Here is a 55,794-nt window from a genome sequence, read left to right as displayed (position 1 = left end):
CGCGGCGCTGCTCGCCGACCGTGCCGAGGGCCGGGTCACCGAGGTCGTCCTGCACGACCTGGACGCCGGACGGCTGTCCGCGGTCACCAGGGTGCTGGCCGAACAGGCCGCCGGGGCGCCGGACGCGCCGGTGGTGCGGGCCACCACGGACCTGGACGAGGCGCTGCGCGGCGCGGACTTCGTGTTCTCCGCGATCCGCGTCGGCGGCCTGGAGGGACGCGCGGACGACGAACGGGTGGCGCTCGCCGAGGGCGTGCTCGGGCAGGAGACGGTGGGGGCGGGCGGCATCGCCTACGGACTGCGCACGGTACCCGTCGCCGTCGAGATCGCCCGGCGGGTGGCCCGGCTGGCGCCCGACGCCTGGGTCATCAACTTCACCAACCCCGCAGGGCTGGTCACCGAGGCCATGTCCCGCCATCTCGGCGACCGGGTGATCGGCATCTGCGACTCGCCGGTCGGCCTCGGCCGGCGCGTCGCCCGCGTGCTCGGCGCGGACCCGGGGCGGGCGTGGATCGACTACGTCGGCCTCAACCACCTCGGCTGGGTACGCGGCCTGCGCGTGGCCGGCCGCGACGAACTCCCGCGCCTGCTCGCCGACCCCGAACTGCTCGGCTCCTTCGAGGAGGGCAGGCTCTTCGGCGCCGACTGGATCCGGTCGCTGGGCGCGATCCCCAACGAGTACCTGCACTACTACTACTACAACCGCGAGGCCGTGCAGGCCTACCGGTCGGCCGGGAAGACCCGAGGCGCCTTCCTGCGCGACCAGCAGGCCGGGTTCTACGAGGAGTTGCGGGACCCGAAGGCCGCCGCCCTGCCGGCCTGGAACCGCACCCGCGCCGAGCGCGAGGCCACCTACATGGCGGAGAACCGCGAGGCGGCGGGGGCGGGGGAGCGGGAGGCCGACGACCTCTCCGGCGGCTACGAGAAGGTCGCCCTCGCCCTGATGCGGGCCGTCGCCCGCGACGAGCGCACGACGCTGATCCTCAACGTCCGCAACCGGGGCACCCTTTCGGTGCTGGACGCCGACGCCGTCGTCGAGGTGCCCTGCCTGGTCGACGCGAACGGCGCCCATCCGGTCTCGGCCGACCCGCTGCCCGGGCACGCGACCGGGCTGGTCTGCGCGGTCAAGGCGGTCGAGCGCGAGGTGCTGGCCGCGGCCGGGTCGGGCTCGCGTGCGACGGCGGTGAAGGCCTTCGCGCTGCACCCGTTGGTCGACTCGGTGAACGTCGCCCGCCGCCTCGTCGACGGCTACCTCGCCGTCCACCCCGGCCTGGCGTACCTCAGGTAGTCCGCCGGGCCGGCCGGTCGCTCCCCCGTAACGCGACCGACCGTCCCAGTCCCCCGTTTCCCCCGTGGGCCCCGTCCCCCGTCTTCCCCGTTGCCCCACCCTTGAGAGTCGCTGGTCCGGGCCCTGATACACCCCGGGCGGAGAATTTCCGGTAGAAGTTCCGGACGAGTTCCCGCACGGGATGTCAGGTGATCAGCCGGTGAAGCCCGCCGTGATGGAGGTGAACTGCCAGTCGCTCTGGCTGATGCCGGAGCAGTTCTCCGCCACGCCGCCGCCCGGACACGGCCGGTCGCGGTTGACCGACCAGAAGGCGAGCCGGGCGATGTGGTGGCCGTTGGCCCAGTCACGTACCTGGGTCCAGATGGCCGGAGTCGTGTTCTCCTGCTGGTCGGACAGGCCGTTCATGCCGGAGATGCCGATGTGGGAGTAGGCGGTGGCGTCGTCCCAGCCGAAGGTCGACTTCAGCTTGGCCTTCAGGCCCTCGGCCGCGTTCACGGTGTTGCCGTACATGTCCGCACCGCCGCCGAAGTCGAACGGCATGACGGTGAAGACGTCGATGTCCGCGTTCAGCGACTTGGCCTGCTCGATGAGCCGGTCGCCGTAGTAGGTCGGGCCGGTCGTCGAGGTGCCGAAGGTCACGATCGTCCTCAGACCGGGGTTGTTGGCCTTCACGGTCTTCAGCGCGGTGAGGATCTTCGCCTGCACGGCCTCGTTCTCGAACTCGTCCGAGTTCTCGACGTCCATGTCGACCGCCTTCAGGCCGTAGGCGTCGATCACCTTCTGGATCGCCCCGGCGAGCGCGCTCGCGGAGGAGCAGTTGGCCCCGAGCTTGCTGCCGCTCCAGCCGCCGAACGAGGGGACGACGTCACCGCCCGCCGAGCGGATCTGGTTGACGGTGGTCTGGTCGACACCGCCGGTCAGTGGCCGCTGGCCGTCCCAGGACGGGGTGCAGCCGCCCGAGTCGAGCACGAACGCCATCGTGAACCACTTGATGCCGGTCGCGCTCATCACCGAGGTCGCGCTCGGCGGGTTGCCCCAGCCCTCGTACAGGTACGGAGCCGCCTGCTTGAAGCCGCTGCCACCGCCGCCGCTGGAGGCGTCCGTGGTGACGGTGACGGCGTTGGAGGCGCCCGAGACGTTCCCGGCGGCGTCGCGCGCCTTGACCGTGAAGGTGTAGGAGGTGCTCGGCGACAGTCCGCTCACCGTGGCGCTCGTACCGGAGACGCTCAGCACCCGGCCGGCGCCGCTGTAGACGTCGTACGCCGTCACGCCGACGTTGTCCGTCGCGGCGTTCCACCGCAGCGACACGCTGGAGGACGTCTTGCCGGTGGAGGTCAGGCCCGTCGGCGCGGTGGGTGCCTGGGTGTCGCCACCGCCGCCACCGCCACCGGGGCCGTCCAGGCTGATGTCGTCGGCGTAGTAGGTCCCCTGCGCGTACCAGCCGTGGACGTACACGCTCGCGCTGGTCTGGGTGGCGCCGGTGGTGAAGGAGACCGCCAGTTGGCTGTAGGCCGACGGGGACGAGGTCCAGGTCGAGGGGCCGCCGTCGACGCCGAGGTAGACGTAGGAGCCGCGCACCCAGCCGCTCAGCTGGTACGTCGTGTTCGGCTGGACCGGTACGGTCTGGCTGCACTGGGCGTTGTCGTTCGACGTCACCGCGCCGGCGAGGGCCTTGGAGCCGCCGTGCACGGGGGAGGAGACCACCGAACCGAGGTTGCCGGTGCAGGTCCAGGGGGAGAGGCTGCCCGACTCGAAGCCGGGGTTGGTCAGGACGTTGGCCGCTTGGGCCGTGCCGGGCAGGGCGATGGCTCCGGCGAGTGCCAGGGCCGCGGAGCCGAGCAGGGCGAGGAGCCGACGTCCGGGACGTCTCCGTGTGTATCTCAGTGTGTCGCGCACGCTATCTCCCTGAAAGTTGGGGGCGTTCGGGAGGCACAGAGGTGCAGAGAGGCGCAGAGAAGCGCAGGGCGGACTGTGCGGGAGGTGCGCCCACCAAGTTGGTATGGACCAATCCGGGTGTCAAGACATGACGCCGTGATTGGTCCATACCCATTCGGTGCGAGTCGGTCGCTACGCCGGGGCCCCGGTGCGGGCCGCGGCCTGTGCGGGCACCTCGGTCCGCTGCCCGGTCCGCTGCCCGGCCGTCGCCTCCGGCCGCAGCGGACGCGGCCCCGACACCACCGTGTAGTCCTGCCCGAGGAACGGCGGCGCCACTGCCCCCGGATCCTCGCCCAGGGCCAACCGCACAGCAATCCAAGGGGCGTTGACCCCGCACTGGGCGAGCTGGTGCAGGCCGCCCGCCGGGCGCGGGTTCACGTCGAGCAGCACCGGGCGGTCGCCGTACATGCGGAACTGGATGTTGGACAGATAGTGCAGCCCGAAGCCCTCCGCGATCCGCCGGGCGGGCTCCAGCCACTGCTCGTGCAGCGTGAAACCGCGACGGCGGCCGTTCTTGGTGCGGCCCACGGCCAGCCGGATCCGGTTGTCCGGCCCGGTCAGGCAGTCGACCGACACCTCGGGCTGCTCCAGCCGGGGCATCACCAGCCAGTCCACCGGACCGTCCGCCTGCTCCAGGGCCCGCAGGACCAGGTCCAGCGGGACGTGCGGGCCGGGAAAGCCGCTCAGCTGCCTCAGCGAGAAGGGCGCGCGGGTGATGACCCGGAAGCCGACGCCGCCCGCACCGGCCGCGGGCTTGAAGCACGCCAGATGCCCTGACTCTTCCAACTCCGCGACCGCGGTGAGGAGTTCAACGGGCGTGCGGACCCGCCACCACGGCGGCACCGGCACGCCGATCGACCGGGCCGCCTCGTACGCCGTCCCCTTGTCCGCGAAGACGGCCACCGCCTCCGGCGTCGGCGCGAGCAGCGCGGTGCCCACGGCCGCGAAGGCGGCGCGGTGCGCCACGATCGCGGCCTGGTTCAGCCGCGGCACGAACACGTCGATGCCCCGCCGCGCGCACTGGTCCAGCGCGTACTCGACGTAGGCGGCCGCGGACAGGCCCTCCGGTTCGAGCTCGGCGGTGTCGGCGGCGGCCAGCACGGGCGAGTCGGCGTCGCCGTGCGTGGCATGGATCTCGACGGCCCGGTCAGCGGGATTTCTCCGCAGCTGATCCATGAAGAAGACGTTCTCCGCGTACGTGCGGTTGAGCCAGACGCGTACGCGGGAGACCATGCGGGCCACCTTTCGGAGGGGCGCGGGCAGGGCGAAGCGGGCCGAGCCCGGCCAGAGGGGAAGGAGGGACACCAATCCGCCCTGGAAGAAAGGGAGTTCGGGCGGCGGTGTTGCGGCGATCATACGACTTCCGCAGACCGGGTCGTGCCACACGGAGCCACTGCCCGGCCCGCCGCGGGCCCGTGTCCGCGGCCACTGCCGGATGCGCTTGTCCCCGGGCCGCCGGATGTGTTCTTGTGGTGCCCATCGAGCGCGCGACAAGGGGGCGAGAGGTGACGGGTGAGGCCGGTGGGACCGGGCGGCTGCTCGCCATCAGCGACCTGCACATCGGGTACAGCGAGAACCGCGCCCTGGTCGAGCGGATGGCCCCGGAGCAGGACGGCGACTGGCTGCTGGTGGCCGGCGACGTCGCGGAGACCGTCGCCGACATCCGCTGGGCCCTGAAGACGCTGTCGGGCCGGTTCCGCAAGGTGGTCTGGGTCCCCGGCAACCACGAACTGTGGACCCATCCGCGCGACACCCTCACCCTGCGCGGCGTCGCCCGCTACGAACACCTGGTCGAGCTGTGCCGCGAACTGGGCGTGACGACTCCCGAGGACCCTTATCCGGTCTGGGACGGTCCGGGCGGCCCGGTGGCCGTGGCCCCGCTGTTCCTGCTGTACGACTACTCCTTCCTGCCGGCCGGCTGCGCGACCAAGGACGAGGGACTGACCTACGCGCACGGCACCGGCGTGGTCTGCTCGGACGAGTTCCTGCTGCATCCGGACCCGTATCCCAGCCGCGAGGCCTGGTGCGCGGCCCGGGTGGCCGAGACCGAGCGCAGGCTCGCCGAGATCCCCGGTGACCTGCCGACCGTGCTCGTCAACCACTACCCGCTCCACCGGCACCCGACGGACGTCCTGTGGTACCCGGAGTTCGCCATGTGGTGCGGCACCCGGCGCACCGCCGACTGGCACCGCAGGTTCCGCGCCGCCGCCATGGTCTACGGCCACCTCCACATTCCGCGGACCACCCGGCACGAGGGCGTCCGCTTCGAGGAGGTGTCGGTCGGGTACCCCCGAGAGTGGCGAAAGCGCCCGGAACCACCGGGCAGACTGCGCCCCATCCTTCCCCTGGAGGTCGGAACCCGGTGATCGAGGAACTGCTCCCGGACTCGGTGGTGGCCGTGGAGGCGTACGGCGACGACGGGACCGACCTCGCCCCGCTCCACCCCGAGGAGCAGGCGCTGGTGACGCGGGCGGTCGCCAAGCGGCGGCGCGAGTTCGCCGGTGTGCGCGCCTGCGCCCGCGTGGCCATGGAGAAGCTCGGCGTGCCGCCGCAGCCGGTGCTGCCCGGTGAGCGGGGCGCCCCGATCTGGCCGGACGGGCTGACGGGCAGCATGACCCACTGCGACGGCTACCGTGCCGCCGCCCTGGTCCGCACCACCGACCTGGCCTCCCTCGGCATAGACGCCGAACCCCACGCCCCGCTCCCCGACGGCGTGCAGTCCACCATCGCGCTGCCCGCCGAGGAGCGGCGCCTGGCGCGGCTGACCGCGCTGCACCCCGGCGTGCACTGGGACCGGCTGCTCTTCAGCGCGAAGGAGTCCGTCTACAAGGCCTGGTTCCCGCTCACCGGCAAGTGGCTGGACTTCGAGGAGGCGGACGTCGAGGTGAGCACCGCCGCGGGCGCGGCGCCGCACGGCGTCTTCCGCGCCCGGCTCCTCGTGCCGGGCCCCCTGGTCGGCGGGCGGCGCCTCGGCCACTTCGACGGACGCTGGACGGTGGGCCGGGGCCTGGTGGTCACCGCGGTGACGGTCCCGCGCGCCTGAGGGGTCACGGCCCGGGGCACCAGCTGTGCAGAAGCCGGAAGAACTCCTCCTCGTTGCCCGTCAGGCCCGCCCGGGCCAGCGCCTGTTCGGCCTCGGCGAGCACGGAGGGCGGGACCACCGGTGGGCGGGCGTCGCCCGGAGGGCCGTCGAAGGCGGCCCGTACCGTGTTCAGGAGCCTGAGATAGGCCTGGACGGCGGTGCGCTCGTGGTCGGTCAGCAGGGCGGTGGGCATGGATGGCTCTCCCCGGTTTCGGCGTCACACGGTCACGCGCCCGGTTCGCCCGGACGGCGCAACGGCGCCTCCGCACGGCGGTGGCGCACCCTCCAGCTTGCCGCCCACCACTGACAATGCCCGCGCGCTCCGCGCCGGTTCGGCCACTCAGCTCAGCCGAACCAGACCCGCGGACACCGCGGCGCCTCCGCGCGCATGGCCGGTTGTCGCCGGGGGCTTGCGTACCTGCGGGCGGTTGCCGCCGGGCACTTGCCGACCCGCAACGGACGGTAGCTCGTGGCCGGGGTCACCAACTCGTGGTCGGGGGTGGTGCGTTCCCGGACGGGGCCAGGTCCTGGCCCCCGGCGTCACGACTCGGGCCGTTTGACGCTCTCCAGGAGCATGTCCAGCCACTCGGCGACCTTGTCGCGGTGCTGGTCGGTGGGCAGCTGTGCGGCCCGCCAGGCGATCCCGCGCACGCCGTGGTCCTGGAGCAGCCGCTCCAGCGGGTCGTCGGCGGCCGCGCCCGCCTCCCGCTCGCGGTCGGCGAGCCGCTGGAGGAGTTCCTGCTCGGTGTGCTGAAGGGCTCCCGCGAGGGCCTCGGGGTCCTCGGCGGTGAGGAATCCGGCGTGTACCCGGAAGAAGCGCTGGATGGCGTCGCAGTGCTCCATGGTGGGGCGCCGGTCGCCGTTGATCAGGGCGCCCGCCTGCTGCCGCGACATGCCCGCGCCGTCGGCGATCTCCTGCTGGGTGTAGCGGCGCCCGTTGGGCTTGAGCCGGGTGCGGCGCAGCAGGTCGAGCCGTTGCAGGAAACGGGCCTGCACGTCCGGCTCGCCCGCGCACCGGCCGCCGAGCAGGGTGCTGACCAGCGCCTCCGGCACGCCGGAGGCCGCGGACAGGCGGCCGACGTCGAAGACCTCCGCCTGGGGCACGCCGAGCCGGTCGGCCAGCGCGGTGACGCGTGCGACGACGGCCGGCAGCGCGGCAGAGGCCGCGGCGCCCGGATCCTCGATGCCATCCGTCACCGACAGATCTCCTACGTCTCTCACAGGCTTCTCACAAAGGCGGGGTGCCGTGAACTTCCCGGAGGGTAACCGGTCGTTCGAACTCGCATCCAGGTCTCGCCACAACTGTGGCCAATTCCAGCCGTCAACAGGCAGGGAATGCCACGATAGTTGACACACCTCATGGAGGGGAAGGAGGATCAAGGCGCCGCGTGAAGGCCGCAGAGGCAAGAGGGGTGACCTCCCGATGGCACATCAGGCAGGAGAACAGCGGCCGGCGCCGCGGTCCGTCCCTGTTCGTTCCGAGGCGCAGGCCTACCTCCGGGACTACACCACGTTCCTGGAGGCCGTCTCCTTCCCGTCCCTCGTCGTGGACCAGGCCTGGGACGTGGTCCTCACCAACAGCGCATTCACGTCACTCTTCCGTGGTGTCGGCCCGCACCCGACGGCCATGCCGGACGACAACTTCCTCCGGTTCGTCCTGTTCCACCCGGACGCGGGCACCGTGCTCGGCGAGCACGAGTCGCGCTGGTGCCTGCCGATGCTGGCGCACTTCGCCGCCACGGTGGAGCGCAGTGGCCACGACCACGGGCTCCAGGCGATCCTCCAGGACATCGTCGAGGATCCCATCATGGAGGCCGCCTACCGGCAGGGTCTGCCGCACTGGATCCGCGCGGTCGGTGAGACCGCGGTGGTGTCGGACGGCGCGGTGCGTCCCCTGCTGCACCCCGACCCGCGCTGGGGCGCCACCGAGTGCCGCATCATCGAGGAGACCCCGGCGACCCTCCAGGACCTCGGCTACACCCGTCTCACCCTGGTGCTCCGCGAGGCCCGCCGTCCCGCGCCCCTTCGGCGCGGGTCCGGGCGGGCCCGCCGCCCGGCCGGCCACCTGAGCGTGGTCTCGGCCCCGGAGGGCTGACCCGGCACCGTCGGCGTTCAGGTCGCCGACGGCGCCGGGCCGCCCCCCTCCACGGGGCGTGCGACGTGCTCCCCTCCTGGTCACGCGGGCGTGACCAGGATCAGTGGTACGCCCCGGCACGGCACCAGCCGTCGTCCGGCGTGGGTCCTGGGCTGGCCCGGTTCCAGGACCGCCGAGAAGTCCGGGCCCCTGGTCAGGGAGCCGGCCAGGTGGGACGGGTCGGCGGAGGCCGCCACGCGGCCCCGGGCGTTCACCAGGTGGGCGGGGCCGGGCAGCTCGCGCAGCAGGGGGAGTACGGCCGCCTCGAAGTGCCGTAGATACACGTCTGCCGCCGCCACCCCCGCGAACCGGCCCGCCACCTGGACCGGCGCGGACAGGGTCAGGCTGTACTCGTCGGAGCACAGGTAGTCCACGTAGGGCCCGGCCACGGCCCGCAGCCCGGTGTCGCGGGGCAGGGCGAACCAGTCCCAGTGGGTGTAGTCCGAGTAGGCGGACTGCCCCGGATCCAGGTCGAGCAGCAGCGGCCGCACGTCCCCCCGCGCGGTGCACTGCCACCACTCCAGCCAGGCCGGCACGTCGGCCAGCAGTCCCGGCGCGGCGACGAAACCGGCCCCCGACACGAGCTCCTCGCGGCCCAGCCGCACATGCAGTCCCGGCCGCAGCGCGGCGAGGTCGGCGCTCACCGGTGCGCGGCCGGCGGCGACCACCCGCGCCAGCAGGTCAGCCGTCTCGGCGCGGATCTCGGCGACCGCGTCGAAGACCGCCTCCAGGGTGCGGCCCACCCGCGCGGCGACGCGCTCCTCAGCGCACGGCTCGCGGGTCGCGGTCGCCGCCCCGGCAGCTGCGCGGGTCGTGCTCATGGCGTCCTCCAGCGGACAGGGTCGGACGCCGCGCCGTCAGAGGCCCAGCCGTACGGCGACGAGTCGCGCCGCCGATTCCTGAACGCACCGCTCGGCCAGCGTACGGGCCGGATCACGGGCCCCATCCTGCACGGCGGAGACCACGGCGCGATGGCGATCTGCGACTTCTTCACGATATTCGTCGTCGCCGAGCACCAGGCACAGCAGCGCGCCGACCTCCGTCTGGAGCGCGATCTGCTCCCGGGTCAGCCGGGCGGACTGCGCGGCCGCCGCCAGCTCCACATGGAACCGGCCGTAGACCCGGCTGCGGGCCGCCGCGTCCTCGGCGCCCGCCAACTCCTCGACGGTGCGCAGCAGTCCGCCCAGATCGCCGGGTTCGGTGCGCTCGGCCGCCAGTGCGGCCGCCGCGCCCGACAGGGCGGCCCAGTGGTCGCCGAGGTCGCGCAGCTCCTGCGTGCTCCAGCCGCGCAGCCGGGTCCTCAGCCGCTCCTCGCCCGGACGTTCGGGCACGGAGACGAAGCTGCCGCCGCCGCGTCCCCGCCGGGTGGTGACCAGGCCCTGCTGCCGCAGCGCCATCAGCGCCTCCCGCAGGGTCACCGTGGACACACCGAGCTGCCCGGCCAGGTCGCTCTCGCCGGGCAGCTGCTCCCCCTCGGCGAGCAGGCCGAGTTCGATGGCGTCGCCGATCCTGCGCACCACCGCGTCCACCCGCGCCCGGCTCTCCACCGGCGCGAAGACGACCCTGCGGGTACCGGCCCCGCCCCCGTCGACGATGCCGCGCCGGCTCCTGGCCCCGTTCTCGACATGTCCCTGCTTCACGGCCACCACCTTGCCAGTTGACCCAAGTTTTACCCAGAGGCGGTCTTGAGGTTTGAACTATGACTTCATAGGTTTCCGATCAACGTTCGTGAACGTCAGAAAGGTTCCGCATGAAGGGAGTTGCCGTCCGCCTGGAGGGCCTGCGCAGGACGTTCGGGGAGACGGCCGCCGTGGCCGGGGTCGACCTGGAGATCCGGGACGGGGAGTTCTTCTCGATGCTCGGCCCCTCCGGCTCGGGCAAGACCACGGTCCTGCGTCTGATCGCCGGCTTCGAGGCGCCCGACGCGGGCCGCGTGGAACTGGCCGGGCAGGAGGTCACCGGCCTCGCCCCCTTCGAACGGGACGTCCACACCGTCTTCCAGGACTACGCCCTCTTCCCGCACATGACCGTCGAGCAGAACGTCGGCTACGCCCTGAAGATCCGCAAGGTGCCCCGGGCCGAACGGCTCGTCCGCGCCCGCAAGGCCCTCGCCGAGGTGCGCCTCGACGGCTACGGCGGACGGCGCCCGGCCGAACTCTCCGGCGGCCAGCGCCAGCGCGTCGCCCTCGCCCGCGCCCTGGTCGGCCGCCCCCGCGTGCTGCTCCTCGACGAACCGCTCGGCGCCCTCGACCTGAAGCTGCGCGAGCAGATGCAGATCGAGCTCAAGGCGCTCCAGCGCGAGGTCGGCATCACCTTCGTGTTCGTCACCCACGACCAGGAGGAGGCCCTGACGATGAGCGACCGCATCGCCGTCTTCCACCAGGGCCGCATCGAACAGGTCGGCACCCCCGCCGAGATCTACGAACGCCCGGCGACCCCGTTCGTCGCCTCCTTCGTCGGCACCTCCAACCTGCTCCGGGGCGAGTCGGCCCGGCGGATCCTCGGCGTCCCCGGAACGCACAGCATCCGGCCGGAGAAGATCCGCGTCCTGAAGGAGTCCGCCGTGGCCGACGAGCCCGGGCAGGCGACCGTCACGGGCACCGTCGCCGAGGTCGTCTACCTGGGCGACTCCACCCGCTTCCACGTCGACCTCGACACCGGCGGCCGCCTCACCGCACTCCAGCAGAACCTGGAGACCTCCGCCGAGGACGTCGCCGCCTACCGCGGCAGCCGTGTACGGCTGACGTGGCAGCGCAGCCACGCCGTCCCGGTCCCCGACGCCCGTTGAGCACCACCGTCCCCCCTCACCCATGGAGTACGACGTGCGCCTGACCCGAACCCTCCAGACGGCGGCCGCCCTCACGCTGCTGCTCGCCGCCACCGCGTGCGGCTCCTCCGACTCCGGGAGCGGCAGCGACGCGACCGGCCTCAACCCGCCCGACCTCAAGGCGCGCTCCTCACTCGGCAAGACCGAGGGCCGGGTCAACGTGATCGCCTGGGCCGGCTACGTCGAGGACGGCTCCAACGACCCGAAGGCCGACTGGGTCAGCGACTTCGAGAAGCAGACCGGCTGCCAGGTCCACTCCAAGGTCGCGGCCAGCTCCGACGAAATGGTCAAGCTGATGAAGACGGGGGAGTACGACACCGTCTCCGCCTCCGGCGACGCCTCCCTGCGCCTGATCGCCTCCGGCGACGCCGCTCCGGTCAACACCGACCTGGTGCCGAACTACCGGGACGTCTTCGACGACCTGAAGATGCAGGCCTGGAACTCCGTCAAGGGCAAGGCCTACGGCATCCCGCACGGCCGCGGCGCCAACCTGCTGATGTACAACACCGAGAAGGTGCGGCCCGCGCCCACCTCCTGGGCGGCCGTCTTCGACGACGCGGCGACGTACAAGGGCCACGTCACCGCCTACGACTCGCCCATCTACATCGCCGACGCCGCCCTGTACCTCAAGGCCACCAGGCCCGAGTTGAAGATCAAGGACCCGTACGCGCTCGACCAGAAGCAGTTCGACGCCGCCGTCGCCCTGCTGAAGAAGCAGAACGCCGACATCGGCGAGTACTGGGGCGACTACCTCAAGGAGATCTCCGCCTTCAAGAGCGGGGACTCCCTGGTCGGCACCACCTGGCAGGTCATCGTGAACCTCGCCGCCTCCGAGGGCGCCAAGGTCAAGGCGTTCGTACCGAAGGAGGGCGCGACCGGCTGGTCCGACACCTGGATGATCTCCGCGAAGGCCCAGCACCCCAACTGCGCCTACAAGTGGCTGGACTGGATCGTCTCCCCGAAGGTCAACGCCCAGGTGGCCGAGTACTTCGGCGAGGCCCCCGCCAACGCCAAGGCCTGCGAGCAGACCAGCGAGAAGGGCTTCTGCGCCACCTACCACGCGGCCGACACCGCCTACTGGAAGCGGGTCGCCTTCTGGAACACGCCGATCCCGCAGTGCCTGGACGGCCGTACGGACGTCACCTGCGTGCCGTACGCCAAGTGGGTGCAGGCCTGGACCGAGATCAAGGGCTGAACCATGACCGTCACCGCCCAGGCCGCCGGACGAAGAGACTCCGGGGCCACCGTCCGGCGGCTGGCCGGGATGCTGCACCGCCGCCCCCGGCTGCGCCTGACCCTGCTGCTGACCGCCCCGCTGTTGTGGCTGGCCGTGCTCTACCTCGGCTCGCTGAGCGTGCTGTTCCTCTCCGCCTTCTGGACGACGAACTCCTTCACGTCCGAGGTCGTCAAGGTCTGGTCGCTGGACAACTTCCGTACCTTGCTGACGACTTCCGTCTTCCACCAGGTGATCCTGCGCAGTGTCGGCGTGGCCCTGGCGGTCACCGCCCTGTGCGCGGTGATCGCCTTCCCGCTCGCCTTCTGCACCGCGCGCGTCGCCCGGCCGCGGTGGCGCCCCCTGCTCGTGGTCGCCATCCTCACCCCGCTGTGGGCGAGTTACCTGGTCAAGGTGTACGCCTGGCGGCTGATCCTGTCGCAGGGCGGGCTCGCGGACTGGATGCTGAAGCCGTTCGGGCTGAGCGGGCCGGGTTTCGGCCTGCCGGCCGCCCTCCTCACCCTGACCTACCTCTGGCTGCCGTACATGATCCTGCCGATCCACACCGCGCTCGAGCAGGTGCCGGCCAACCTGCTCGACGCGTCCGCCGACCTCGGGGCACGCCCCTGGCACACCTTCCGGTCGGTGGTGCTGCCGATGGTGCTGCCGGCGGTCGCCGCCGGGTCGGTCTTCACCTTCTCGCTCAGCCTCGGCGACTACATCACCGTGCAGATCGTCGGCGGCAAGACCCAGCTGATCGGCAACCTCGTCTACTCCAACATCGAACTCAACCTGCCCATGGCCGCCGCGCTCGGCACGGTGCCCGTCGTCGTCATCGTGCTCTATCTGCTGGCGATGCGCCGCACGGGCGCCCTCAGCAGCCTCTGACCGTCCTCGGCAGCCTTCCCAGGGGGGTGTACCACGTCATGCAGCTCTCCCGTGGCGCGCGCGTCGCGCTGCGCGTCGCCGCCGCCTTCGGCTTCGCGGTGATCTACGTCCCGCTCCTGCTGGTCCTCGTCAACTCCCTCAACCCGGACCGCAGCGCCAGTTGGCCACCGCCCGGCCTGACCCTGCACTGGTGGTCGGTGGCCTGGGACAACTCGGGGGCGCGCGGCGCCGTCTGGGTCTCGGTGAAGGCGGGCCTGGGCGCCACCGCGATCGCCCTGGTCCTCGGCACGCTCATCGCCTTCTCGGTGGCCCGGCACCGCTTCTTCGGCCGCGACACCCTCTCCTTCGTGGTCGTCCTGCCGATCGCGCTGCCCGGCATCGTCACCGGCATCGCCCTGAACTCCGCCTTCTCCACGGTGCTCCGGCCGCTCGGGGTCGGCCTCGGCCTGTTCACCGTGGTCGTCGGGCACGCCACCTTCTGCATCGTCGTCGTCTTCAACAACGTCGTCGCCCGGCTGCGCCGCACCTCCGGTTCCTACGAGGAGGCGGCGATGGACCTCGGCGCGAACACCTTCCGCGCCTTCGTCGACGTCACCTTCCCGCTGGTCCGCTCGGCGCTGTTCGCCGGCGGCCTGCTCGCCTTCGCCCTGTCCTTCGACGAGGTCGTGGTCACCACGTTCACCGCGGGACCCGGCGTGGAGACCCTGCCCATCTGGATCTTCAACAACATGACCAGGCCCCAGCAGGCCCCCGTGGTGAACGTCGTGGCGGCCGTACTGGTCCTGCTCTCCGTCATCCCGATCTACCTCGCCCAGCGCCTGTCGTCGGACACGGCGACCGCGAGCCGGGTTTAGGGCCTGTCGTCAAACTCCCGTCGTCCGCCCGGAGGGCGGGCCTCGCGGCGTCAGGTGCGTGCTCTGGGGGTCCCCCCTGCTCGAAGAGCTTGGGGGAGTGCCGGGCCCTGGCCCTCGTACTGGATGTACTTGGGTCAGGGCCCGGTGCGGCGAGTGGGGGTCCCCCCTGCTCGAAGAGCTTGGGGGAGCGTGCATGGCGTCGCGGGGCAGACGGGAGTTTGACGACAGGACCTAGGGCCCCTCGGCGGCGCCGCCCCGGCCGGGCACGAGCCGGTTCTTCGCAAGTTACTTGCACCGGCTTGCGCTACTCTTGCGTGCATGACGCGACGACTTGCGGAAGTGGCGAAGAAGGTCGGGGTCAGCGAGGCCACGGTCAGCCGGGTGCTCAACGGGAAGCCCGGAGTGTCCGACGCCACCCGGCAGACGGTGCTCTCCGCGCTGGACGTGCTCGGCTACGAGCGGCCCACGCAACTGCGCGGCGAGCGGGCCCGGCTGGTGGGCCTGGTCCTGCCGGAGCTGCAGAACCCGATCTTCCCGGCGTTCGCGGAGGCCATCGGCGGCGCGCTGGCCCAGCTCGGGCTCACCCCGGTGCTGTGCACCCAGACCAAGGGCGGGGTCTCCGAGGCGGACTACGTGGAGCTGCTGCTGCAACAGCAGGTCTCCGGCGTCGTGTTCGCCGGCGGTCTGTACGCCCAGGCGGACGCGCCGCACGACCACTACCGGCGGCTGGCCGACCGCAACATCCCCGTGGTGCTGGTCAACGCGGCCATCGAGGACCTCGGGTTCCCCGCGGTGTCCTGCGACGACGCGGTCGCCGTGGAGCAGGCCTGGCGGCATCTGGCCTCCCTCGGGCACGAGCGGATCGGCCTGGTGCTCGGACCAGGCGACCACATGCCGTCCGCGCGGAAGCTGGCGGCGGCCCGCGCCCTGGCGGGCGAGCTGCCCGACGAGTTCGTGGGCCGGGCGATCTTCTCCATCGAGGGCGGCCACGCGGCCGGGGCCAAGCTGATCGACCGCGGGGTCACCGGCTTCATCTGCGCCAGCGACCCGCTCGCGCTGGGCGTCGTACGGGCCGCCCGGCGCAAGGGGCTCGACGTGCCTGCCCAGATCTCCGTCGTGGGCTACGACGACTCCGCGCTGATGAACTGCACGGAACCGCCGCTCACCACGGTGCGTCAGCCCATCGAGTCGATGGGCAAGGCGGCGGTCGAGCTGCTCCACGCGCAGATCGGCGGCACCTCCGTACCGGCCGACGAGCTGCTGTTCGAGCCGGAACTGGTGGTCCGCGGCTCCACCGCGCAGGCGCCACGTGGCTGAGATCAAGCAGATCCTCTCTCCTGTCGAATAATTACAGATTCTGCGCGACATCTTGCGAAGCCCTGTCGCCGGTGCTTGAGTGTGCGGCGCCCACAGCTCCTGTCCAGAGGGGTCCACCGATGTCAAGCACCGGCTTCCGCCGCACCTTTGTGGCGATCGGCGTCTGTTCCTCCCTTGCCCTCGTCGCCTCGGCCTGCGGGTCGTCGGACGACGAGTCGTCCGGCGGCAAGACCCGCATCACCGTCAACTGCGAGCCGCCCAAGAGCGCCAAGGTCGACCGGAAGTTCTTCGAGGAGGACATCGCCTCCTTCGAGAAGCAGAACCCGGACATCGACGTCGTCGCGCACGACGCCTTCCCCTGTCAGGACCCGAAGACGTTCGACGCCAAGCTCGCCGGCGGCCAGATGGAGGACGTCTTCTACACGTACTTCACCGACGCCAAGCACGTCGTGGACATCAACCAGGCCGCGGACCTCACCCCGTACGTCAAGGAGCTGAAGAGCTACGACACCATCCAGCAGCAGCTGCGCGACATCTACACCGTCGACGGGAAGGTCTACGGCATCCCGCGCACCGGCTACTCGATGGGCCTGATCTACAACCGCAAGCTCTTCGAGAAGGCGGGCCTCGACCCCGACAAGCCGCCGGCCACCTGGGAGGAGGTCCGCGCCGACGCCAAGAAGATCGCCGCACTCGGCAACGGAACCGTTGGCTACGCCGACTACAGCGCCCAGAACCAGGGCGGCTGGCACTTCACCGCCGAGCTCTACTCGCAGGGCGGCGACGTCGTCGACGCCGACGGCAAGAAGGCCACCGTCGACACCCCCGAGGGCCACGCCGTGCTCCAGAACCTGCACGACATGCGCTGGACCGACGACTCGATGGGCAGCAAGCAGCTCCTCGTCATCAACGACGTGCAGCAGATGATGGGTTCGGGCAAGCTCGGCATGTACCTCTCCGCCCCCGACAACATCCCGATCCTGGTCAAGGAGAAGGGCGGCAACTACAAGGACCTGGCCCTCGCCCCGATGCCCGGCGGCCACGGCACGCTCATCGGCGGCGACGGCTACATGTTCAACAAGAAGGACACGCCCGACCAGATCCGCGCCGGCCTCAAGTGGCTCGACCACATGTTCCTCACTCCCGGCGCCGGTTTCCTCGGTGACTACGCCCGCGCCAAGAAGAACGACGGCCCGGTCGGCCTGCCCGAGCCACGCCTGTTCACCGGCGCCGCCGACGCCAAGGACCAGGAGGTCAAGAAGGCCAACGCGAACGTCCCGGTGGAGAACTACCAGGCCTTCCTCGACGGCAACAAGAACCTCCAGCTGAAGATAGAGCCGCCGAACGCCCAGCAGATCTACTCCGTCCTCGACGGCGTCGTCTCCGCCGTCCTCACCAAGAAGGACGCCAACATCGACCAGCTCCTGAAGGACGCCTCCGGCAAGATCGACAGCATCCTGGCCCGGAGCTGACGGAGATGACGAAGACGGCAGCGCGGCGACCCGCCCCGGCGGTCGCCGTACGCCCCCTCCCGGGGCCACCCCCGGCGGGGGACCGGAGGCGGCGGCGACTGCGCGACCAGCTCCACGCCTACGGATTCCTCCTCGGCGGCCTCGTCTGCTTCGCCCTGTTCTCCTGGTACCCGGCGATCCGCGCGGTCGTGATCGCCTTCCAGAAGTACACGCCGGGCTCCGCACCCGAGTGGGTCGGCACCGCCAACTTCACCCGCGTCCTGCACGACCCGGAGTTCACGGCGGCCTGGCGCAACACGCTCACCTTCACGCTGCTGGCCCTGCTCATCGGCTTCGCCGTCCCGTTCGTCCTCGCCCTGGTCCTCAACGAACTCCGCCACGCCAAGGCCTTCTTCCGGGTCGCGGTCTATCTGCCGGTGATGATCCCGCCGGTGGTGAGCGCCCTGCTGTGGAAGTGGTTCTACGACCCCGGCGCCGGCCTCGCCAACGAGGCGCTGCGCTTCCTGCACCTGCCCACCTCGAACTGGACCAACGGCGCCGACACCGCCCTGGTCTCCCTGGTGATCGTGGCGACCTGGGCCAACATGGGCGGCACCGTCCTGATCTACCTCGCCGCGCTCCAGTCCATCCCCGGCGAGCTGTACGAGGCCGCCGAACTGGACGGCGCGAACCTCCTCCAACGCGTGCGGCACGTGACGATCCCGCAGACCAGGTTCGTCATCCTCATGCTGATGCTCCTCCAGATCATCGCCACCATGCAGGTGTTCACCGAGCCGTTCGTCATCACCGGCGGCGGCCCGGAGAACGCCACGGTCACCGTCCTCTACCTGATCTACAAGTACGCCTTCCTCTACAACGACTTCGGCGGGGCCTGCGCGCTCAGCGTGATGCTCCTGGTGCTGCTCGGCGCGTTCTCCGCCGTCTACCTGCGGCTCACCCGCTCCGAGGGGGACGCATGAGCACCCGGACCCTCGTCTCTCCCGCCGTCCTGGCCCGCCCCCGCGGCAAGGCCGTCTACTGGACCGTGTTCACCGGCGTCGTCCTGCTCTTCGCGCTCGCCTTCCTCTTCCCGGTCTACTGGATGGCGACCGGCGCGATGAAGTCCCCGGACGAGATCGCGCGGACCCCGCCCACCCTGCTGCCCGAGCGCTGGCACCTCGACGGCTTCACCGACGCCTGGGACCTGATGCAGCTCCCGGAGCACCTGTGGAACACGGTGGTGCAGGCCGCCGGAGCCTGGGCGTTCCAGCTGGTGTTCTGCACCGCCGCCGCCTACGCCCTGTCCAAGTTGAGACCCGCCTTCGGCAAGGTGGTCCTCGGCGGCATCCTCGCCACTCTCATGGTCCCGGCCCAGGCCCTGGTCGTACCGAAGTACCTGACGGTCGCCGACCTGCCGCTGATCCACACCAGCCTGCTCAACGACCCCCTCGCGATCTGGCTCCCGGCCGTCGCCAACGCCTTCAACCTCTACCTCCTCAAGCGGTTCTTCGACCAGCTCCCACGGGACGTGCTGGAGGCCGCCGAGATCGACGGCGCCGGACGCCTGCGCATCCTGTGGTCGGTGGTGCTGCCCATGTCCCGGCCGGTCCTCGGCGTGGTCTCGATCTTCGCCCTTGTCGCCGTGTGGCAGGACTTCCTGTGGCCGCTGATGGTCTTCTCCGACACCGACAAGCAGCCGATCAGCGTGGCCCTCGTCCAGCTGTCGCAGAACATCCAACTGACCGTGCTGGTCGCCGCGATGGTGATCGCCAGCATCCCGATGGTCGCCCTGTTCCTCGTCTTCCAGCGGCACATCATCGCCGGGATCAGCGCCGGCAGCACCAAGGGCTGACACGGCCCCCCTCGACAGAAAGGCACGCACAGTGGGACAGCCCACCCATGCCCGCAAGCAGACCGACTGGTGGCGCTCCGCCGTCATCTACCAGGTCTACGTGCGCAGTTTCGCGGACGGCGACGGGGACGGCACCGGAGACCTCGCCGGAGTCCGCGCGAAGCTCCCGTACCTCGCCGAACTCGGCGTGGACGCCCTCTGGTTCACCCCCTGGTACCTGTCCCCGATGAAGGACGGCGGCTACGACGTCGCCGACTACCGGGCCATCGACCCCGCCTTCGGAACCCTCGCCGAGGCGGAGAAACTCATCTCGGAGGCCCGGGAACTGGGCATCCGCACCATCGTCGACGTCGTACCGAACCACGTCTCCGACCAGCACCCGTGGTTCCGCGCCGCGCTCGCCGCACCGCCGGGCAGCCCGGAGCGCGAGCTGTTCCACTTCCGCGCAGGACGCGGCGAGGACGGCGAACTGCCGCCCAACGACTGGCCCTCCCAGTTCGTCGGCTCCACCGAACCGGTCTGGACCCGGCTGCCCGACGGCGACTGGTACCTGCACCTGTTCACACCCGAGCAGCCCGACCTCAACTGGGCCCACCCGGTGGTGCGCCAGGAACACGAGGACATCCTGCGCTTCTGGTTCGAGCGGGGCGTCGCGGGCGTCCGCATCGACTCGGCCGCCCTGCTCGCCAAGGACCCCGCGCTGCCGGACCTCGTCGAGGGCCAGGGCCCCCACCCGTTCGTCGACCGCGACGAACTCCACGACATCTACCGCTCCTGGAGGTCCGTGGCCGACGCCTACGACGGCGTCTTCGTCGGCGAGGTGTGGCTGCCCGACCCGGAGCGCTTCGCCCGCTACCTGCGCCCCGACGAACTCCACACGGCCTTCAACTTCTCCTTCCTGTCCTGTCCCTGGGACGCCGGACGGCTGCGGGACTCGATCGACACGACCCTCGCCGAGCACGCCCCCGTGGGGGCACCCGCCACCTGGGTGCTGTGCAACCACGACGTCACCCGCACGGTCACCCGCTACGGCCGCGACGACACCGGATTCGACTTCGCCACCAAGGCCTTCGGCACCCCCACCGACCTGGCCCTCGGCACCCGGCGGGCCCGCGCGGCCGCCCTGCTCTCCCTCGCCCTGCCCGGCGCGGTCTACGTGTACCAGGGCGAGGAACTCGGCCTGCCCGAGGCCGACATCCCCCTCGACCGCGTCGAGGACCCGATGCACTTCCGTTCCGGCGGCACCGACCCCGGCCGCGACGGCTGCCGGGTCCCGCTGCCGTGGGCGGCCGACGCGCCGCACGCCGGATTCGGCTCCCGCGAGGAACCGTGGCTGCCGCAGCCGGCCGGCTGGCCCGCGTACGCCGTAGATCGGCAGCAGCGCGACCCCTCCTCCATGCTCACCCTCTACCGCGAGGCGATCCGCCTCCGCCCGGCCTTCGGCGACGCCCCCCTGACCTGGCTGCCCGCTCCCGAAGGCGTCCTCGCCTTCACCCGCGCCGCGGGCACGACCTGTGTCGTCAACCTCTCCGTCACCCCCGCCGAGCTCCCCGCCCACACAGAACTCCTGCTGAGCAGCGGCCCGTTGGACGAGTCCGGCCGTCTCCCGCAGGACACGGCGGCCTGGCTGCGCGCCTGAACGAGCCGCACGGCCAGGCCGCCGCGACGCACCGCGCTATCCCGTACCCCCACCACGAAGGGATCAGCACATGCACGCGCACACCAGAGCCGGATCAGCCCGGCGCCTGCCGGCCATCGGGGCGAGCGTCGCCCTCGCCGCCGGCATGCTCGTCACCCTCGGCACGCCCGCCGCCCACGCCGCGGCGGGCGCCACCCTCCCCTTCACCTCGGTCGAGGCGGAGGCGGCGACCAGCAACGGCACCAGGATCGGGCCGGACTACACCCAGGGCACCCTCGCCTCCGAGGCCTCCGGACGCCAGGCCGTCCGGCTGGCCGCCGGGCAGCGCGTGGAGTTCACCGTGCCGAGTGCCGCGAACGCCGTGAACGTCTCCTACAGCGTCCCCGACGGCCAGTCCGGCACGCTCAACGTGTACGTCAACGGCACCAAGCTGCCCAGGACGCTCGCGGTCACCTCGAAGTACTCCTACGTCGACACCGGCTGGATCGCCGGCGCCAAGACGCACCACTTCTTCGACAACACGCGGCTGTTGCTGGGCCAGAACGTCCAGCCCGGCGACAAGGTCGCCGTCGAGGCCGCCGACGTCCAGGTCACGGTGGACGTCGCCGACTTCGAGCAGGTCGCCGCGGCCGCCTCCCAGCCCGCCGGGTCGGTCTCCGTCACCTCCAAGGGCGCCGACCCCAGCGGCCAGGGCGACTCCACCCAGGCCTTCCGGGACGCCATCGCCGCCGCACAGGGCGGCGTGGTGTGGATCCCGCCGGGCGACTACCGGATCACCTCCTCCCTCAGCGGTGTCCAGAACGTCACCCTCCAGGGCGCGGGCAGCTGGTACTCGGTCGTGCACACCTCCCGTTTCATCGACCAGTCCAGCTCCTCGGGGAACGTGCACATCAAGGACTTCGCGGTCATCGGCGAGGTCACCGAGCGCGTCGACTCCAACCCCGACAACTTCGTCAACGGCGCGCTCGGACCAGGCTCCTCCGTATCCGGCATGTGGCTCCAGCACCTGAAGGTCGGCCTGTGGCTGACCGGCAACAACGACAACCTCGTCGTCGAGAACAGCCGCATCCTCGACACCACCGCCGACGGCCTCAACCTCAACGGCACCGCCAAGGGCGTGAAGGTCCGCAACAACTTCCTGCGCAACCAGGGCGACGACTCACTCGCCATGTGGTCGCTGTACGGGCCGGACACCAACAGCAGCTTCGAGAACAACACCATCTCGCAGCCGAACCTCGCCAACGGCATCGCGATCTACGGCGGCACGGACATCACGGTCAGGAACAACCTGATCTCCGACACCAACGCCCTCGGCAGCGGCATCGCGATCTCCAACCAGAAGTTCCTCGACCCCTTCTCGCCACTGGCCGGCACCATCACGGTCGACGGCAACACCCTGGTGCGCGCCGGCGCGATGAACCCCAATTGGAACCATCCGATGGGCGCGCTGCGCGTCGACTCCTACGACAGCGCCATCAACGCCACCGTCAGCATCACCAACACCACGATCACCGACAGCCCGTACAGCGCCTTCGAGTTCGTCTCGGGCGGAGGCAACGGGTACCCGGTCAAGGGCGTCACCGTGGACGGCGCGACCGTGAAGAACACCGGCACGGTCGTCGTCCAGGCCGAGGCGCAGGGCGCGGCGACCTTCCGCGGCGTCACCGCCACCGGCGTGGGCGCGGCGGGCCTCTACAACTGCCCCTACCCGGCGAACTCGGGCAGCTTCGCGCTGGCCGACGGTGGCGGCAACTCCGGCTGGAACACGACCTGGTCGGACTGCTCGACCTGGCCGCAGCCCGGCCAGGGCAACCCCGACCCCGACCCGGGCCGCAACCTCGCCCAGGGCCGCCCGGCCACCGCCACCGGTTCCCAGGACGTCTACACCCCGGGCAACGCGGTTGACGGGAACGCCAACACCTACTGGGAGTCGACCAACAACGCCTTCCCGCAGTCCCTGACGGTCGACCTCGGCTCGAACCAGGCCGTCCGCCGACTGGTGCTGAAGCTGCCGCCGGCGCAGGCCTGGGAGGCCCGCACCCAGACCATCACCGTGCAGGGCAGCACCGACGGCTCGACCTACTCCACCGTCGTCGGCTCCCAGGGCTACCGCTTCGACCCGGCCACCGGCAACACGGCCACGGTGTCCCTGCCGACCGGCACCAACCTCCGCTGGCTCCGCCTGACGGTCACCGCCAACACGGGGTGGCCGGCGGGCCAGTTCAGTGAGGTGGAGGCCTATCTGACCTCATGACCGCCTGACCGCCCGCGCCCGGCGCGCTGCTGCAGCGCGTCAGGCGTGGGCGGCGTAGGACACGAAGTCGTTCCACACGTTGGGGGAGAGGGCGAGTTGAGGGCCATTCCTGTCCTTGGAGTCCCGGACGTGGACCGCCTCGGCGGCTGCCGGCTCCTGCCGGGAGACGGCCACCTCGACGCAGTCGCCGTCTCCTCCGCTGCTGTAACTGCTCTTGAACCAAGCCAGGTCGCTCGTGCTCATTGGGCTCCTCGCATCCGTTGCAACAGGCTCACGGAGTCTTCGAGGGTGAGAGCCTGTGAGCGCATCCTGGCATACCGCATCTGCAGGACGCTGACCTCCTTGGCGTCGGACACAAACAGTCCGCCACGTTGGCCTTCGTTGTACGCGAACCACCGATTCTCGGGGGTCTCAAGCAACTGCATTGGCCCATCAAGCCCAGCATGGCTCTCACGCACTTGAGGCATCACCTGCACTTCGACGTTCCGCAGTTCCGCCAGTCCCAGCACGTGGTCGATCAGCTCTCGTGTCACGTCCACGCCGCCGGTGCACCGTAGGAACAGATGCTGCTCCAGGATGAAGCTGAACGCCGTGTTCGTCCCCTCCCACAGAAGCCTCTGCCGCTCTGCTCGCGCCACCCACTGGGCCTCGATCTGCTCATCGCCCAGCGGCGGCAGTTGGTTCACGAACAGCGTGCGCGCATACGCCTCCGTCTGCAACAGGCCAGGAACCAGGCGGCACTCGTACGTGTTGAGGCTGATCGCCGTACTTTCCAGCTTGGCCCACTGCCGAAACCACGCCGCCAGCCCCGGCTGCCGTGCCAAATGGCCCGCGGCCTTCCGTAGCGCGCCCGTGTTGCCCAGGGCCTCCTCGGCCCGCTCCACGAAGGCCGGGTCCGGCATCCTGCGGCCCAACTCCACGGAAGCCACCGTGTGTCTGGAGAAGCTGACCCGCTCACCCAACTCCGCCCGGCTCAGACCGGCGTGTTCGCGCAACGCCTGGACGACCGCGCCGAACGTCCGAAGACTGTCCGAGCACTCGGGCTCGCCGCCGGTCCCCGCCCCCACCGTGCTGTCCGCCACCATCGGCAACCTCCCGCGCACTTGCCCCGCCGCACACATCGAGCACGACCATGGTTACGGACCGTCATGTGTACCGTCCAGTCCGTGGGTGTGTACGCTGCCGCAGCGTACGCAGTGTCTGCCTGGCCAAAGGGTGTTTCGGGCCGCCAGATTGGGCCCATGACCGCACCCTCCGCGCCTCAATCGTCGGTTACCGTACGTATGTTCAGTCAGCGTTTCAGCTCCACCCCACTCGGCGCCCGCCTCGCCCGGCACCTCGCCCTCACCCAACTGCACACCTGGGGCATCCCGCACGGCACCTCGCTCTCGGACACCGCCGCCACGATCGTCGGCGAGCTGGCCGCCAACGCCGTGACCCACGGCCGCGTACCCGGCCGGGACTTCGAACTGCGTCTGGCGCACACTCCGGACGTCTTGCTGCGCATCGAGGTGTCCGACACCCGAGGTGAACGCCGGCCGCCGGGGCCCGCCGACCTCGCACCGTCACCGCCCCTCCTCGACGAGGCGGGTCGGGGCCTGTTGCTCGTCGACGCGCTCGCCGACCGGTGGGAGGTGCTAGACCGTGTGTCCCCGGGCGTGGCCCTGCCCGGGAAGACGGTCCGGGCCGAGCTGGACCTGCCGTCCGCGTGACAGCGGCTTGCGCCGTTGCAACACCGTCGCAGCAGCAGTTGCGTCGCGGGTTCCGAGAGGTCTGCTGTCAGAGGGGTATGTCAGAGTCTGCGCATGCTCGAGATCGTGGTGAAGACGGAGAACTGGGAGCGGCACGTCCGTGTGTCCGCCGAGGAGCTGGCAGGGCTGGTCCGGCGGATCGGTGGTGACGGTGACCGGTTCCTGGTGGTCCAGCGGATACCCGACCTGCCTGACGTCTTCGCCCAGGTGTGGTACAAGGCCGGTGGCGACTACACGCTGGAGTACCGCGACGGCGCCGCTGACCGGCAGTTCCAGGCGATGGCCGACGGGCCCGAGGTCCTGATCGAGGCGATGACCGGCTGGGCACGCCAGGAGGCTGGATGGGACGGTAGCCTGGCTTGGTCGCTGCTGGACATGGGCCCCGCCCGCGAGGTGCCGCCGCTCGACCTCCGCGAAGACGAGCGCGAGGAGTTGGAGAAGCGCGTCCGTGAGGTGCTAGTTGGCGGCTACGCCTTCCGCGCCGAACTGGCCGAGCTCGCTGAGGAGTATCTGGTCACCCATGAGCGCCGGCCCGTCTCGCGCGAGCAGGCACAGTCGCTGGCCGACCGGTTGTGGCTGGAGCGGGTCGCGGAGCAGGCCGAGTGGCAGGGCGAGACGGACCCTGAGCGGCTGACCCGCGCGTTCACCGCCCTGCAGGATGCCGGTATCACGGCCCGCGAGAACTTCACCTGTTGCCGTAGCTGTGGCCAGTCCGAGATCGGTGGCGAAGGCGGGCCCGACGCCCGCGGCTTCGTCTACTTCCACACCCAGTGCACGGACTCTGCCGCGGCCGGCCACGGACTGATGCTCCTCTACGGCGGCTTCGACGGCTCGTCCGAGACCACCGCAGCCATTGGCCACGAGGTCGTGGCCGCACTCGAAACAGTCGGTCTCCACGCCGAGTGGAGCCGTGACCCCGGCCGGGCCATCACCGTCACCCCCTTGGACTGGCGCCGCCGCCTGGTCGGCTAGGGACCTACGTGTCGTTGGTGTTCCCGCCGGTGAGGACCAGGGCGAGCGGACGGCCGAGTCCGTCGACCGCCAGGGCGCCATCGGCGTGGTGAACCCCCTGCTCACCGAAAGAGGCTGTACTGTCAGCCCTGGCGTGTGGTGGCGCGACTGACCGCCTGCCAGTGGGCTGGGTGAGCGGTCGACAACGGGCAGCGGAACGCCTTCGGCCCTTATGGTCCTGGAGACCCGCTCTGAGACTGGCGCCGCTGTCCACCGGTGGTATCCGTGGCGGTGTCATGGGCGTCGGGCAACGCCTGAAATCAGCCTGGCCCGAGAGGCCTTCGCCTAGATGATCAATTCCAAGGGATGCCTGCGGAGGGTGTGGGGTGGGCGGCGGCCGAAGCCGCCGCGAGACGGTCAGACGGCGGGCTGCCGGCCCTGGTTGTCGAGGTGGCAGCGGACGGTCAGGCGTCAGGGTCGACCTCGGGGTGCGTGAACCGCATGGGCTTGCCCAGCGACCGGGCGTAGGCGATTTCGGCTCGAGTGCTGTCTCCGATGTAGTCGCCGACTACGAGCACCTCATCAGCGAGCCGGATCTTCGCCCGGTGCAGATCGTCGAGTCGAACCTTCAGCGCCTCGGCCTCGACAGGATCGGACCAAAGTTCGTGCGGCGACTTCATGTCACAGCCCGGTTTGACGACAATCTTTCCGGCTTTGGTCTCCCGCAGATCGGCCTCGTTCATCTCGGTCATGAAGCGGGTGGAGCCGCAGATCACGACGATATGCGGGAGGCTCAACAGCTTCTTCGCGTCGGCGAGCTTCTCCTCCGGCACCACCCGCTGGAACAACTGCCACAACTCATCCGGCACCCGCCGCTCAACGAACCCCACCCCGGTAGGCTACTGACATCAAGGAGTGGACCGCAGTCAGCGGCCCATTCGGCGCTGCTTGTCGAACCGACGCAGCACCCGTACCAGACGCCACATCCCGGCCGCCGCTCCGAGCAGTGCACCCCCTACCAACACGCCCTTCTTCTCTGAACCAGAGATGTCAAAGGCCAGTGCGAGAGTCAGAGCGACGGCGAAGACCGCCGCAGCCAACGCGACGGCAGTCACCAGGGCGAAAACGATCTCCACCGTCATTGCGTCCTTTTCCCACCGCGACTCACGCCCCATGTCCATGCCGCAAGTCTCACATCACGGTCAAGCCATGGCGCCTGGGCCGGCCAGCCTGACTCTCACGTGCGGAGACGCACTTACCAATTGAGAGGGCTTCGATCCGCGCCGCCCGACCCGACGGCGCCCCGATCTACATCATCCTGGACAACCTCTCCGCCCACACCGGCGCCGACATCCGCCGCTGGGCGAAGAAGAACAAGGTCGAGCTGTGCTTCACCCCGACCTACGCATCCTGGGCCAACCCGATCGAGGCCCACTTCGGCCTGCTGCGGCAGTTCACCCTGGCCAACTCCCACCACCGCAGCCACCCCACGCAAACCCAGGCACTGCACCGCTACGTGCGCTGGCGCAACGCCAACGCCCGCCACCCCGACGTACTTGCGGCCCAACGCAAGGAACGCGTCCGCATCCGCAGCGAGAAGGGCATCCGCCGGGGCGGACGCCCCCTCAACGCCGCAGCCTGACCGACCGCGAACCGCAGCCCCGGAGTGCCGAAAGGGACAAGTTCACGAGAAGGACAGCGACAGAAGGACGACTCAGGAGGCGGACGGCTCGATCTCCCCCGCAAAGACGATGACCTGGTCGATGAGGCTCCGCCGCAGATGGACGACGTCCGTTCCCGTCAGGCGGGGGCCTCCATCCGGCGTGGTGAAGACCCACTGGTACCGGGCCCACTCGTCAGGCATGTCCACCGCTGAGCAGCGCACCATCGTGCCGGTCCCCGCCGGGTGGCGCCGGATGTCCAGCACGAACCGCTCGACCGCCGCGATTCCTTCGCTGCGACCCAACGGCCCCCAGAAGACCACGTCTGAGGTCAGGGCCTGGGAGAGCAGGGCAGTCACATAGCTGTCGTCCGAGGCGTTGAACGCGGAGATGAACGTGTCGATCGCGGAGCGTGCCGTCTCTTCCTGCATGCCCCAGTAATACCAGCCATTGCGCGTGCGCTCGTCCCGCGAGCCGCCTTCCGATCACGGTGGACCATCCCGGTCACAGCACTAGCCGACAAGTAGACCAGCGTGGTCACCTGATACTCGCGCGGACGAGCAGCCGCGCCCGCCACCAGCCAACCTCACCCAACCCAGCCCAGGATCTCCACCGCCGGTCCCTCGGCCAGGAGCTTGACCAGGCCCAACTGGCGGGCGTGAGTGATGTCCGCGTCGGGCTGCCTGGCCCTGACACCGTTGCCCTCGGACTCGGACTCGGACCCGGGCCCGGGTCCGCGACGTGTCATGGCGCGGGACCACCCGCCCGCCCCGGCTCAACCCGGCGCGACGAAACCGGACTCGTACGCCGCGATGACCGCCTGGGTGCGGTCGCGGGCGCCGAGTTTTGTCAGGACCCCACTCACGTGGGACTTGACGGTCTCGGTGCCCACCACCAGGCGCGCGGCGATCTCCGCGTTCGACAGGCCGCGGGCCATGAGGCGCAGCACCTGTTCCTCCCGGTCGGTCAGCGCGGCGCGCTCCATGGCCGTCCGGGCCGCCGTGTTGCCGTGGTCCTCGCCGTACCTGGCGGCCAACTCCCGCAGCGCCGCCGGGAACAGCAGCGAGTCACCCGCGGCCACCAGCCGTACCGCGTGCACGATCTCCGCCGGGCGCGCCCGCTTGAGCAGGAAGCCGTCGGCGCCCGCGCGCAGCGCCCCGTACACGTACTCGTCGTTCTCGAAGGTCGTCACCACCACGATTTTCGGGGGGTTCGGCACGGTGCGCAGCACGGCCCGGGTGGCCTCGATGCCGTCCATGAGCGGCATGCGTACGTCCATGGCGACGACGTCGGGGCGCAGTTGCCGCACCAGGGGGATCACGGCGGCCCCGTCGGCCGCCTCGCCCACCACCTCGATGTCCGGCTGCGCCTCCAGCACCGCGCGCAGACCCGCCCGTACGAGCGGCTCGTCGTCGACGAGGAGAACGGTGATCGGCATTCGTTCAGCCTAGTGTGCCGGCAGGCACCGGATCACCGCAGCGGCAGGTCGACGCGCACCAGCCACCCGTCGCCGTCCCGGCCCGCCCTGGCCTCGCCGCCGAGCAGCGCAGCCCGCTCCCGGATCCCGCGCAGCCCGCGGCCACCACCCGCCCTGACCGCGCCGCCCGCCGCCCTGACCGCGTCGGCCGTCGAGCCCCCGCCGCCGGCCGTCGAGACCGCGCCGCCGGCTGTCGAGCCCGCCCCGGTCAGTGAGTTGCGCACCTCCAGCCGCAGCCGTGCTCGCTCCACGGCGATGCGGACGCGCACGTCGACGGGCCCCGCGTGCCGCAGGACGTTGGTGAGCGCCTCCTGGAGGATCCGGTAGCCCTCGCGGGAGACCGGTTCGGGCACGTCCTCCAGCGGCCCGGTCACCTCGGCGTCGACCCGGGCGCCCGAGGACCGCGCGGATTCCAGCAGCCGGTCCGCCTGGCCGAGAGCGGGGCGTGGGCCGGCCGGCCGTCCGGTGTCCCGGAGCATGAGCAGAACCTGTTCCAGGTCCTCCAGCGCGGCCCGGCCGGTCTCCTCGATGGCCTCCAGCGCCCGGTCGGTGAACTCCGGGTCGGCGGCCGCCCGCGCGGCACCCGCCTGGACCACGGCCAGCGTCAGCGCGTGGCCGAGGGAGTCGTGCAACTCCCGCGCGATCCGGTTGCGTTCCAGCAGCCGCTCGGTGCGCTCCTCCAGCTCCGACAGCCGCTCCCTGACCGACGGCCCGAGCAGGCGGCGGGCGGCCTGGGCCATGAGGGCGCCCGCCGCGGCGGTCACCGCGAGCAGTACCAGCACGGGCGCCGGGACGAGGAGGGCATACCACCAGCCGGACCCGGGAACCTGAAGGAACGGGTCGGCGACGGTGGGATCCCCGACGGCCGCCCCGACGAGCGACAGCGAGAACGCCATCAACTGGCCCGACACCAGCGCGACCGCGAGTCCCGCCTCCATGCGCAGCACCATCCAGGCACCCGTTCTGGCCCGGTCGCTCCACGAGGCGGACGGCGTGGCGGAGACCCCCGGATCCTCCTCGCCCCTCACCCGCGCGTGCGGCCCGGGGAACAGCATCAGCCGCGCCTGGAGCCCCTCCGCGCGGCGGATCGAGGGCACCAGGGCCACGGCCAGCACCAGAGGGACCGGAAGAACCGCGATCAGCGCCCAGTCGGCGGCCGACGGGGCGACCAGGCCCGGATAGACCATGGCGCAGACGATCGGCACGATCGCCCCCACCAGCAGGTGGAGCCAACGGGTGTAGGTGACCGCACGGGTCAGTGGCGACAGCGGGCCTGGCATGCCGCCATCCTCGCAGCACGGGCAGGGCAGAGGTCTCCCCCGCATGGGGGAGACGGTTTCCTCCGGCGGGGGAGGCCCAACCCCCGCCCGCGCGGCCACGCTGTAGCCATGAACAGCATCCAACTGCGGGACCTCACGAAGGAGTACGGCGACACCCGGGCCGTCGACCGTCTGACGTGCAGTATCGAACCGGGCCGGGTCACCGGGTTCCTGGGCCCCAACGGTGCCGGCAAGTCCACCACCATGCGGCTCGTCCTCGGCCTCGACCGCCCCACCGCCGGCTCCGCCACCGTGGGCGGCCGCCCCTACGCGTCCCTGAGTGACCCCCTGCGCACCGTCGGCGCCCTGCTGGACGCGCAGGCGGCCCACGGTTCCCGCACCGCCCGCGACCATCTGCGCTTCCTCGCCGTCAGCAACCGCCTCCCGGCCCGCCGTGTGGAGGAGGTCCTCGAGGACACCGGTCTGGCCACCGTGGCACGCCGCCGCATCCGCACCTTCTCCCTCGGCATGCGCCAGCGCCTCGGCGTCGCCGCCGCGCTCCTCGGGGACCCGCCCGTCCTCATGCTGGACGAACCCGCCAACGGTCTCGACCCGGAAGGGATCGTCTGGATGCGCGAGCTGCTGCGCCGGCTGGCCCGGGAGGGCCGCACGGTCCTGGTCTCCAGCCACCTGATGAACGAGACCGCGGCCTTCGCCGACCACCTCGTCGTGCTCGGCCGGGGCCGGCTGCTCGCCGACACCCCCATGGAGGACTTCATCGACCAGCACAGCCAGCCGCGCGTCAGGGTGCGCGTCGGCGCCCCCGCCCGGCTGCGGGCCGCGCTCCTTGCCGAGGGATACACGGTGGCGGACGGCGGCGGCGACGGCGACGGCGGCGGCCCGCTGGTGGTCGAGGGCGCCAAAGCCGAGCAGATCGGAGCAGTCGCCGCCCGCGCGGGCATCCCGGTCCTCCAGCTCATCGACGAACGGGCCTCCCTGGAGCAGGCCTATCTCGCCCTCACCACGGGCGAGGCCGAGTTCGCCGCCGCGGCCACCGAGACCGCCGCGGCCACCGGGGCCGCCGCGTCCCCGACCACCCCGCAGGAGGTGTGACCATGTCCGTCACGGCCGTTCTCCACTCCGAGTGGATCAAGATCAGGTCGGTGCGGGCGAGCTTCGGCTCGCTCGTCGCGGTCTTCGCCGCCACCCTGGCCATCACCCTGCTCGTCTACTCCACCGTCGGCCGGGCGGAGGCGGACAACGGTGAGGATCCCCTCTTCGGCGCCTTCTACGCGATCAACTTCGCGCAGATCGCCGCCGTCGCCTTCGGGGCCACCGCCGTCTCGTCCGAGTACACGGGCGGTGCCCTGCGGATCTCCCTGTCGGCCGTGCCGCGCCGTGGCCTGTTCTGCGCGGCCAAGACGGCCGTCCTGGGGGCCGCCGCCCTCGCCGTGGGGCTCGTGACCGGATTCACCACGTTCCTCGTGGGCCAGGCGTTCCTGGGGGAGTACGCCATCGGCCTCGACGCGCCGGGAGCGCTGCGGGCCTGCGTCGGCGCCGGGATCTACCTCGCCCTGATGGCACTGCTCGCCGCGGGACTGACCTTCCTGCTGCGCAGCGCCGTCGCGGTGCTCAGCCTGCTCATCCCGTTCATCCTGATCGTGTCCTTCGTGGTCGGGGACATCGCCGAGGGCGCCGCCGGCTATCTGCCGGACCGGGCCGGACAACAGGTCCTGCACCAGCAGGTGGCCGGCGGTCCCGGTCCGTGGACGGGGCTCGCGGTGACCGGGCTGTGGGCGGTGGCCGCGCTGCTGGCCGGCTGGTGGTCGCTGCGGCGACGCGACGCCTGACCCTCGGCCTCGGCGTTCCCGCCCTTCGGCCCCCGGCGTTCCCGCCTCCGGCCCCGGTGCTCCAGACCGCCGGGGCCACTCTATTTGCGTGTCGATGCAATAAGCGGCACACTACCTGTCGGCACCCGCCTGTCGCGCCGTGCGCGAGGCCCGTGTCCCCCGACGGAACCGCATGGCTGAACGGAGGCACTCGTGGACATCGACCCACCCAGTCCGAGCGGCCTCTCCGGCGATCTCTGACCGCCGCCCCGGTCGTCCGCTTTTTTCTCGTTCTTCTCGTTCCTTCTTGCTTTCCTCTTTCCCCCTCCTTCTTCCCCTCTTCTTCCCTTCTTCTCTTTTTGCCGCTTTCTCGCCGTACCCTGTCATGCCTGGCCCTGGGCGAGCGCCGCCGCCGCGGCGCGCTCGCACCGGGGCACCCATGTGCCGCAGTCCGGGCGGAGCGCGGTTGGAGGTGCCTGTGATGTCGTTCCGGACGAGTGCGCCCGCCTCGCGCTCGCGGGCCTCGTTCCCCGCCCGGTTCGCCGGCGGTCTCACCCGGATGACCTGGGTGGACCTGGTGGTCGCCGCAGCGGTTCTGGTGTTGCTGTACGTCACGCTGCACGTGGGGAAAGGGATCACGGTCTCGTTCTCCACCAGCCAGTCCGCGAAGGTGGACACCGGCATCGAACAGCTGCCCTACGATGCCGCCCGCTCACTGCTGCGCATGTTCGTCGCCCTGACCCTGTCCACGGTGTTCACCTTCGTCTACGCCTACGCCGCCGCCAAGAGCCGCCGTTTGGAACGGGTCCTGATCCCGGCGCTGGACATCCTCCAGTCCGTGCCGGTGCTGGCGTTCCTGACGGTGGCGGTGACCGGGTTCGTCGCCCTGTTCCCAGGCTCGATGCTCGGCCTGGAGTGTGCCTCGATCTTCGCGATCTTCACCTCCCAGGCGTGGAACATGACCTTCGGCTTCTACCACTCCCTCACCTCGCTGCCGCGCGAACTGGACGAGCTGTCGCGGTCGTTCGGCTTCACCCGGTGGATGCGCTTCTGGAAGGTGGAGCTGCCCGCCGGAATGATCGGCCTGGTCTGGAACGGCATGATGAGCTTCGGCGGCGGCTGGTTCTTCCTCGTCGCCTCCGAGGCGGTCACCCTCGGTCACACCGACTACGCCCTGCCCGGCGTCGGCTCCTACGCCGGGGCCGCGATCGCCGACGGCGACCTGGCCAAGGTCGGCTGCGCCATCCTCACCATGGCGATCATGGTGATCGGGGTGAACTTCCTGTTCTGGCGCCCGCTGACCGCCTGGGCGGAGAAGTTCAAGATCGAGCAGTCCGAGGCCAGCGAGGTGCAGCGGTCGGTCGTCCTGGACTTCCTGCGCCGCTCCGACTGGCCCCGGCTGGCCGGCCGCCTCCTGCGCCCGGCCGGCCGGGCGCTGAGCCGGGCCGGGCGCGTCTTCGGCACCGACGACCGGCCGCTCGTGGTGCAGCAGGGCAAGCGGCGCGCCGGGGACGTCGCCTTCGCCCTGGTGGCGGGCGGACTGATCGTCTGGGGCCTGGTCGACCTCTGCCTCTACCTGTACGACCACACGGGCCTGGGCGTGTTCGGCGAACCACTGCTGCTCGGGCTCGCCACCCTGGCCCGCGTCACCGTCCTGGTCGCCGTGGCCACGGTGGTGTGGGTGCCGATCGGCGTGAAGATCGGTTTCTCGCCGCGGCTGACGAGGATCGCCCAGCCCGTGGTGCAGGTGCTGGCGTCCTTCCCGGCGAACTTCCTCTTCCCGCTGGCCGTGTGGTTCTTCCTGCGGACCGGCCTGAGCATCGACATCGGCGGCATCTTCCTGATGGCGCTGGGCGCCCAGTGGTACATCCTGTTCAACACCATCGCCGGTGCCATGGCCATACCCACGGACCTGCGTGAGGCCATGGACGACCTCGGGGTGCGAGGCTGGCAGCGCTGGCGGCGGCTGATCATCCCCGGCATCTTCCCCTCGTACGTCACCGGCGGCATCACCGCCTCCGGCGGCGCCTGGAACGCCTCCATCGTCGCCGAGGTCGTCACCTTCGGCGGCGTCACGCTCACCGCCACGGGCCTGGGCGCCTACATCGCCCGCGCCACGGAGGAGGGCAACCATCCCCAGCTGATCGCCGGCGTCGTGGTGATGAGCGCCTACGTCGTCTGCCTCAACCGCTTCCTCTGGCGCCGGCTGTACCGGCTGGCCGAGTCCCGGTACTCCCTGTGATCCCCCTCCGTCCGCGCCCCGGGCGCCCACTCGTACTCCGCACCCCACAGCTTGGACATGCCATGGCGATGAACACCCTCCAGGTCACGCAGGACGCCCGCCCGGCCGACGGCGAGCTGCTGCTGGAAACCGTCGGCCTGACGAAGTCGTACGCGGGCGCCGACGGTGAACTGCCCGTGCTCTCCGGCATCGACCTTCAGATCCGCGCCGGTGAGGTCGTCGCGTTGCTGGGCAAGTCCGGCTCGGGCAAGTCGACGCTGCTGCGCTGCCTGGCCGGACTCCTCCCGGCCAGCTCCGGCACCGTCAGCTACAAGGGCGCCCCGCTGACCGGCGCCAACCCCGGTACGGCGATGGTGTTCCAGACGTTCGCGCTGCTGCCCTGGCTGACCGTGCAGCAGAACGTCGAACTCGGCCTGGAGGCCAAGGGTGTGCACCCCGTGGAGCGCGCCGAGGCCGCCCGCCTGGCCATCGACCTGATCGGCCTGGACGGCTTCGAGTCCGCCTACCCCAAGGAGCTGTCGGGCGGCATGCGCCAGCGCGTCGGTTTCGCCCGCGCGCTGGTGGTCGAGCCGGACGTGCTGATGATGGACGAGCCCTTCTCCGCCCTGGACGTGCTCACCGCGGAGAACCTGCGCGGCGAGCTGATGGAGCTGTGGGAGTCGGGCCAGTTCCCGACCCGGGCCATTGTGCTGGTCACCCACAACATCGAGGAGGCGGTCCTGATGGCCGACCGGATCGTGGTGCTCGGCTCCCGTCCCTACGGCACCATCCGCGAGGTCTTCGAGGTCGGTCTGGACCGGCCCCGCGACCGCAACTCCGCCGCCTTCGAGGACATGATCGACCGGGTCTACCGCACCATGACCGGCCGGCAGAAGGAGAGCCGTACCCCCGGCCGCCAGGAGCAGACCGACCTGGAGAGGCGGACGGTGGCCAACTCCCCGCTGCCGCAGGCGAGCGTGGACGGGCTGTCGGGCCTGGCGGAGCTGGTACTGCACCGGGGCGGGCGCTGCGACCTCGCCGATCTCGCCGACGACCTCGGCCTCGAGGTCGACGACATCATGCCCCAGGTCGACGCCCTGGACCTGCTCGGTTTCGCCGGGTTCAGCGGCAACGACCTGCTGCTCACCGACATCGGGACCGCGTTCGCCGGGGCCGACGTCCAGGAGTCGAAGACCATCTTCGCCCGGGCCGCGATCCAGCTGCCGCTGGTCAAGGTGATCACCAGCAGTGTGCGGGGCAAGGCGGACGGCACCGCGCGGGCGGGCTTCTTCCGTGATCTGCTGGCCCATCACTACACCAGCGAGCAGGTCGAGCAGCAGCTGGAGACGGCCACCGACTGGGGCCGCTACGCCGAGCTGTACGCCTACGACGCCGGACCCGAGGAGTACCGCCTCGACGACACCGGCGACGCGGCCGCGCCCGTGGGCGCCCCGTACGCCGGCTGAGCCCCGCGGGACCACCGCGTCAGGGGGTGCCGTCCAGGGCCGCGCGGCGCGCGCGCAACGGGTTGGCGGCGGCGGCCCGCCGCGGCGCGAGCGCGCCGTCCTCGCCGCCGGGGCCGCCGGTGCCCGGGCCGCCGCCGTCGGTGCCCGCGAGGTGCGCGGCCTCCAGCAGGGGTCGCACCTCGGCGGCCCGGTAGTAGATGCGCGTGCCGTCCCGGCGCGTGGTGACCAGACCGGCCGCCCGGAGCTTGGCCAGGTGCTGGGAGGTCGCGGCCACATGGGCACCCAGTATCCGGGCCAGCTCGCTCACCGGCTGCTCACCGTGGCTGAGTGCCCACAGCAGCCGGTAGCGGGAGGGGTCCGCCACCGCCTTGAGCACCGCCACCGCCCGGTCCGCCGCCTCGGCGTCCCACACCTGTCCTTGCGTATCCATGCAACTATGGTACCGGCGGTCCGCCGGGCGGCTCCAGCGCGGCGGGCTCCGACCTGGCGGGCGCGGGCTCCGGCAGCCGGGGCTTTCGCCGCCACGGGACGGGCCAGGACAGATCGAGGAACGCCTCGGCCTGGAGCGCGGCCAGGCTGATGCGGAGCAGGTCCCGACCCGCGGGATAGACCAGGAACCTCGGTTCCCACCGGGGCTGGAACTTGGCGTTGAACTTGTACAGCGACTCGATCTGGAACCAGCGGGAGAGGAACAGCAGCAGGCCGCGCCAGGCGCGCAGGGCCGGTCCGGCGCCCAGGCGTTCACCGCGGGCGAGCGCGGCGCGGAACATCGCGAAGTTCAGCGAGACCCGGCTGACGCCCAGGCCGGGGGCCTGCTGGAGGGCCTTGACGATGAGGAGTTCGTTCAGGCCGGGGTCGGCCGTGCGGTCGCGGCGCATCAGATCCAGGGAGATCCCGTCCGGGCCCCAGGGCACGAAGTGCAGGACCGCGCGGATGTCCCCACCGGGCGCGGGGGCGCCGCTTTCCGGCTCCTTGTGCGCGGTGACGACCACGCAGTCGCCGTCGCCGGGCGCGCCGAAGCGGCCGAGGGCCATGGAGAACCCGCGCTCCACCGCGGTGCCGCGCCAGGCGGCCGCCGCCGCCCGGATCTGCTCGGTCTCCTGCGCGGACAGATCGCGCACACGGCGGACGCGGCAGGCGTAGCCGCCGCGTTCGATGCGGTTGACCATCTGCCGGACGTTGCGCATCGGCCGCCCGGACAGGGTGAAGGCGTCGGTGTCGACGACGGCCTCGTCGCCGATCTCCAGCGCGTTCAGGCCGGCTTCGCGGGTCCACACCTCGCCGCCGGTCTCGCTGCACCCCATCACCGCGGGGACCCAGGCGTGTCGGGCGGCGGTGTCCATGAACTCCTTGATGGCACCCGGCCAGGCCTCCACGTCGCCGATCGGGTCGCCGCCGGCGAGCATCACCCCGGACACCACCCGGTAGGCGATCGCCGCCTTCCCGGTGGGGGAGAAGAGCACGTTCTTGTCGCGGCGCAGCGCGAAGTAGCCGAGCGAGTCCCGCTCACCGTGCCGGTCCAGCAGGGCGCGCAGCCGCCGTTCCTCGTCGTCGCCGAGGACGGGTACGGGTGTGGAGGGGCGCAGCGCGAGGTAGAGGGTGGTGGCCGCGGTCAGCAGGCCGAGCCCGGCGAGCGAGTAGTACACGAGGTCGCCGGTGCGGTCGCTGGCGTAGTGCACCGGTCCCTCGATGCCGACCAGACCGTAGGCGACGTGCTGGATCCGGTCGGACAGCGGGGCCGCGGCGACCTTGCGGCGGTGCGCGCCGACGATCAGCAGTCCGGCGCCGAAGCTGAAGGCGCTCAACAGGAGGAAGTTCCACACCGCCCGCCATCGGGTGCGCGGGTCGGACAGCGCGTAGAACTCCTGGCGGGCGACGAGCAGCAGGACGAACAGCAGCACGGTGACGGCGCCGGGCACGTGCTGGTGCCAGTGCAGCAGTTGCAGTGCCGCGCCCGTGGGCAGCAGGATCATCACCCCCCGCCAGGCACGCCGTTTGCGGCGGCGCAGCGCGTGCGCCAGCATCACCATCAGCACGCCCACGATCAGCGAGGCGGCGGTCGCCAGGGTCGACACGGCGCCGGGCAGGGCCACGGCCAGCGTCTGCACCCGCCCGTGCCGCACGCGGGGGAAGATCGCCCCCGCGATGTCGAGCACACCCACGAGCAGGCACAGATAACCGGCCACGGCGGGCACTCGGTGGTACGAGAGGGTGCGAAGACGATTCCGCGAGGAGCCTTCGTCGGTGGTCACGGAGTCCTTCACGAGGGGCCAGCGTAGAGCCTGCTGAGCGGGCGTGACCAGGGGAGGGGGTCGTAAGGGGGTCGTTGAACCCCGACGCTCCTCGGCGTGCTTCACTTAACGAATTGCGCAAGTGGGAGATGATGGCGTCCGTGCCGTGCGGGAGCCGGGACGGCCTGCCGGGGCGCGGTCCGAGCCAACCGGAGCGAACCGGCGTGAACCAGAGCGAAGGAGAGCCGCGATGGACGTCGGGAGCGGGCTCATGGGGCCGGGGGTCACCCGGACGACGGGTCGGCGCGCGGGACCGGGGCCGCGGACGGCCTTCGGCTCGGTGCTGCGGCGGCTGGACTGGCCGCTGCTGGGCGCCGCGCTGGCCCTGTCGGTGCTGGGCGCGCTGCTGGTGTACTCCGCGACCCGCGGCCGCACCCAGCTGACCGGGGGCGACCCGTACGCCTTCCTGACGCGGCATCTGATCAACATCGCCATCGGGGTCGCCCTGGCCGTGGGCACCATGTGGCTGGGCCCGCGCCGACTGCGGGACCTCGTCCCCGTCCTGTACGGCGTCACGCTCCTGCTGGTGCTCGCCGTACTGACGCCGCTGGGCGCGACGGTCAACGGGTCGCGGCGCTGGATCATGATCGGCGGGATGTCCATCCAGCCCGCGGAGTTCGTCAAGGTCGCCATCGTGCTGGCCATGGCCGTGCTGCTGGCCACCAAGGTGGACACGGGCGACCGGCCGAGCCCGGACAACCGCAGCGTCCTGGAGTCCCTGGCGGTGGCCGGCGTGCCCGCCCTGCTGGTCCTCCTGACGCCGGACCTCGGGCAGTTCATGGGCATCGGCGTGATCGTGCTCGGGGTGCTGCTCGCCTCCGGTGCCTCCGCGCGCTGGGTCACCGGCCTGCTCGCGGCCGGAGCCCTGGGGGCCGTGGCGGTATGGCAGTTGCATCTGCTGGACCAGTACCAGATCAACCGGTTCGCCGCGTTCGCCGATCCCGCCCTCGACCCGTCCGGGGTCGGCTACAACACCAGCCAGGCCCGGATCGCCATCGGGGCCGGCGGTCTGCTGGGCCAGGGGCTGTTCCACGGAGCGCAGACCACCGGGCAGTTCGTGCCCGAGCAGCAGACCGACTTCGTCTTCAGCGTGGCGGGGGAGGAGCTGGGCTTCCTGGGCGCCGGGGCGCTGATCGCCCTGCTCGGCGTGGTGCTGTGGCGCGCGCTGCGCATCGCCCGCGCCTGCCCCGACCTGTACGGAACGGTGGTCGCGACGGGCATCGCCGCCTGGCTGGCCTTCCAGGCGTTCGAGAACATCGGCATGAACCTCGGCATCATGCCGGTCACCGGGCTGCCGCTGCCGTTCGTCAGCTACGGCGGCTCGTCGATGTTCGCCGGCTGGGTCGCCGTGGGCATCCTCCAGGGCATGCGGCTGCAACGCCCGCTCTCCGCCTGACCCAGGGCCTGGCCTCAGACCCCGGGCGCCTCAGCGGCGGCGCCCGGCGCGGCGCGGCAGCAGGGCCGAGCGCACCCGGCGTCCGCGGCCCTCCAGCGCCTTGCGGACCGCGGGTTCGCTGCGGGCCGCGGCGAGCAGGAGCCCCACCGCGTACAGGGTGGCGATCAGCGAGCTGCCGCCGTAGGAGAACAGCGGCAGGGGTACGCCCGCGATGGGCACGAGCCCCAGGACGCCGCCGAGGTTGATGAAGGCCTGCACCGCGAGCCAGGTGACGACGGAGCCGGCCGCCAGGCGCACGAACGGGTCGCTGCGGCGGGTGGCGATGCGCAGGCCGCCCGCGAACAGCGCGGCGAACAGGGCCAGTACGGACAGGGTGCCGAACAGTCCCAGTTCCTCCCCGGTGACGGCGAAGATGAAGTCGGTGTGCGGCTCGGGCAGTTGGCCCCACTTCTCCACGCTGGCACCGATGCCGTTGCCGAACAGGCCGCCCGTCGACAGCGCGTACAGACCGTGCACCACCTGCCAGCACTGGTCGTTCGGGCCCGGGTCGGTCGCGCCGAGGCAGGCGAACCGCGACACCCGGTGCGGGGCTGTCATGATCAGCACGGTGGCCAGGAGGGCCGTGCCCGTCAGGGCGGCCACGAAGAGCCGCAGTGGCGCACCGGTCAGCCACAGCAGGCCGAACAGCACGGCGCACAGGATGACCGCGGTCCCCATGTCCCCGCCGAGCATCATCAGCCCCAGCAGCAGCAGGGCGCCGGGCACCAGCGGCACGAGCAGGTGCTTCCACTGGCCCAGCAACTTGTGCTGCTGCTTGCGGGCCAGGAGGTCCGCGCCCCACACGACGAACGCGACCTTGGCGAACTCGCTGGGCTGGAGCACGAACGGCCCGCCCAGGTCGAGCCAGTTGGTGTTGCCGTTGACGGTCCGCCCCAGCCCCGGCACCTGCACCAGCGCCATCAGGAGCACGGACCCGGCCAGCAGGGGGTAGGCCAGCCACCGGTGCGCCTTCATCGGCATCCGGGCGGCCGGCAGCGCCAGCGCCGCGCCGATCACCGCGAACATGATCTGCCGGCGCAGAAAGTAGGTGGCCGGCAAGCCGGAGCGCAACGCCTGGATCTGCGAGGAGGAGAACACCATCACCAGGCCCAGGCCGGCGATCAGCGCCGCGCTGCCCGCCACCAGGTAGTAGCCGGTCAGCGGCCGGTCCCAGGCCCGCCTCAGCCGCGTGCGGGCGCGGTGCGCGAGCGCGCTGGGAGCGGACACCCACCCCGTACGCCCGCCGCGCGGTCGGCCCGCCGGTTCCGGGACCCGCGGGGTCTGCCGGCGTTCGGGCGCCGCCTTGGCGCCCGGGGGGCGCGGCGCGCGCTTCTCCGCGCGGACACTCTGTGAATTGCGCATGTGTGCAACCGTAGAGCCGCGGGAGCGGTCTCCCCGGGCGCGGCGCTCCGGTGCCGGCGGCGAGTCGCCGTTTCGCGGCACGCGTGAAGGGGCGCGCGGTCCCGGCCGCGCGGAACGAGCGGTCATCGTGGTCGTCCGCCGTCCCCTCAGGCCCGCGGCGCGCGACCGCGCCACAACGGGTTCCGGGGCCGGAGCGGTCCGCGGCGCACGGCCCGTGGCCCGTCCGTCCCCTCCGTCGTCTCCCGTCCCGTCCGTGCGGTCGGCGGTGTGGGGAGGGGGGCGGGTTCCTCGCCCCGGTCGAGGACCGTGACGAGGTCGGCAGGATGACTCACGCCGCCCATCCTCCCCGGTCAGGACCCCAATTCGCCAGCCGGGCAAGCTCGGTGACGGTGGGGGTGCGCGTCCGGAGGCTTCCCGGACCCCGAGCCCGACGGGCGGGAGATCGCCTCGGGTCAACAATTGCGCAACCCGTAAACTGTCTCCATGGAATCCGGTGGTGTGGTGGGGCAGGAGGCCGCGGTCCTCGTGGGCGGGCCGGCGGACGGGATGCGGGTCGAGGTCGCCGGGCGGCCGTGGGTGCTTCAGGTGTCGTTCCCGTGCGGGGTGGAGGCGCCGCGGGACGGCGTGCGGGTGGATGCGGTGTACGTCTACCGTCGCGACGCGCGCGTGAAGGGCGAGCCGCTGCGCTACGGCTTCGACGTGGCCAGTCCCTGACCCGTCCCGCCGGTTCGGGGTGCGGCCGGTCGCGCACCCCGTCGCGGAGCTCTCTCATCAACTGTTGCTACATTGCGCAACTGTACAACCATTGGGTGGGGAGAGTCGTCCCCTCCGTATGAGTACGACGGATGAGGGTGCGCGCATGACGACCAGCGACAAGACGGCTCCGCCACGCCGCCGGAGCAGGGGTGTCCCGCCCCAGCGCCGGGGCGGTTCTCGCCGCCGCGCCTCCAGCGGCCGCGGCAAACGCACCCGCGGGCGGACGGTCCTGGTGGTGGCGCTGTCCCTGCTGGTGCTCGGCACCGCCGGTCTGGGCTGGCTCTATCTGCGGCTCAACGGCAACATCAACACCTTCGCCGCCGACGGCCTGTCCGGCGACCGGCCCGAGGCGGGCTCGTCCAAGGGGGAGAACGTCCTGGTCATCGGCTCCGACGCGCGCGTCGGCGGCAACGATGCCCTCGGCGGCGGCAGCAAGGACGACATAGGCCGCTCCGACACCGCGTTCCTGCTGCACGTCTACGCCGACCATCGGCACGCCCTCGCGGTGTCCATCCCCCGGGACACCCTGGTCACCATCCCGCCCTGCAAGCTTCCCAACGGTAGCTGGACCGAGGCGCAGCCGAACACGATGTTCAACGCCGCGTACTCGGTCGGCAGCACCGCCGCGGGCAACCCGGCCTGTAGCCAGAACACCGTCGAGCACCTCACCGGGCTGCGCGTGGACCACACCGTCGTCGTCGACTTCAAGGGATTCGCCGCGCTCACCGACGTGGTGGGCGGGGTGCCGGTGTGCGTGCCGCAGGACATCTACCAGAAGGACCTCAACCCCAACCGGGCGACCCGCGGTTCACTGCTGTTCTCCAAGGGCGAGCGGACCGTCGCCGGACAGCAGGCGCTCGACTGGGTCCGCATCCGGCACGGCATCGGCGACGGCTCCGACATAGGGCGGATCAAGCGCCAGCAGGCGTTCGTCGCCAGCCTCATCAAGAAGGTCAAGGCCGACGGGTTCACCCCGACCAAGCTGCTTCCCCTCGCCGACGCCGCGACCAAGTCGCTCACCGTGGACCCCGGTCTGGGCTCGGCCGACAAGCTGCTGTCGTTCGCGATGTCGCTGAAGAACATAGACCTGCACAACACCAAGTTCGTCACGGTCCCGTGGCGCTACCAGGGAGCTCGGGTCGCCGTCGTGGAGCCGGACGCCTCGGAGCTGTGGGCCGCGCTCAGGGCCGACCGCACCATCGACGGCAAGGACGCCGGCGGCGACAAGGGCAAGGCGGGCGCCTCCGCGTCCCCGGACACCGGCCGCAGCGACCTGGGCAAGGGCATCGACGTGAGTGTCTACAACGGCACCACCACCCCCGGCCTCGCCACCCGCGGCGCCTCGGTGCTCACCGGCAGCGGCTTCACCGTCACCGACACCGGGAACGCGGGCAGCCAGAACCACGCCAGCACCCTGATCCAGTACGGACCCGGCCAGCAGGCCGAGGCCGAGACGGTCGCCAAGCTCTTCCCCGGTGCCGAGCTCCAGGCCCTGACCGGACCGGGCATCAACGTGGTCCTGGGCGAGGACTTCACGGCCACCGCGGACGGGGCCTCGGCCGAGCCGACCTCCATGCCCACGTCGGTGGCGGCGGAAGCCCGCTCGGCGGACGACGACCTGTGCTCCAACCTGTCCTACGGATAGGCCGGGCGCGCCGGTGCGGAGCCCTGCCCGCCCGGCCGCCGACGGCGAAGGGCCGCACCCGCTTCCGCGGGTGCGGCCCTCGTGCTTCAGCGCGTCAGGGGCGCGCATCAGGCAGAGGCGACGCCGCTGCCGGCCTTGCGGCGGCGCACCACGAACACGGCGCCCGCGCCGACGGCGACCGCGGCGCCGCCCGCCAGGGCGATCGCCGGCAGCGCCGAGCTGGAGCCGGTCTCGGCGAGGTGGCCCTGCGGGACGATCTCGTTGTCGCCTGCCGGCTTGACCGGCAGCGACTTCCGGCCGCCCTGCGGCTTGGCGTCGCCCGGGTTGGCCTGCTTGGAGCCGGCGGCGAGGACGTCGAACTGGTAGAAGTCGTCGTCGCTGGAGTAGACGCAGTTGCCCTTGTCGTCGGCGTACATGCCGATGGAGATGGCGAAGCCCAGGCCGGCCGGGGCCTTGCTGTCGATGCTCAGCCGCAGGTCGATGGAGAAGGACTCCTTGGCCTGGACATCCGTGTAGCCGAGGTAGCCGGCGCCCTCGTCGTTCTCGTCCAGGGAGATGTTCTGCCACGTGCCGGTGGCCGGGTCCTTGAACTGGAGCGTGAGGTAACCCGAGGTGACTTCGTACGTCTTCTCGTTGACCTGAGCGGCGAACACCCCGAGGTCGACACGCTTGTAGGCGTTGTCGCCGGAGTTGTTGACGTTCAGCTTGAAGTTGTGGAAGCCGCTGCCCGCGACGATCTTCGAGGGCAGGCCGGACAGGCTGGTGTGCAGGTTCTTGTCCTGCTTGTAGTCGTCGGTGTCGTTGCACACCTGCGGGCCCGGCGTCTCGGAGGGCGAGGCGCTGGGGCTGGGGGTGGGGGTGGCCGACTCCGTGTCTGTGGGCGTGGTGCCCTCGTCGTCCTTCGAGCCGGACCCGTTCTCGGGGTTGTCGGACTTCTCGCCGGTGTCGTCCGACTGCCCGTCGGTGCCGGGGGTGGTGGTGTCGTCGGCGTCCTGAGAAGGGTTCCCCTTCTCCTCGGTCTGGTCGTCGCCGTTCGACGGGTCGTCAGCGTTCGGCTGCTCGTCAGCGTTCGGCTGGTCCTCGGTGTTCGAGGGGGCCTCGGTGTCGGCCGCCCCGGCAGCCGTCGTGGCCGGAGACTCCGTGGCGAAGGCGGCGGGGGCCGCAAGAAGCACAGCGGGTGTGATGGCTGCCGTGGCTGCTGCGAGAGCCAGGGAGCGGCGAATCTTCATGCGAACCTCGAAAGGAGTGGCCAATGTATGCGCAAAGGAGATCGCCGAAAGCCGTGAAGGGTTGCCCGGAGAACCGAGGTCTCATGTGTGACGTACATCACTCGCGAGGCCGGGTCCCGCCCGCCCGGCGGTAGTGTGCGTCGGTGAGTACGTACTCGAACACACCGGCAGGTTGGTACCCGGATCCGCACGGAGCGGCCCAGACGCTGCGTTACTGGGACGGTTCCCAGTGGACGGAGCACACCCACGCCGACCCGCAGGCCCACGTCGCGCAGCAGGTGCCGCCGCAGCCGGCCGCCCCCGACTCCCGCGTGCAGCGCCAGGTCCAGCACCAGGCCGGCGTCGCTCCGGGGGCGCAGGGCGGCGGTTCGCTGTTCAGTGAGCCGGTGCTCGTGGTGAACCAGAAGGCCAAACTGATCGAGCTGACCAACGAGTACGAGGTCTTCGACCAGCACGGCAACCGGATCGGCGCGGTCACCGAGGTCGGGCAGAGCGCGCTGAAGAAGGCGGTGCGGTTCGTCTCCAGCCTCGACCAGTTCATGACGCACAGGCTGGAGATCCGCGACGCCTACGGCACGCCCCAGTTGGTGCTCACCCGGCCGGCGAAGGTCCTCAAGTCGCGGGTGGTGGTGTCCCGTCCGGACGGCTCCGAGGTCGGCGAGATCGTCCAGCAGAACGTCTTCGGCAAGATCAACTTCGCGATGAACGCGAACGGTCAGCAGGTCGGCGCGATCAAGGCGGAGAACTGGCGCGCCTGGAACTTCGCCATCGTCGACCACGCCGACAACGAGGTCGCCCGGATCACCAAGACCTGGGAGGGCCTGGCCAAGACGATGTTCACGACCGCCGACAACTACGTCCTTCAGATCCACTACCAGCTGCCCGAGCCGCTGCTGAGCCTGGTGGTCGCCACCGCGCTGACCGTCGACACGGCGCTCAAGCAGGACTCGCGCGGCTGGAACTGACCGGCGGTCACAGCGGGGTGAGCTGTCCCGGCCCCAGCGGCCGGGACGGCGGCGCCGGTTCCCGGGAGGGCGGTTCCGGCTCCAGGGCGAGCAGGGCGGCCACGGGATGCGCCGGGCCGCCGCCCTGTCCGGGGCGCTCCGGGCCCTGCCCGGGGTGCGCGTCCGCGGGCCCCGCCTCCTGGGGGGCTGCCCGCGCGAGCACCACGACCCCCCAGGAGGCGAGGGCCGCGCCCGCCGACGCCAGCAGGACGCCCGTCGCGCCGCCCCGCAGTCCCTGGCCGAGCAGGGTGAGCCCGATCAGCGCGGCCGCCGCCGGGTTGGTCAGCGTCAGCACCGCGAGCGGGGCGCCCAGCCCCTCCCGGTAGGCGGTCTGCGACAGCAGCAGGCCACCGGTCGCGAAGGCCGCGACGAGCAGCGCCACCATGATCACGCGGGCGCTCAGCAGCGGGCCGGAGTGGTCCGTGGCGGCCACCGTCACCGTCTGGGTGAGCGCGGAGGCCACGCCCGAGGCGACCCCCGACGCGGTCGCGTGCCGCAGGCCAGGCCGCGCTCCGGGTCGTGACAGCGTGCCGATCAGGACGGCCGTGGCGCCCGCGACCGACAGTGCTTCGACGGGGCTCAGTACGCGTTTCGGGGCAGGTCCGGAGGCCGCGAGGAGCAGGGCGGCGAGGCCGAGCAGTGTGCACGCGGTGCCCCGCCACTCGGCCGGCGCGACCCGCCGCCCGGCCATCCGCGCCCCCAGCGGCACGGCGGCCACGAGTGTCAGCGCGCCGAGCGGCTGGACCACGGTGAGCGGGCCGTACTTCAGGGCCCCCACATGCAGCAGGGCCGCCGATCCGTTCAGTGCGACGGCCCACCACCAGGCGCCCGCGCGAAACAGTCCGCGCACGCCCGTGCCGGGGGTGCGCGCGGCGAGCCGCTCCTGGGCGACCGCGGCCGTCGCGTAGGCGACGGCCGAGAACAGCGACAGGACCACGGCCGTCAGGGCGGCGCTCACCGACCCGCTCCCGCCGGGGTGTTCCCCCCGGCCGGGCGGGGGGAACGGGCGAGCGGGCGCCGCGCCGGTCCGCCGGGCTCCGCTTCGGCGGCCTCGCTTCGGGATGTCATGCCAGGCCCTCTCGTGACGGTGGTGCGTGGGTGGTGCTGTCCGCCCGTGTCGTTGTACCGTACATCGACACGCAAGCGTACCGATACGTCAGTGTACCGGTACGCCCGCGTACCGGTACACTGACGTATCGATGGACGTTCGCCGACGCGGGAGAGCGGGTCCTGAGCCCGGGCTCGAGCTCCCGGGACACGAGTGAGGAGCGAAGCGATGGCATCGCAGGCCGCGGACGAGCCGGAGACGGTTGTCGCCCCGCGCCGCTCCAAGCTCACGCCGGAGCGTGAGCAGGAGTTCTTCGACGCCGTGCTCGAGCAGATCCGCGAGCACGGCTACGACGCCGTCACCATGGAGGGCGTCGCCGCCAGCACCCGGTGCAGCAAGTCGACGCTCTACCGGCAGTGGCGGACCAAGCCGCAGTTCGTGGCGGCGGCCCTGCGCTCCAGTGGACGCTGCCGCTTCGCCGGCATCGACACCGGCTCGCTCCCTCAGGACCTGCGGGAGGTCGTACGGGCCGCGGGCGAGTGGTCGGGCCGGGACACCCGCCTCCTCCAGGCGCTCGGGCACGCGATCACGCTGGACCCCGAGCTGAAGCGGGCGCTGCGCGAGACGCTGGTCGAGCCGGAGATCGCCGCGCTGCGGGAGATCCTGCGGCGCGGGGTGGAGCGGGGCGAGGTCCGCGCGGACAACCCCGCGCTGGAGTTCGTGCCGGCGCAGCTGTTCGGCGTCCTGCGGATCCGGCCGGTGCTGGAGGGGGCGTACGCCGACCCGGACTATCTGGTCCGGTTCCTGGAGGCCGCGGTGCTGCCGGCGCTGGGCCTCGGATCACGACCCAGGCCGCCGTCCCCGGGATGACCGGGCGGTGACCTGCCCGCGCCGCACCGTGGGGACGGGGGCGGCGCGCACCCCCGGCCGGGCGGGGCACCTCTGGAGCGGAGAGGTGTCCCGCCCGGCCGCCGTACGTCGGGGCGCGGTGCGGACGCCGGCTCAGACGTTCTGGCCGCTGCCGCCGCCCGAGGACACCTCGATGCCCCGGGTGATGTCGTCGATCACGGACTGCGGCTCCCCGACGTCGAGGCCGAAGCGGACGACGACCAGCTGCCGGGAGTCGGCGGGCGAGGGGAAGACCAGCGACTCCACGTACCCGTCGGCGCCCTTGCTGGTGACGGCCTTCCAGCGGACCAGGTAGCCCTTCTGCCCGGCCACCGTCACCGCCTTGGAGGCCAGCACCTCGTGGGAGGTGATCCCGCCGTAGGTCCCGCCCCCGTAGGAGTCCTCGGCGTTCGCCGCTATGTCGGCCTTGGCGACCTCCTCGGGCGTGCTCCCGCGGGTGCCCAGCGCGAGCGCGGGCGCCGAGAAGGCACCGCCCTTGGTGCAGCTCTTGGAGGTGTCGCCGGGGCACTTGTAGGTGTCGTTCGACGTGACCTGGGCGCCCACCCCCAGCTCCTGGCCGTACCAGCCGTCGGGTATGGGGAGGCTGATGCCGCTGACCGCGTCGGTCACCGAGCCGCTCTTGATCTTCGGCGCCTCGGACGGCCCGCCGCCCGACCCGCCGGAGCCGCCCGGGCCGCCGGAGTCGCCCGACCCGCCGGAGCCGCCCGGGCCGCCGGAGTCGCCCGACCCGCCGGAGCCGCCCGGGCCGCCGAAGGGGCCGCGGTCCTCGCCGCTGCCGCCCCGGCCGTCCGGCCCCTGCCGGGATCCGGCACGGCCGTCCTTGCCGCCGGTGTCGTGGGCCAGCGCGTACACGCCGACGCCGATGCTCGCCAGCACCGCGGCCGCCACCGCGACGGCGATGCCGGTACGCAGGCCGCGGCGCGCGGTGCCGGGCGACCGGCCCGGATATCCGGGGTGCGCCGGATAGCCCGGATACCCGGGATACCCCGGATGTCCGGGGTGGTCCTGGTACGGCCCGGGGGTCGCCTGCTGTGCCGGGGGACCCCACGCGGCGGCCGACCCGACGGGACGGGTCTGGTCCGTCCATGCCCTACCGTCCCACCAGCGCTCGGTGGCGGGGCCGTCACTTGTCTGCCCGGGGTCGGGGTACCACCCGGGAGGAGTCACCTGCGTCATGTTCCTACCGTATGAGGCGTCGGTGAAAGCCCGATGAGAGGACCCCGGTCACGCTCCCCGCGCCCCCTGTACCGCAGGTCACCCGTCGAGGCAACAGGAGCGGGACGGGCCACCGCGCCGGCCGCTCGGGTACTACGCTCGAAGTCTGCAGGCCGCCGGGTGACTTGGGGAGGTAGCGGAATGACGGAGGTACGGCCGGGCACGGCCGCCTCGGCCTCGCTGTGGGAGCGTGACGAGGAACTCACCGCCGTCGTACGCGCGCTCGACGTCCTGTGCGCCGACCGCGCGTCCTCGGGAGGACTGCTGGTCCTGGAGGGCGAGGCCGGTCTGGGGAAGACCGCCCTGCTGACCGAGAGCTGCCGCATCGCCCGGGCACGCGGCTGCGCGGTGTGGTCGGCGCGCGGCGGCGAGACCCTGCGCTCCGTCCCCTTCAACGTGGTGCGGCAGTTGCTCCAGCCCGTGCTGTTGTCGCTGATGCCCGAGGAGGCCCGCGAGTACCTCGGCGACTGGTACCACATCGCCGGACCCGCCCTCGGCATCGCGGAACCCCGGGACGGGCGGGCCGACCCGCAGGGCGTGTGCGACGGACTGGTCGCCGCCGTGCGCCGGCTGGCCGAACGCGAGTGGCCGCTGGTGCTGCTGATCGACGACGCCCACTGGGCCGACGTGGAGACCCTGCGCTGGCTCGCCGCGTTCGCCGAGCGCCTCGACGGCCTGCCCGTGCTGCTCGTGGTGGCCCGCCGGCCCGGCGGGACCGGCGGCGAGGGCGCCCGGTGCCTGGACGCCGCCGTCGCCGCGGCGGGTGTGCACACCCTGAGCGCCCTGACCCCCGAGGCGACCGCCGGACTCACCCGCACCGCCCTCGGCCCGCACGCCGACGCCCCGTTCTGCCGCGAGGTGTGGGCGGTCACCGGTGGCAACCCGTACGAGACCGTCGAACTGCTCGCCAAGGTGCGCGACAGCGAGCTGGAACCGGTCGAGGCCCGGGCCGCCGAGCTGCGCGTCCTCAACCGCTCGGCCCGCGGCGGCGGCCTCATCACCCGCCTGGAGGAACTCGGCATCGACGCCACCCGGTTCGCCTGGGCCGCCGCCGTCCTGGGCGCCGGCATCACCGTGGACCTGGTCACTCGGCTGGCCACCATGAACCGCGACGACGCCGCGCGCTGCGCCGCACTGCTGTGCCGCGCCCGCATCCTCACCGAACCGGACCCGGCGACCCGGGGCGGCGGCGGGGAGCTGGAATTCGTGCACCCGCTGATAGCCACCGACGTCTACAACTCCATCCCGGACGCCCTGCGCACCGCCATGCACGGCATCGCCGCCCAGGTCGTCGCCGACTCCGGGTTCGGCGCCGCCGCGGCCTCCCGGCACCTGCTCCAGGTCCACCCGGACGACGACGAGGAACTCGTCGAGCAGCTGCGCGAGGCGGCCCGCGAACACCTCGCCGTTGGCGCGTCCGACGCGGCCCGCCGCTGCCTGGAGCGGGCCCTGCTGGAGCCACCGACACCCAGGACGCACGCGCGCGTGCTCTACGAACTGGGCTGCGCCACGCTGCTGACCGCGCCCGCCACCACCATCGAGCACCTCCAGAGGGCGCTCGCCATACCGGGCCTGGACGGCGCCACCCGGGTGGACGCCGTGTGGCGGCTGTCCCAGGCCCTGCTGCACAACGACCAGCCGGCGGAGGCCGTCCGCACGGTCGCGGCGGAGGCCGCCCGTCACGAGGCGGGGCCCACCCGGATGCGGTTGCAGGCCGTGCGGTACATGTGGGAAGGCCTGTACACCGGCGCGACCGGCTCCCCGCACCGCTCCGGGCGGCTCGCCCATCTCGCGGCCGGCTGCACCGGACGCGACAACTCCGAACGTGCCCTGCTGATCCTGCGCGGCTTCGACGCCATGACCCGCGGCGAGAGCGCCGAGGAGGTCGTCGAGCTGTGCGACCGGGCCCTCGTCGACGGCCGCCTCGCACCCGGACTCGGCTGGACCGACACCGAGTGGGGCATCGAACTGCTGCTGATGCTCGCCAGCGCCTACGCCTACTGCGACCGCCTCGACCGGGCCGAGACCCTCTACTCCGAGGGCCTGCGCGCCTACGAGACCGCCGGCTGGAGCGGGGGCCACCTCGCCCTCGCCCACGCCTACGTCGGCCTCGGGCACCGCAGGCGCGGCCGGCTGCGGGAGGCGGAGGAGTCCCTGCGCGCGTCGCTGCGCCTGGCCGAGCGGGTCGGCCGCGGACTGCCCCTGTACTGGACGGCGACCTGCAACCTCGTCGACACCCTGCTCGCCCGCGGCCATGTCGAGCGGGCCTGGGAGGTCGCCGAGCAGCACGCCTTCGCCCCGCCCTACCCGTCGACCATCGTGCTGCCCGACCCGCGCAGCGTGCGCGGCCGGCTGCTGCTGGCCCTGGGCCGCACCGAGGACGGCATCAAGGAACTGGAGGCGGCCGAGAGGGCGGCGGCCGCCCGTGGCCACCGGAACCCGGTGACGGTGCCCTGGGCCGCCGACCTGGCCCGCGCGCTCGCCACCGAGGACCCCGAGCGGGCCGGCCGGCTCGTCGTCGGCCTCCGCCACCACTCCGAGCGGTTCGGCACCGACACCGCCATAGGAGAGGCCCTGCGCTGCGCCGCGGCCCTGGAGACCGGCCGGCGCGCGGTCGGGCTGGCCGCCCAGGCCGTCACCTACCTGGAGGCTTCCCCCTGCCAGTACGAACACGCCGTCGCCCGCGTCGAGTTCGGCATCGTCTCGGACTCGGCCGCCGAACTGGGCCGGGGCCTGGCCCTGGCGCGCTCGTGCGGCGCGGACGGCCTGGCGGACCAGGCCGCACGACTGCTGGCATCGGACCACGGCCCGGCCCGATCCACGCCGTAGGACCCACCCGGCGGCCCACGCCGCGGACACGGGGTCCGGCATGTCGCCCGCGGCTGGCGGGCCGCTACCGGTGCCGGTGCCGCCGGGTCAGTCCTCGCCGGACTCCTCGGCGTCGGACTCCTCGGCCAGGACCCGTTGGGCCACTGCGAACGCAGAGTTCGCTGCCGGGACCCCGCAGTACACGGCGCTCTGGAGGAGCACCGCGCCGATCTCCTCCGGCGTGAGCCCGTTGCGGCGGGCCGCCCGTACGTGCATGGCCAGCTCGTCGTAGTGGCCGTGCGCGATCAGCGCCGTCAGGGTGACCATGCTGCGCTCGCGGCGGCTGAGCGTCGGGTCGGTCCAGATCTCGCCCCAGGCGTAGCGGGAGATGAAGTCCTGGAAACGGGCCGTGAACGGGGTCTGCCGGGCCTGCGCCCGGTCGACGTGCGCGTCGCCGAGCACCTCGCGGCGCACCTCCATGCCCCGCCGGGGAGCACCGCCGAGGTGGGTGCGCAGCGCCGCCAGGACCGCCTCGGGGCACTGCGCGGGCGCCAGGTGGGAGGCGCCGGGGATCTCCACCAGCGCGGAGCCGGGCACCGCGTCGGCGATCTGCCGCAGATGCGCGGGCGGAGTGGCCGGGTCCTCGCGGCCCGCGACGAGCAGGGTGCGCGCGCCGATCTCCGGCAGCCGGTCGGTCAGGTCGAAGGCGGCCAGCGCGTCGCAGCAGGCGGCGTACGCCTCCGGGTCGGCCGCCCGGTGGTCCCGGACCAGCCCCGGCACGGTGAAGTCACCGGCGAACCACCGGGCGCCGGCGCTCTCGGCCAGCCAGTCCAGCCCGTCCCGCCGGACCCGCTCGGCCCGCTCCTGCCACGCCCTGGCACCGTTGAAGTGGGCCGACGAGCAGATCACGGCGAGCGAGTCGACGCGCTCGGGGTGGTGCACGGCCAGGTGCAGACCCACCGCACCGCCCAGCGACACCCCGGCGTACGCGAACCGTTCGATGCCGAGCGAGTCGGCGAGCGCCAGCACCAGGCCGGCGAGGTCGCCGACGGTCGCGCCGGGCCCGATCAGCCCGGCCGGCGAACCCCCGTGCCCGGGCAGGTCCCAGCGGACCACCCGGTGGGAGACCGCCAGCTCGGGGGCGACCTTGTCCCACAGCGCGTACGACGTGCCGAGGGACGGCCCGAGCAGCAGAGGGGGAGCGGAGGCGGGTCCTTCGAGAAGGTGGTGCAGGGTCAACGTCGCTCCAGGGCACGGTCGGTGAGGGCTCCGGCGGAGCCGGTGCAATGGGTCGGGTCGGTGAGCTCGCCCAGGTCCACGTCCTTCAACTCGGGCTGCTCGGCCAAGAGTTCGCCGAGGGTACGGTTCTCGGCGTAGGTGCGCCGGGCGAGTTCGGTGAGCAGCTCCTTCGCCCGGGCGCGGCCGAGCACGGGCGCCAGCTCGGCCGACAGCCGCTCGGAGACGATCAGCCCGTGGGTCAGCCCGAGATGCGCGCGCATCGCGTCGGCGTCCACCCGCAGCCCCTCGGTCAGCTCCACGGCATCGCGGGCCGCGCCGCCGACGAGCCGCAGCAGCTCCCGCAGCGGTTCCCATTCGGCGTGCCAGGCACCGGGCGGCCGTTCGTCCTGCGCAGCCATCGACCCGTAGAGGGTGGCCGCGAGCTGCGGCGCGCGCCGGGCGGCGGCCGCGATCAGCGTGGACCGCACCGGGTTCGCCTTGTGCGGCATGGCGGAGGAACCGCCGCCCCTGCCCTCGGCGAGTTCGGCGGTCTCCGTGCGCGCCAGGACCAGCACGTCCGCGGCGATCTTGCCCAGCGTCCCGGCGGTGAAGGCGAGGCATCCGGCGAGGTCGGCGACCGGGGTGCGCAGTGTGTGCCAGGGCAGCAGCGGCTCGCACAGGTCCAGTTCACGGGCGTACGCGGTGACGAGCGCCAACGGGTCCTCGGCGCCGTACGCGGAGAAGGCCGCCAAGGTCCCCGCCGCCCCCCCGAGTTGGACGGGCAGCAAGTCCCGCACCCGGGTCAGGCGGTCGCGGGCGTCCAGTACCAGCGACCGCCACCCGGCGGCCTTCAGGCCGAACGTCGTCGGCACGGCGTGCTGGGTCAGCGTCCGTCCCGGCATCGACGTGTCCCGGTGTTCGGCGGCCGTCCGGGCCAGCGCCTGTTCGGTGCGGGCCAGGTCGGCCAGGACCAGGTCCAGGGTGCGCACGGCGACCAGCATCGTCGCCGTGTCCATGATGTCCTGGCTGGTCGCGCCGCGGTGGACGTAGCGGCCGTACTCCTCGCCCACGGCCCGGGTGAGGTCGGCGACCAGCGGGATGACCGGGTTGCCGCCACCACGGGCGCGCTCCGCGAGCGCGCGCACGTCGAAGCGGCCCGGATCGGCGGCCCGGGTCACCGCCTCGGCCGCACGGGCCGGGGCCAGGCCGAGCGCGGCCTGGGCCCGGGTGAGCGCCGCCTCCGCGTCGAGCAGGGCCCGCAAATAGGCCAGGTCGCTCGTCGCGGACGCGGCGGGGGAGCCGGCCCACCCCGGGCCGAGCAGGCCGACGTCGAGGCCGACAGCGGCGGGATCAGCGGCAGGTGGTGTCACCGGAACTCCAGGAAGACCGTCTCGCCCTCGCCCTGAAGGCGGATGTCGAAACGGTATGCCCCACTGTCCTCCCGCGCGGCGATCAGCGTGTCGCGCCGCTCCTCGTCCAGTTGGGCGAGCAGCGGGTCGGCGGCCAGCGCGGCTTCGTCACCGGGCAGGTAGATGCGCGTGAACAGGTGTACGAGCAGCCCGCGCGCGAACACGCACACGCTGAGGTAGGGGGCGTTCCGGCCGCGTGCCCCGGGGCGCAGCGTCCGCGCGTACCAGTGGCCGTCGACGTCGGTCTGGATACGGCCGAAGCCGGTGAACTCGACGCCGTTGCGGCCGAGGTGGTCGCCGGAGGCCGGGTCCCGCCGCATCGAGCCGTCGACGGCCGGCAGGTTGCCGTCCGGGTCGGGCCCCCAGACCTCCACCAGGGCGTCCGGCAGGGGCCGCCCCTCGCCGTCGTACACGTATCCGTGCACGGTGACGGTGTCCGGGTGGCCCAGGGGCGCGATGTCCTCGCCGCCGCGGAAGGGGAGCGCGTAGCCGTAGAAGGGGCCCACCGTGTGCGAGGGAGTGGGCAGCACGTTCTCGGGGCTGCTCGTGTCGATCTTCGTCATGGCAGGTCAGCGTCCTTCTTCGATCCAGGTGGCGTGCGGGCCGTCCAGCACGATGTCCCAGTGGTAGCCGAGCGAGAACTCCGGCACCGACAGACTGTGGTCGTAGGTGGCGACCAGCCGCTGCCGGGCCGCGTCGTCCGTCACGGACTGAAGGATCGGGTCGTACGGGAACAGCGGGTCGTTCGGGAAGTACATCTGCGTCACGAGCCGCTGCGTGAACGCCGACCCGAAGAGCGAGAAGTGGATGTGCGCCGGACGCCAGGCGTTGACGTGGTTGCGCCACGGGTACGGGCCCGGCTGGATGGTGGTGAACCGGTAGAAGCCGTCCTGGTCGGTCAGCGTGCGCCCGACGCCGGTGAAGTTCGGGTCCAGCGGGGCGTCGTGCTGCTCGCGCTGGTGGGCGTAGCGGCCCGCGGAGTTGGCCTGCCAGATCTCGACGAGCTGGCCGCGCACCGGCCGCCCGTCGCGGTCGAGCAGCCGCCCGGAGACCGTGATCCGCTCGCCGACCGGCTCCCCGGTGTGCTGGCGGGTGAGGTCGTTGTCGATCCCGGTGATGTCCCGCTCGCCGAACGCGGGCGAGGCCAGTTCGACCAGCTCCGGGTCCTTGCTGACGTCGATGGCGACCAGCGGCTGCCGGGGGTGGCGCAGCACCGAGGAGCGGTACGGCGCGTAGTCGCGGCGCGGATGGTGCTCGACCGGGGCGCCGTCGGCGACGCGCTTGTCGTACGCGGCGTGTTCGGCCGCGATCTCCTGGTCGATGTCGTGCTGAGTGAGAGTCATGGAGTTTCCTAGCGTTCCGCCGGGCGTCCGGCGACCACGGACGGTCGGCCCAGACAGTCAGAGCAGTCAGTCAGGGCAGTCAGTCAAGGCAGATAGTCAGCGCACTGAGTATTTTCTGTGTCCTCACGCTGCCACTCGGGGCGCGCGCAGTCAATACCGTGTCGACCAGGGTGAGCAGGGCGATTGAAGGATGCGAGAGACCGTGGCGCAGGGCCGGCCCCTCGGCGGTATTGTTCAGTGCACCTACGAAAAGTTACGGGCGACACGACGGATCGACGCGAGGAGCGCACATGGGCGCGGTGGACCTCTCGACCCACCCCGGGCATCTGGCCCGGCGGTTGCAGCAGGCGCACTACCTGCTGTGGAACACGATGGTCTCCGAGGAGATCACCTCGCCGCAGTTCGCGGTCCTGAACGTGCTCGTCGCCGAGCCGGGTCTCGACCAGCGCACCGTGGGGGAGCGGGTGGGCCTCGACCGGTCCACCATCGCCGAGGTGGTCAGCCGCCTCGGCCGGCGCGGCCTGCTCGACAAGGTGCGTGACCCGCAGGACGGCCGCCGCTTCCTGCTGCGACTGACCGACGACGGCGAGCGCACCCACCGGAAGCTCACCGTGCGCACGGCCCGGATGAACCAGGTCTTCCTGGGCCCGCTCAGCGTCGAGGAGCAGGCCCTCTTCTTCGACCTCATCGGGCGGGTCGCGGACGCGGCCGAGGGACTGCGCCATCCGGCGGAACCGCTCGCCGCGCAGCCCTGATCGCGCCCGGCGCCGTCC

Annotated in this window: 51 protein-coding genes and 1 pseudogene (1 of these 52 cut by a window edge); 28 read left to right on the top strand and 24 right to left on the bottom strand. The window is 71.9% G+C overall.

All coding sequences use genetic code 11. The features are described 5' to 3' along the window. Positions 1-1,288: the 3' portion of a 6-phospho-beta-glucosidase gene (locus ACTYVM_RS23680; protein ID WP_445527870.1), read on the top strand. 50 nt of this gene lie to the left of the window's left edge; only the last 1,288 of its 1,338 coding nucleotides appear in the window; its start codon lies off the left edge, out of view; its stop codon occupies positions 1,286-1,288. A 192-nt stretch (positions 1,289-1,480) separates the two neighbouring features. Here the strand turns inward: ACTYVM_RS23680 and ACTYVM_RS23675 are convergent, their stop codons facing one another. Then, positions 1,481-3,184 (bottom strand): carbohydrate binding domain-containing protein, encoded by a 1,704-nt coding sequence (locus tag ACTYVM_RS23675; RefSeq protein ID WP_445527869.1) that lies wholly within the window; start codon positions 3,182-3,184, stop codon positions 1,481-1,483. Positions 3,185-3,355: 171 nt separating this feature from the next. Continuing rightward, positions 3,356-4,456, bottom strand: coding sequence for an ATP-grasp domain-containing protein (locus ACTYVM_RS23670; RefSeq protein WP_445527868.1), 1,101 nt, complete (start codon positions 4,454-4,456; stop codon positions 3,356-3,358). A 272-nt stretch (positions 4,457-4,728) separates the two neighbouring features. Here ACTYVM_RS23670 and ACTYVM_RS23665 point away from each other — a divergent pair, with 272 nt between their 5' ends. Beyond that, positions 4,729-5,589 carry a metallophosphoesterase family protein gene (locus ACTYVM_RS23665; protein WP_445527867.1) on the top strand — a complete coding sequence of 287 codons (861 nt, stop codon included), beginning with the start codon at positions 4,729-4,731 and terminating at the stop codon, positions 5,587-5,589. After that, positions 5,586-6,266 carry a 4'-phosphopantetheinyl transferase family protein gene (locus ACTYVM_RS23660; RefSeq protein WP_445527866.1) on the top strand — a complete coding sequence of 227 codons (681 nt, stop codon included), beginning with the start codon at positions 5,586-5,588 and terminating at the stop codon, positions 6,264-6,266. The genes ACTYVM_RS23665 and ACTYVM_RS23660 overlap by 4 nt, the downstream gene beginning before the upstream one ends. A gap of 4 nt (positions 6,267-6,270) precedes the next feature. Here ACTYVM_RS23660 and ACTYVM_RS23655 read toward each other — a convergent pair whose 3' ends face one another. Continuing rightward, positions 6,271-6,498 carry a hypothetical protein gene (locus ACTYVM_RS23655; protein WP_445527865.1) on the bottom strand — a complete coding sequence of 76 codons (228 nt, stop codon included), beginning with the start codon at positions 6,496-6,498 and terminating at the stop codon, positions 6,271-6,273. Positions 6,499-6,845: 347 nt separating this feature from the next. Then, complete coding sequence (locus ACTYVM_RS23650) at positions 6,846-7,502, bottom strand: helix-turn-helix domain-containing protein (RefSeq protein WP_445527864.1); 657 nt, start codon at positions 7,500-7,502, stop codon at positions 6,846-6,848. A gap of 226 nt (positions 7,503-7,728) precedes the next feature. On the opposite strand from ACTYVM_RS23650, the gene ACTYVM_RS23645 reads away from it, so the two are divergent. Beyond that, complete coding sequence (locus tag ACTYVM_RS23645; protein ID WP_445527863.1) at positions 7,729-8,400, top strand: MmyB family transcriptional regulator; 672 nt, start codon at positions 7,729-7,731, stop codon at positions 8,398-8,400. 80 nt (positions 8,401-8,480) lie between these two features. On the opposite strand, the gene ACTYVM_RS23640 is transcribed toward ACTYVM_RS23645, so the two are convergent. Both ACTYVM_RS23640 and ACTYVM_RS23635 read right to left on the bottom strand, forming a co-directional pair. Then, on the bottom strand, positions 8,481-9,260 hold the full coding sequence (locus tag ACTYVM_RS23640) for a cache domain-containing protein (protein ID WP_445527862.1): 780 nt from the start codon (positions 9,258-9,260) through the stop codon (positions 8,481-8,483). A gap of 36 nt (positions 9,261-9,296) precedes the next feature. Next, positions 9,297-10,034, bottom strand: a complete 738-nt coding sequence (locus tag ACTYVM_RS23635; RefSeq protein WP_445527923.1) for a FadR/GntR family transcriptional regulator — start codon at positions 10,032-10,034, stop codon at positions 9,297-9,299. Between the two features lie 155 nt (positions 10,035-10,189). On the opposite strand from ACTYVM_RS23635, the gene ACTYVM_RS23630 reads away from it, so the two are divergent. From ACTYVM_RS23630 to ACTYVM_RS23585, 10 genes are all read left to right on the top strand, one after another. Then, complete coding sequence (locus ACTYVM_RS23630) at positions 10,190-11,227, top strand: ABC transporter ATP-binding protein (RefSeq protein ID WP_445527861.1); 1,038 nt, start codon at positions 10,190-10,192, stop codon at positions 11,225-11,227. Between the two features lie 34 nt (positions 11,228-11,261). Next, positions 11,262-12,461 carry an ABC transporter substrate-binding protein gene (locus ACTYVM_RS23625; RefSeq protein WP_445527860.1) on the top strand — a complete coding sequence of 400 codons (1,200 nt, stop codon included), beginning with the start codon at positions 11,262-11,264 and terminating at the stop codon, positions 12,459-12,461. Positions 12,462-12,464: 3 nt separating this feature from the next. After that, on the top strand, positions 12,465-13,367 hold the full coding sequence (locus ACTYVM_RS23620; RefSeq protein ID WP_445527859.1) for an ABC transporter permease: 903 nt from the start codon (positions 12,465-12,467) through the stop codon (positions 13,365-13,367). 38 nt (positions 13,368-13,405) lie between these two features. Continuing rightward, entirely contained in the window at positions 13,406-14,221 is an 816-nt protein-coding gene (locus ACTYVM_RS23615) for an ABC transporter permease (RefSeq protein WP_445527858.1), read from the top strand. A gap of 318 nt (positions 14,222-14,539) precedes the next feature. Beyond that, entirely contained in the window at positions 14,540-15,538 is a 999-nt protein-coding gene (locus ACTYVM_RS23610) for a LacI family DNA-binding transcriptional regulator (protein ID WP_445527857.1), read from the top strand. Between the two features lie 119 nt (positions 15,539-15,657). Further along, positions 15,658-17,010 carry an ABC transporter substrate-binding protein gene (locus tag ACTYVM_RS23605; protein WP_445527856.1) on the top strand — a complete coding sequence of 451 codons (1,353 nt, stop codon included), beginning with the start codon at positions 15,658-15,660 and terminating at the stop codon, positions 17,008-17,010. 5 nt (positions 17,011-17,015) lie between these two features. Next, on the top strand, positions 17,016-17,969 hold the full coding sequence (locus tag ACTYVM_RS23600) for a carbohydrate ABC transporter permease (protein ID WP_445527855.1): 954 nt from the start codon (positions 17,016-17,018) through the stop codon (positions 17,967-17,969). Further along, entirely contained in the window at positions 17,966-18,841 is an 876-nt protein-coding gene (locus tag ACTYVM_RS23595) for a carbohydrate ABC transporter permease (RefSeq protein ID WP_445527854.1), read from the top strand. Before ACTYVM_RS23600 ends, ACTYVM_RS23595 begins: the two co-directional genes overlap by 4 nt. Before the next feature lie 31 nt (positions 18,842-18,872). Further along, on the top strand, positions 18,873-20,480 hold the full coding sequence (locus tag ACTYVM_RS23590; RefSeq protein WP_445527853.1) for a glycoside hydrolase family 13 protein: 1,608 nt from the start codon (positions 18,873-18,875) through the stop codon (positions 20,478-20,480). A 70-nt stretch (positions 20,481-20,550) separates the two neighbouring features. Further along, a complete protein-coding gene (locus ACTYVM_RS23585; RefSeq protein WP_445527852.1) occupies positions 20,551-22,734 on the top strand; it encodes a discoidin domain-containing protein in 2,184 nt (727 codons plus the stop codon). Between the two features lie 39 nt (positions 22,735-22,773). Here ACTYVM_RS23585 and ACTYVM_RS23580 read toward each other — a convergent pair whose 3' ends face one another. Then, positions 22,774-22,977 (bottom strand): DUF397 domain-containing protein, encoded by a 204-nt coding sequence (locus tag ACTYVM_RS23580; protein WP_445527851.1) that lies wholly within the window; start codon positions 22,975-22,977, stop codon positions 22,774-22,776. Then, complete coding sequence (locus ACTYVM_RS23575; protein ID WP_445527850.1) at positions 22,974-23,819, bottom strand: helix-turn-helix domain-containing protein; 846 nt, start codon at positions 23,817-23,819, stop codon at positions 22,974-22,976. The genes ACTYVM_RS23580 and ACTYVM_RS23575 overlap by 4 nt, the downstream gene beginning before the upstream one ends. Positions 23,820-23,975: 156 nt before the next feature. On the opposite strand from ACTYVM_RS23575, the gene ACTYVM_RS23570 reads away from it, so the two are divergent. Further along, complete coding sequence (locus ACTYVM_RS23570; RefSeq protein ID WP_445527849.1) at positions 23,976-24,446, top strand: ATP-binding protein; 471 nt, start codon at positions 23,976-23,978, stop codon at positions 24,444-24,446. 93 nt (positions 24,447-24,539) lie between these two features. Continuing rightward, positions 24,540-25,457: a DUF6891 domain-containing protein gene (locus ACTYVM_RS23565; protein ID WP_445527848.1), complete on the top strand. Its 918-nt coding sequence runs from the start codon at positions 24,540-24,542 to the stop codon at positions 25,455-25,457. A 443-nt stretch (positions 25,458-25,900) separates the two neighbouring features. Here the strand turns inward: ACTYVM_RS23565 and ACTYVM_RS23560 are convergent, their stop codons facing one another. Beyond that, positions 25,901-26,326 carry a hypothetical protein gene (locus ACTYVM_RS23560; RefSeq protein WP_445527847.1) on the bottom strand — a complete coding sequence of 142 codons (426 nt, stop codon included), beginning with the start codon at positions 26,324-26,326 and terminating at the stop codon, positions 25,901-25,903. A 36-nt stretch (positions 26,327-26,362) separates the two neighbouring features. Continuing rightward, on the bottom strand, positions 26,363-26,617 hold the full coding sequence (locus ACTYVM_RS23555) for a DUF6332 family protein (protein WP_445527846.1): 255 nt from the start codon (positions 26,615-26,617) through the stop codon (positions 26,363-26,365). A gap of 92 nt (positions 26,618-26,709) precedes the next feature. Here ACTYVM_RS23555 and ACTYVM_RS23550 point away from each other — a divergent pair. Then, a pseudogene (locus ACTYVM_RS23550) lies at positions 26,710-27,078 on the top strand (transposase); the annotation flags it as partial. Positions 27,079-27,150: 72 nt separating this feature from the next. On the opposite strand, the gene ACTYVM_RS23545 reads toward ACTYVM_RS23550, so the two are convergent. The 4 genes from ACTYVM_RS23545 to ACTYVM_RS23530 all read right to left on the bottom strand — a co-directional run bounded on the left by ACTYVM_RS23545 (position 27,151) and on the right by ACTYVM_RS23530 (position 29,854). Then, complete coding sequence (locus ACTYVM_RS23545) at positions 27,151-27,528, bottom strand: nuclear transport factor 2 family protein (protein ID WP_012895409.1); 378 nt, start codon at positions 27,526-27,528, stop codon at positions 27,151-27,153. Positions 27,529-27,683: 155 nt separating this feature from the next. Next, the gene (locus ACTYVM_RS23540) at positions 27,684-27,845 is read right to left on the bottom strand and encodes a hypothetical protein (protein ID WP_445527845.1); all 162 of its coding nucleotides are present in this window, start codon (positions 27,843-27,845) and stop codon (positions 27,684-27,686) included. Between the two features lie 27 nt (positions 27,846-27,872). Beyond that, the gene (locus tag ACTYVM_RS23535; protein WP_445527844.1) at positions 27,873-28,535 is read right to left on the bottom strand and encodes a response regulator transcription factor; all 663 of its coding nucleotides are present in this window, start codon (positions 28,533-28,535) and stop codon (positions 27,873-27,875) included. Positions 28,536-28,567: 32 nt separating this feature from the next. Beyond that, entirely contained in the window at positions 28,568-29,854 is a 1,287-nt protein-coding gene (locus ACTYVM_RS23530) for a sensor histidine kinase (protein WP_445527843.1), read from the bottom strand. A 108-nt stretch (positions 29,855-29,962) separates the two neighbouring features. Between ACTYVM_RS23530 and ACTYVM_RS23525 the strand changes: the two genes are divergently transcribed. The 4 genes from ACTYVM_RS23525 (at position 29,963) to ACTYVM_RS23510 (ending at position 35,349) form a co-directional block, all read left to right on the top strand. After that, positions 29,963-30,946 carry an ABC transporter ATP-binding protein gene (locus ACTYVM_RS23525; RefSeq protein ID WP_445527842.1) on the top strand — a complete coding sequence of 328 codons (984 nt, stop codon included), beginning with the start codon at positions 29,963-29,965 and terminating at the stop codon, positions 30,944-30,946. A gap of 2 nt (positions 30,947-30,948) precedes the next feature. Further along, positions 30,949-31,683, top strand: a complete 735-nt coding sequence (locus ACTYVM_RS23520; RefSeq protein WP_445527841.1) for an ABC transporter permease — start codon at positions 30,949-30,951, stop codon at positions 31,681-31,683. Between the two features lie 460 nt (positions 31,684-32,143). Further along, complete coding sequence (locus tag ACTYVM_RS23515; RefSeq protein WP_445527840.1) at positions 32,144-33,904, top strand: ABC transporter permease; 1,761 nt, start codon at positions 32,144-32,146, stop codon at positions 33,902-33,904. Between the two features lie 62 nt (positions 33,905-33,966). After that, positions 33,967-35,349, top strand: coding sequence for an ABC transporter ATP-binding protein (locus ACTYVM_RS23510; protein WP_445527839.1), 1,383 nt, complete (start codon positions 33,967-33,969; stop codon positions 35,347-35,349). A 19-nt stretch (positions 35,350-35,368) separates the two neighbouring features. On the opposite strand, the gene ACTYVM_RS23505 is transcribed toward ACTYVM_RS23510, so the two are convergent. Beyond that, positions 35,369-35,779: an ArsR/SmtB family transcription factor gene (locus ACTYVM_RS23505; RefSeq protein ID WP_445527838.1), complete on the bottom strand. Its 411-nt coding sequence runs from the start codon at positions 35,777-35,779 to the stop codon at positions 35,369-35,371. A 4-nt stretch (positions 35,780-35,783) separates the two neighbouring features. Further along, on the bottom strand, positions 35,784-37,601 hold the full coding sequence (locus ACTYVM_RS23500; protein ID WP_445527837.1) for a phosphatidylglycerol lysyltransferase domain-containing protein: 1,818 nt from the start codon (positions 37,599-37,601) through the stop codon (positions 35,784-35,786). Between the two features lie 250 nt (positions 37,602-37,851). Here ACTYVM_RS23500 and rodA point away from each other — a divergent pair, with 250 nt between their 5' ends. Then, positions 37,852-39,036: a rod shape-determining protein RodA gene (gene rodA / locus ACTYVM_RS23495; protein WP_445527922.1), complete on the top strand. Its 1,185-nt coding sequence runs from the start codon at positions 37,852-37,854 to the stop codon at positions 39,034-39,036. A 30-nt stretch (positions 39,037-39,066) separates the two neighbouring features. Here the strand turns inward: rodA and ftsW are convergent, their stop codons facing one another. Then, positions 39,067-40,437, bottom strand: a complete 1,371-nt coding sequence (gene ftsW, locus ACTYVM_RS23490) for a putative lipid II flippase FtsW (RefSeq protein ID WP_445527836.1) — start codon at positions 40,435-40,437, stop codon at positions 39,067-39,069. A gap of 483 nt (positions 40,438-40,920) precedes the next feature. On the opposite strand from ftsW, the gene ACTYVM_RS23485 reads away from it, so the two are divergent. Further along, complete coding sequence (locus ACTYVM_RS23485; RefSeq protein WP_445527835.1) at positions 40,921-41,151, top strand: hypothetical protein; 231 nt, start codon at positions 40,921-40,923, stop codon at positions 41,149-41,151. Positions 41,152-41,296: 145 nt separating this feature from the next. Next, positions 41,297-42,838 carry an LCP family protein gene (locus ACTYVM_RS23480; protein WP_445527834.1) on the top strand — a complete coding sequence of 514 codons (1,542 nt, stop codon included), beginning with the start codon at positions 41,297-41,299 and terminating at the stop codon, positions 42,836-42,838. A 107-nt stretch (positions 42,839-42,945) separates the two neighbouring features. Here the strand turns inward: ACTYVM_RS23480 and ACTYVM_RS23475 are convergent, their stop codons facing one another. Beyond that, complete coding sequence (locus ACTYVM_RS23475) at positions 42,946-44,067, bottom strand: LAETG motif-containing sortase-dependent surface protein (protein WP_445527833.1); 1,122 nt, start codon at positions 44,065-44,067, stop codon at positions 42,946-42,948. A 143-nt stretch (positions 44,068-44,210) separates the two neighbouring features. Here ACTYVM_RS23475 and ACTYVM_RS23470 point away from each other — a divergent pair, with 143 nt between their 5' ends. Further along, positions 44,211-45,032, top strand: coding sequence for an LURP-one-related family protein (locus ACTYVM_RS23470; protein WP_445527832.1), 822 nt, complete (start codon positions 44,211-44,213; stop codon positions 45,030-45,032). Between the two features lie 7 nt (positions 45,033-45,039). On the opposite strand, the gene ACTYVM_RS23465 is transcribed toward ACTYVM_RS23470, so the two are convergent. Next, positions 45,040-46,029 carry a DMT family protein gene (locus ACTYVM_RS23465; protein WP_445527831.1) on the bottom strand — a complete coding sequence of 330 codons (990 nt, stop codon included), beginning with the start codon at positions 46,027-46,029 and terminating at the stop codon, positions 45,040-45,042. A gap of 318 nt (positions 46,030-46,347) precedes the next feature. On the opposite strand from ACTYVM_RS23465, the gene ACTYVM_RS23460 reads away from it, so the two are divergent. Next, on the top strand, positions 46,348-46,989 hold the full coding sequence (locus ACTYVM_RS23460; protein ID WP_445527830.1) for a TetR/AcrR family transcriptional regulator: 642 nt from the start codon (positions 46,348-46,350) through the stop codon (positions 46,987-46,989). Between the two features lie 132 nt (positions 46,990-47,121). On the opposite strand, the gene ACTYVM_RS23455 is transcribed toward ACTYVM_RS23460, so the two are convergent. Beyond that, a complete protein-coding gene (locus ACTYVM_RS23455; protein ID WP_445527829.1) occupies positions 47,122-48,204 on the bottom strand; it encodes a DUF2510 domain-containing protein in 1,083 nt (360 codons plus the stop codon). A gap of 180 nt (positions 48,205-48,384) precedes the next feature. Here ACTYVM_RS23455 and ACTYVM_RS23450 point away from each other — a divergent pair, with 180 nt between their 5' ends. After that, a complete protein-coding gene (locus ACTYVM_RS23450) occupies positions 48,385-51,072 on the top strand; it encodes an ATP-binding protein (protein ID WP_445527828.1) in 2,688 nt (895 codons plus the stop codon). Between the two features lie 87 nt (positions 51,073-51,159). On the opposite strand, the gene pcaDC is transcribed toward ACTYVM_RS23450, so the two are convergent. The 4 genes from pcaDC to pcaH are packed head-to-tail and all read right to left on the bottom strand — an operon-like array spanning position 51,160 to position 55,021. Continuing rightward, positions 51,160-52,290: a bifunctional 3-oxoadipate enol-lactonase/4-carboxymuconolactone decarboxylase PcaDC gene (pcaDC, locus tag ACTYVM_RS23445; RefSeq protein WP_445527827.1), complete on the bottom strand. Its 1,131-nt coding sequence runs from the start codon at positions 52,288-52,290 to the stop codon at positions 51,160-51,162. Then, a complete protein-coding gene (pcaB, locus tag ACTYVM_RS23440; RefSeq protein ID WP_445527826.1) occupies positions 52,287-53,639 on the bottom strand; it encodes a 3-carboxy-cis,cis-muconate cycloisomerase in 1,353 nt (450 codons plus the stop codon). The genes pcaDC and pcaB overlap by 4 nt, the downstream gene beginning before the upstream one ends. Then, complete coding sequence (pcaG, locus tag ACTYVM_RS23435) at positions 53,636-54,241, bottom strand: protocatechuate 3,4-dioxygenase subunit alpha (RefSeq protein WP_400031296.1); 606 nt, start codon at positions 54,239-54,241, stop codon at positions 53,636-53,638. Before pcaG ends, pcaB begins: the two co-directional genes overlap by 4 nt. A 6-nt stretch (positions 54,242-54,247) precedes the next feature. Then, positions 54,248-55,021: a protocatechuate 3,4-dioxygenase subunit beta gene (pcaH, locus tag ACTYVM_RS23430; protein WP_445527825.1), complete on the bottom strand. Its 774-nt coding sequence runs from the start codon at positions 55,019-55,021 to the stop codon at positions 54,248-54,250. Positions 55,022-55,311: 290 nt separating this feature from the next. Between pcaH and ACTYVM_RS23425 the strand changes: the two genes are divergently transcribed. Then, complete coding sequence (locus ACTYVM_RS23425; protein WP_445527824.1) at positions 55,312-55,776, top strand: MarR family winged helix-turn-helix transcriptional regulator; 465 nt, start codon at positions 55,312-55,314, stop codon at positions 55,774-55,776. The last annotated feature ends 18 nt before the right edge of the window (positions 55,777-55,794 follow it).

Source organism: Streptomyces cyslabdanicus, from assembly GCF_052663305.1.
The sequence above is the reverse complement of the archived record's forward strand: the minus strand, read 5'-3'. Positions and strand labels throughout refer to the sequence as shown.

What these genes read in the sequence shown, in the direction of transcription:
- pcaG (WP_400031296.1), bottom strand. Translation starts at nt 54,241, where the DNA reads ATGACGAAGATCGACACGAGCAGCCCCGAGAACGTGCTGCCCACTCCC.
- ACTYVM_RS23515 (WP_445527840.1), top strand. Translation starts at nt 32,144, where the DNA reads ATGTCGTTCCGGACGAGTGCGCCCGCCTCGCGCTCGCGGGCCTCGTTC.
- ACTYVM_RS23480 (WP_445527834.1), top strand. Translation starts at nt 41,297, where the DNA reads ATGACGACCAGCGACAAGACGGCTCCGCCACGCCGCCGGAGCAGGGGT.
- ACTYVM_RS23535 (WP_445527844.1), bottom strand. Translation starts at nt 28,535, where the DNA reads ATGCCGATCACCGTTCTCCTCGTCGACGACGAGCCGCTCGTACGGGCG.
- ACTYVM_RS23575 (WP_445527850.1), bottom strand. Translation starts at nt 23,819, where the DNA reads ATGGTGGCGGACAGCACGGTGGGGGCGGGGACCGGCGGCGAGCCCGAG.
- ACTYVM_RS23505 (WP_445527838.1), bottom strand. Translation starts at nt 35,779, where the DNA reads ATGGATACGCAAGGACAGGTGTGGGACGCCGAGGCGGCGGACCGGGCG.
- ACTYVM_RS23545 (WP_012895409.1), bottom strand. Translation starts at nt 27,528, where the DNA reads ATGCAGGAAGAGACGGCACGCTCCGCGATCGACACGTTCATCTCCGCG.
- ACTYVM_RS23640 (WP_445527862.1), bottom strand. Translation starts at nt 9,260, where the DNA reads ATGAGCACGACCCGCGCAGCTGCCGGGGCGGCGACCGCGACCCGCGAG.
- ACTYVM_RS23600 (WP_445527855.1), top strand. Translation starts at nt 17,016, where the DNA reads ATGACGAAGACGGCAGCGCGGCGACCCGCCCCGGCGGTCGCCGTACGC.
- ACTYVM_RS23655 (WP_445527865.1), bottom strand. Translation starts at nt 6,498, where the DNA reads ATGCCCACCGCCCTGCTGACCGACCACGAGCGCACCGCCGTCCAGGCC.
- ACTYVM_RS23450 (WP_445527828.1), top strand. Translation starts at nt 48,385, where the DNA reads ATGACGGAGGTACGGCCGGGCACGGCCGCCTCGGCCTCGCTGTGGGAG.
- ACTYVM_RS23610 (WP_445527857.1), top strand. Translation starts at nt 14,540, where the DNA reads ATGACGCGACGACTTGCGGAAGTGGCGAAGAAGGTCGGGGTCAGCGAG.
- ACTYVM_RS23605 (WP_445527856.1), top strand. Translation starts at nt 15,658, where the DNA reads ATGTCAAGCACCGGCTTCCGCCGCACCTTTGTGGCGATCGGCGTCTGT.
- ACTYVM_RS23555 (WP_445527846.1), bottom strand. Translation starts at nt 26,617, where the DNA reads ATGGACATGGGGCGTGAGTCGCGGTGGGAAAAGGACGCAATGACGGTG.
- ftsW (WP_445527836.1), bottom strand. Translation starts at nt 40,437, where the DNA reads ATGCGCAATTCACAGAGTGTCCGCGCGGAGAAGCGCGCGCCGCGCCCC.
- ACTYVM_RS23475 (WP_445527833.1), bottom strand. Translation starts at nt 44,067, where the DNA reads ATGAAGATTCGCCGCTCCCTGGCTCTCGCAGCAGCCACGGCAGCCATC.
- ACTYVM_RS23425 (WP_445527824.1), top strand. Translation starts at nt 55,312, where the DNA reads ATGGGCGCGGTGGACCTCTCGACCCACCCCGGGCATCTGGCCCGGCGG.
- ACTYVM_RS23585 (WP_445527852.1), top strand. Translation starts at nt 20,551, where the DNA reads ATGCACGCGCACACCAGAGCCGGATCAGCCCGGCGCCTGCCGGCCATC.
- ACTYVM_RS23615 (WP_445527858.1), top strand. Translation starts at nt 13,406, where the DNA reads ATGCAGCTCTCCCGTGGCGCGCGCGTCGCGCTGCGCGTCGCCGCCGCC.
- pcaH (WP_445527825.1), bottom strand. Translation starts at nt 55,021, where the DNA reads ATGACTCTCACTCAGCACGACATCGACCAGGAGATCGCGGCCGAACAC.
- ACTYVM_RS23580 (WP_445527851.1), bottom strand. Translation starts at nt 22,977, where the DNA reads ATGAGCACGAGCGACCTGGCTTGGTTCAAGAGCAGTTACAGCAGCGGA.
- ACTYVM_RS23645 (WP_445527863.1), top strand. Translation starts at nt 7,729, where the DNA reads ATGGCACATCAGGCAGGAGAACAGCGGCCGGCGCCGCGGTCCGTCCCT.
- ACTYVM_RS23485 (WP_445527835.1), top strand. Translation starts at nt 40,921, where the DNA reads ATGGAATCCGGTGGTGTGGTGGGGCAGGAGGCCGCGGTCCTCGTGGGC.
- ACTYVM_RS23630 (WP_445527861.1), top strand. Translation starts at nt 10,190, where the DNA reads ATGAAGGGAGTTGCCGTCCGCCTGGAGGGCCTGCGCAGGACGTTCGGG.
- ACTYVM_RS23520 (WP_445527841.1), top strand. Translation starts at nt 30,949, where the DNA reads ATGTCCGTCACGGCCGTTCTCCACTCCGAGTGGATCAAGATCAGGTCG.
- ACTYVM_RS23565 (WP_445527848.1), top strand. Translation starts at nt 24,540, where the DNA reads ATGCTCGAGATCGTGGTGAAGACGGAGAACTGGGAGCGGCACGTCCGT.
- ACTYVM_RS23620 (WP_445527859.1), top strand. Translation starts at nt 12,465, where the DNA reads ATGACCGTCACCGCCCAGGCCGCCGGACGAAGAGACTCCGGGGCCACC.
- rodA (WP_445527922.1), top strand. Translation starts at nt 37,852, where the DNA reads ATGGGGCCGGGGGTCACCCGGACGACGGGTCGGCGCGCGGGACCGGGG.
- ACTYVM_RS23570 (WP_445527849.1), top strand. Translation starts at nt 23,976, where the DNA reads ATGACCGCACCCTCCGCGCCTCAATCGTCGGTTACCGTACGTATGTTC.
- ACTYVM_RS23460 (WP_445527830.1), top strand. Translation starts at nt 46,348, where the DNA reads ATGGCATCGCAGGCCGCGGACGAGCCGGAGACGGTTGTCGCCCCGCGC.
- ACTYVM_RS23540 (WP_445527845.1), bottom strand. Translation starts at nt 27,845, where the DNA reads ATGACACGTCGCGGACCCGGGCCCGGGTCCGAGTCCGAGTCCGAGGGC.
- ACTYVM_RS23525 (WP_445527842.1), top strand. Translation starts at nt 29,963, where the DNA reads ATGAACAGCATCCAACTGCGGGACCTCACGAAGGAGTACGGCGACACC.
- ACTYVM_RS23455 (WP_445527829.1), bottom strand. Translation starts at nt 48,204, where the DNA reads ATGACGCAGGTGACTCCTCCCGGGTGGTACCCCGACCCCGGGCAGACA.
- ACTYVM_RS23510 (WP_445527839.1), top strand. Translation starts at nt 33,967, where the DNA reads ATGGCGATGAACACCCTCCAGGTCACGCAGGACGCCCGCCCGGCCGAC.
- ACTYVM_RS23595 (WP_445527854.1), top strand. Translation starts at nt 17,966, where the DNA reads ATGAGCACCCGGACCCTCGTCTCTCCCGCCGTCCTGGCCCGCCCCCGC.
- ACTYVM_RS23670 (WP_445527868.1), bottom strand. Translation starts at nt 4,456, where the DNA reads ATGGTCTCCCGCGTACGCGTCTGGCTCAACCGCACGTACGCGGAGAAC.
- ACTYVM_RS23530 (WP_445527843.1), bottom strand. Translation starts at nt 29,854, where the DNA reads ATGCCAGGCCCGCTGTCGCCACTGACCCGTGCGGTCACCTACACCCGT.